The sequence below is a fragment of the Paenibacillus sp. cl141a genome, assembly GCF_900109305.1.
GTDB lineage: Bacteria > Bacillota > Bacilli > Paenibacillales > Paenibacillaceae > Paenibacillus_AQ > Paenibacillus_AQ lautus_A.
In genome coordinates, this window is the sequence record NZ_FNZO01000002.1 from 975,712 (window position 1) to 1,033,382 (window position 57,671).

At 45.7% G+C, this 57,671-nt stretch carries 61 protein-coding genes and 1 pseudogene (2 of these 62 only partly in view); 37 read left to right on the plus strand and 25 right to left on the minus strand.

All coding sequences use genetic code 11. The annotated features are described in order from the left end of the window. The 8 genes from BMX45_RS09620 to BMX45_RS09655 all read left to right on the plus strand — a co-directional run. On the plus strand, nt 1-1,514 hold the 3' portion of the coding sequence (locus tag BMX45_RS09620) for an adenosylcobalamin-dependent ribonucleoside-diphosphate reductase (RefSeq protein ID WP_090909458.1). The gene continues 1,138 nt to the left of window position 1, outside the view; only the last 1,514 of its 2,652 coding nucleotides appear in the window; its start codon lies off the left edge, out of view; its stop codon occupies nt 1,512-1,514. A gap of 227 nt (nt 1,515-1,741) precedes the next feature. Then, entirely contained in the window at nt 1,742-2,884 is a 1,143-nt protein-coding gene (locus BMX45_RS09625) for a GntR family transcriptional regulator (RefSeq protein ID WP_090909554.1), read from the plus strand. Nucleotides 2,885-3,378: 494 nt separating this feature from the next. Continuing rightward, nucleotides 3,379-4,329: an ABC transporter permease gene (locus BMX45_RS09630; RefSeq protein WP_090909459.1), complete on the plus strand. Its 951-nt coding sequence runs from the start codon at nt 3,379-3,381 to the stop codon at nt 4,327-4,329. 33 nt (nt 4,330-4,362) lie between these two features. Next, nucleotides 4,363-5,283 (plus strand): carbohydrate ABC transporter permease, encoded by a 921-nt coding sequence (locus tag BMX45_RS09635; protein ID WP_009589795.1) that lies wholly within the window; start codon nt 4,363-4,365, stop codon nt 5,281-5,283. 58 nt (nt 5,284-5,341) lie between these two features. After that, complete coding sequence (locus BMX45_RS09640; RefSeq protein WP_254778004.1) at nt 5,342-7,033, plus strand: extracellular solute-binding protein; 1,692 nt, start codon at nt 5,342-5,344, stop codon at nt 7,031-7,033. A 74-nt stretch (nt 7,034-7,107) separates the two neighbouring features. After that, nucleotides 7,108-7,896, plus strand: coding sequence for a phytanoyl-CoA dioxygenase family protein (locus BMX45_RS09645; protein WP_090909460.1), 789 nt, complete (start codon nt 7,108-7,110; stop codon nt 7,894-7,896). Between the two features lie 41 nt (nt 7,897-7,937). Then, complete coding sequence (locus BMX45_RS09650) at nt 7,938-8,921, plus strand: Gfo/Idh/MocA family protein (protein WP_090909461.1); 984 nt, start codon at nt 7,938-7,940, stop codon at nt 8,919-8,921. An 18-nt stretch (nt 8,922-8,939) separates the two neighbouring features. After that, nucleotides 8,940-10,022: a Gfo/Idh/MocA family protein gene (locus BMX45_RS09655; protein ID WP_090909462.1), complete on the plus strand. Its 1,083-nt coding sequence runs from the start codon at nt 8,940-8,942 to the stop codon at nt 10,020-10,022. Between the two features lie 105 nt (nt 10,023-10,127). Here the strand turns inward: BMX45_RS09655 and BMX45_RS09660 are convergent, their stop codons facing one another. After that, nucleotides 10,128-10,979 carry an AraC family transcriptional regulator gene (locus BMX45_RS09660; RefSeq protein ID WP_090909463.1) on the minus strand — a complete coding sequence of 284 codons (852 nt, stop codon included), beginning with the start codon at nt 10,977-10,979 and terminating at the stop codon, nt 10,128-10,130. 173 nt (nt 10,980-11,152) lie between these two features. Between BMX45_RS09660 and BMX45_RS09665 the strand changes: the two genes are divergently transcribed. From BMX45_RS09665 to BMX45_RS09700, 7 genes are all read left to right on the plus strand, one after another. Next, on the plus strand, nt 11,153-12,544 hold the full coding sequence (locus BMX45_RS09665) for a family 4 glycosyl hydrolase (protein WP_090909464.1): 1,392 nt from the start codon (nt 11,153-11,155) through the stop codon (nt 12,542-12,544). 400 nt (nt 12,545-12,944) lie between these two features. Further along, nucleotides 12,945-13,379, plus strand: coding sequence for a hypothetical protein (locus BMX45_RS09670; protein WP_175495069.1), 435 nt, complete (start codon nt 12,945-12,947; stop codon nt 13,377-13,379). Nucleotides 13,380-13,843: 464 nt separating this feature from the next. Continuing rightward, nucleotides 13,844-14,317: a hypothetical protein gene (locus BMX45_RS09680; protein WP_090909467.1), complete on the plus strand. Its 474-nt coding sequence runs from the start codon at nt 13,844-13,846 to the stop codon at nt 14,315-14,317. Between the two features lie 245 nt (nt 14,318-14,562). Next, nucleotides 14,563-14,943: a VOC family protein gene (locus BMX45_RS09685; protein WP_090909468.1), complete on the plus strand. Its 381-nt coding sequence runs from the start codon at nt 14,563-14,565 to the stop codon at nt 14,941-14,943. Between the two features lie 142 nt (nt 14,944-15,085). After that, nucleotides 15,086-15,775 (plus strand): hypothetical protein, encoded by a 690-nt coding sequence (locus BMX45_RS09690; protein ID WP_254778006.1) that lies wholly within the window; start codon nt 15,086-15,088, stop codon nt 15,773-15,775. 388 nt (nt 15,776-16,163) lie between these two features. Continuing rightward, nucleotides 16,164-16,670 carry a DinB family protein gene (locus BMX45_RS09695; protein ID WP_090909469.1) on the plus strand — a complete coding sequence of 169 codons (507 nt, stop codon included), beginning with the start codon at nt 16,164-16,166 and terminating at the stop codon, nt 16,668-16,670. Between the two features lie 138 nt (nt 16,671-16,808). Next, entirely contained in the window at nt 16,809-17,663 is an 855-nt protein-coding gene (locus tag BMX45_RS09700; RefSeq protein WP_090909470.1) for a phosphotransferase family protein, read from the plus strand. A gap of 128 nt (nt 17,664-17,791) precedes the next feature. Here the strand turns inward: BMX45_RS09700 and BMX45_RS09705 are convergent, their stop codons facing one another. The 11 genes and pseudogenes from BMX45_RS09705 to BMX45_RS09755 all read right to left on the minus strand — a co-directional run. Beyond that, on the minus strand, nt 17,792-18,373 hold the full coding sequence (locus tag BMX45_RS09705; protein ID WP_090909471.1) for a hypothetical protein: 582 nt from the start codon (nt 18,371-18,373) through the stop codon (nt 17,792-17,794). Continuing rightward, nucleotides 18,361-19,134, minus strand: a complete 774-nt coding sequence (locus tag BMX45_RS09710; RefSeq protein WP_090909472.1) for an energy-coupling factor transporter transmembrane component T family protein — start codon at nt 19,132-19,134, stop codon at nt 18,361-18,363. The genes BMX45_RS09705 and BMX45_RS09710 overlap by 13 nt, the downstream gene beginning before the upstream one ends. Before the next feature lies 1 nt (nt 19,135). Continuing rightward, nucleotides 19,136-19,993, minus strand: a complete 858-nt coding sequence (locus BMX45_RS09715; RefSeq protein WP_090909473.1) for an ATP-binding cassette domain-containing protein — start codon at nt 19,991-19,993, stop codon at nt 19,136-19,138. Then, nucleotides 19,993-20,832, minus strand: coding sequence for an ATP-binding cassette domain-containing protein (locus BMX45_RS09720; protein ID WP_090909474.1), 840 nt, complete (start codon nt 20,830-20,832; stop codon nt 19,993-19,995). Before BMX45_RS09720 ends, BMX45_RS09715 begins: the two co-directional genes overlap by 1 nt. Continuing rightward, nucleotides 20,829-22,256 (minus strand): PQQ-dependent sugar dehydrogenase, encoded by a 1,428-nt coding sequence (locus tag BMX45_RS09725; protein WP_090909475.1) that lies wholly within the window; start codon nt 22,254-22,256, stop codon nt 20,829-20,831. The genes BMX45_RS09720 and BMX45_RS09725 overlap by 4 nt, the downstream gene beginning before the upstream one ends. Before the next feature lie 231 nt (nt 22,257-22,487). Beyond that, nucleotides 22,488-24,860, minus strand: a complete 2,373-nt coding sequence (locus tag BMX45_RS09730) for an AraC family transcriptional regulator (RefSeq protein WP_090909476.1) — start codon at nt 24,858-24,860, stop codon at nt 22,488-22,490. Between the two features lie 94 nt (nt 24,861-24,954). Next, nucleotides 24,955-25,836 (minus strand): carbohydrate ABC transporter permease, encoded by an 882-nt coding sequence (locus BMX45_RS09735; protein WP_090909477.1) that lies wholly within the window; start codon nt 25,834-25,836, stop codon nt 24,955-24,957. Between the two features lie 12 nt (nt 25,837-25,848). Then, nucleotides 25,849-26,811, minus strand: a complete 963-nt coding sequence (locus tag BMX45_RS09740) for an ABC transporter permease (RefSeq protein ID WP_090909478.1) — start codon at nt 26,809-26,811, stop codon at nt 25,849-25,851. A gap of 70 nt (nt 26,812-26,881) precedes the next feature. After that, nucleotides 26,882-28,339 carry an extracellular solute-binding protein gene (locus tag BMX45_RS09745; protein ID WP_254778008.1) on the minus strand — a complete coding sequence of 486 codons (1,458 nt, stop codon included), beginning with the start codon at nt 28,337-28,339 and terminating at the stop codon, nt 26,882-26,884. Between the two features lie 641 nt (nt 28,340-28,980). Next, nucleotides 28,981-30,099 (minus strand): copper amine oxidase N-terminal domain-containing protein, encoded by a 1,119-nt coding sequence (locus BMX45_RS09750; protein WP_175495070.1) that lies wholly within the window; start codon nt 30,097-30,099, stop codon nt 28,981-28,983. Nucleotides 30,100-30,217: 118 nt separating this feature from the next. Next, nucleotides 30,218-30,412: pseudogene (locus BMX45_RS09755) on the minus strand (LD-carboxypeptidase); the annotation flags it as partial. 126 nt (nt 30,413-30,538) lie between these two features. On the opposite strand from BMX45_RS09755, the gene BMX45_RS32100 reads away from it, so the two are divergent. Together BMX45_RS32100 and BMX45_RS09760 are read left to right on the plus strand one after the other, a co-directional pair. Next, nucleotides 30,539-30,673: a hypothetical protein gene (locus tag BMX45_RS32100; RefSeq protein WP_302847879.1), complete on the plus strand. Its 135-nt coding sequence runs from the start codon at nt 30,539-30,541 to the stop codon at nt 30,671-30,673. 119 nt (nt 30,674-30,792) lie between these two features. Further along, on the plus strand, nt 30,793-31,461 hold the full coding sequence (locus BMX45_RS09760; protein WP_254778009.1) for an MBL fold metallo-hydrolase: 669 nt from the start codon (nt 30,793-30,795) through the stop codon (nt 31,459-31,461). A 552-nt stretch (nt 31,462-32,013) separates the two neighbouring features. On the opposite strand, the gene BMX45_RS09765 is transcribed toward BMX45_RS09760, so the two are convergent. The 5 genes from BMX45_RS09765 to BMX45_RS09790 form a co-directional block, all read right to left on the minus strand. After that, a complete protein-coding gene (locus tag BMX45_RS09765; RefSeq protein ID WP_090909481.1) occupies nt 32,014-32,715 on the minus strand; it encodes an ABC transporter permease in 702 nt (233 codons plus the stop codon). 12 nt (nt 32,716-32,727) lie between these two features. Next, nucleotides 32,728-33,681, minus strand: a complete 954-nt coding sequence (locus BMX45_RS09770; RefSeq protein ID WP_090909482.1) for a glycine betaine ABC transporter substrate-binding protein — start codon at nt 33,679-33,681, stop codon at nt 32,728-32,730. After that, on the minus strand, nt 33,678-34,343 hold the full coding sequence (locus BMX45_RS09775; protein WP_090909483.1) for an ABC transporter permease: 666 nt from the start codon (nt 34,341-34,343) through the stop codon (nt 33,678-33,680). The genes BMX45_RS09770 and BMX45_RS09775 overlap by 4 nt, the downstream gene beginning before the upstream one ends. Nucleotide 34,344: 1 nt before the next feature. Further along, the gene (locus BMX45_RS09780) at nt 34,345-35,508 is read right to left on the minus strand and encodes an ABC transporter ATP-binding protein (RefSeq protein WP_090909484.1); all 1,164 of its coding nucleotides are present in this window, start codon (nt 35,506-35,508) and stop codon (nt 34,345-34,347) included. Between the two features lie 1,144 nt (nt 35,509-36,652). Continuing rightward, entirely contained in the window at nt 36,653-37,078 is a 426-nt protein-coding gene (locus BMX45_RS09790; protein ID WP_090909485.1) for an exosporium protein C, read from the minus strand. Nucleotides 37,079-37,312: 234 nt separating this feature from the next. On the opposite strand from BMX45_RS09790, the gene BMX45_RS09795 reads away from it, so the two are divergent. The 4 genes from BMX45_RS09795 to BMX45_RS09810 all read left to right on the plus strand — a co-directional run bounded on the left by BMX45_RS09795 (nt 37,313) and on the right by BMX45_RS09810 (nt 39,528). After that, nucleotides 37,313-37,765 carry a GNAT family N-acetyltransferase gene (locus BMX45_RS09795; protein WP_175495071.1) on the plus strand — a complete coding sequence of 151 codons (453 nt, stop codon included), beginning with the start codon at nt 37,313-37,315 and terminating at the stop codon, nt 37,763-37,765. Nucleotides 37,766-37,847: 82 nt separating this feature from the next. Further along, entirely contained in the window at nt 37,848-38,462 is a 615-nt protein-coding gene (locus tag BMX45_RS09800; protein WP_090909487.1) for an alpha/beta hydrolase, read from the plus strand. Nucleotides 38,463-38,481: 19 nt separating this feature from the next. Next, on the plus strand, nt 38,482-38,952 hold the full coding sequence (locus tag BMX45_RS09805; RefSeq protein ID WP_090909488.1) for a GNAT family N-acetyltransferase: 471 nt from the start codon (nt 38,482-38,484) through the stop codon (nt 38,950-38,952). Nucleotides 38,953-38,979: 27 nt separating this feature from the next. Further along, nucleotides 38,980-39,528, plus strand: a complete 549-nt coding sequence (locus BMX45_RS09810; protein ID WP_090909489.1) for a GNAT family N-acetyltransferase — start codon at nt 38,980-38,982, stop codon at nt 39,526-39,528. A gap of 211 nt (nt 39,529-39,739) precedes the next feature. Here the strand turns inward: BMX45_RS09810 and BMX45_RS09815 are convergent, their stop codons facing one another. Then, nucleotides 39,740-40,558: a FlxA-like family protein gene (locus BMX45_RS09815; protein WP_090909490.1), complete on the minus strand. Its 819-nt coding sequence runs from the start codon at nt 40,556-40,558 to the stop codon at nt 39,740-39,742. A gap of 331 nt (nt 40,559-40,889) precedes the next feature. On the opposite strand from BMX45_RS09815, the gene BMX45_RS09820 reads away from it, so the two are divergent. Beyond that, nucleotides 40,890-42,074 carry an alanyl-tRNA editing protein gene (locus BMX45_RS09820; protein WP_090909491.1) on the plus strand — a complete coding sequence of 395 codons (1,185 nt, stop codon included), beginning with the start codon at nt 40,890-40,892 and terminating at the stop codon, nt 42,072-42,074. 264 nt (nt 42,075-42,338) lie between these two features. On the opposite strand, the gene BMX45_RS09825 is transcribed toward BMX45_RS09820, so the two are convergent. Genes BMX45_RS09825 through BMX45_RS09835 form a run of 3 tightly spaced genes read right to left on the minus strand, consistent with a single transcriptional unit; the run spans nt 42,339 to nt 44,415 of the window. After that, nucleotides 42,339-43,172 (minus strand): prolipoprotein diacylglyceryl transferase, encoded by an 834-nt coding sequence (locus tag BMX45_RS09825; protein WP_254778010.1) that lies wholly within the window; start codon nt 43,170-43,172, stop codon nt 42,339-42,341. Nucleotides 43,173-43,186: 14 nt separating this feature from the next. Next, nucleotides 43,187-43,987: a M56 family metallopeptidase gene (locus tag BMX45_RS09830; RefSeq protein WP_090909493.1), complete on the minus strand. Its 801-nt coding sequence runs from the start codon at nt 43,985-43,987 to the stop codon at nt 43,187-43,189. Beyond that, nucleotides 43,984-44,415, minus strand: a complete 432-nt coding sequence (locus BMX45_RS09835; RefSeq protein WP_090909494.1) for a BlaI/MecI/CopY family transcriptional regulator — start codon at nt 44,413-44,415, stop codon at nt 43,984-43,986. The genes BMX45_RS09830 and BMX45_RS09835 overlap by 4 nt, the downstream gene beginning before the upstream one ends. Nucleotides 44,416-44,663: 248 nt before the next feature. Here BMX45_RS09835 and BMX45_RS09840 point away from each other — a divergent pair, with 248 nt between their 5' ends. The 8 genes from BMX45_RS09840 (at nt 44,664) to BMX45_RS09875 (ending at nt 49,550) form a co-directional block, all read left to right on the plus strand. Then, entirely contained in the window at nt 44,664-45,170 is a 507-nt protein-coding gene (locus BMX45_RS09840) for a GNAT family N-acetyltransferase (RefSeq protein ID WP_090909495.1), read from the plus strand. Nucleotides 45,171-45,194: 24 nt separating this feature from the next. After that, nucleotides 45,195-45,701 carry a DUF6985 domain-containing protein gene (locus BMX45_RS09845; protein WP_090909496.1) on the plus strand — a complete coding sequence of 169 codons (507 nt, stop codon included), beginning with the start codon at nt 45,195-45,197 and terminating at the stop codon, nt 45,699-45,701. 106 nt (nt 45,702-45,807) lie between these two features. After that, on the plus strand, nt 45,808-46,356 hold the full coding sequence (locus BMX45_RS09850; RefSeq protein ID WP_090909497.1) for an HAD-IIIA family hydrolase: 549 nt from the start codon (nt 45,808-45,810) through the stop codon (nt 46,354-46,356). Then, nucleotides 46,353-46,760, plus strand: a complete 408-nt coding sequence (locus BMX45_RS09855; protein WP_090909498.1) for an NUDIX hydrolase — start codon at nt 46,353-46,355, stop codon at nt 46,758-46,760. The genes BMX45_RS09850 and BMX45_RS09855 overlap by 4 nt, the downstream gene beginning before the upstream one ends. 53 nt (nt 46,761-46,813) lie before the next feature. After that, a complete protein-coding gene (locus tag BMX45_RS09860; RefSeq protein WP_090909499.1) occupies nt 46,814-47,353 on the plus strand; it encodes a DinB family protein in 540 nt (179 codons plus the stop codon). A 51-nt stretch (nt 47,354-47,404) separates the two neighbouring features. Further along, nucleotides 47,405-48,148, plus strand: a complete 744-nt coding sequence (locus tag BMX45_RS09865; protein ID WP_090909500.1) for a GNAT family N-acetyltransferase — start codon at nt 47,405-47,407, stop codon at nt 48,146-48,148. A 50-nt stretch (nt 48,149-48,198) separates the two neighbouring features. Next, on the plus strand, nt 48,199-48,651 hold the full coding sequence (locus tag BMX45_RS09870; RefSeq protein WP_302847884.1) for a GyrI-like domain-containing protein: 453 nt from the start codon (nt 48,199-48,201) through the stop codon (nt 48,649-48,651). Between the two features lie 251 nt (nt 48,652-48,902). After that, complete coding sequence (locus BMX45_RS09875; protein ID WP_090909502.1) at nt 48,903-49,550, plus strand: FusB/FusC family EF-G-binding protein; 648 nt, start codon at nt 48,903-48,905, stop codon at nt 49,548-49,550. Nucleotides 49,551-49,585: 35 nt separating this feature from the next. Here BMX45_RS09875 and BMX45_RS09880 read toward each other — a convergent pair whose 3' ends face one another. Further along, nucleotides 49,586-50,200, minus strand: coding sequence for a TetR/AcrR family transcriptional regulator (locus tag BMX45_RS09880; RefSeq protein WP_090909503.1), 615 nt, complete (start codon nt 50,198-50,200; stop codon nt 49,586-49,588). Between the two features lie 197 nt (nt 50,201-50,397). Here BMX45_RS09880 and BMX45_RS09885 point away from each other — a divergent pair, with 197 nt between their 5' ends. Both BMX45_RS09885 and BMX45_RS09890 read left to right on the plus strand, forming a co-directional pair. Beyond that, nucleotides 50,398-51,135, plus strand: coding sequence for an SDR family NAD(P)-dependent oxidoreductase (locus BMX45_RS09885; protein ID WP_036664246.1), 738 nt, complete (start codon nt 50,398-50,400; stop codon nt 51,133-51,135). Between the two features lie 55 nt (nt 51,136-51,190). Further along, a complete protein-coding gene (locus BMX45_RS09890; protein ID WP_090909504.1) occupies nt 51,191-51,964 on the plus strand; it encodes an SDR family NAD(P)-dependent oxidoreductase in 774 nt (257 codons plus the stop codon). A gap of 197 nt (nt 51,965-52,161) precedes the next feature. Here BMX45_RS09890 and BMX45_RS32220 read toward each other — a convergent pair whose 3' ends face one another. Then, complete coding sequence (locus BMX45_RS32220) at nt 52,162-52,245, minus strand: putative holin-like toxin (RefSeq protein WP_368087165.1); 84 nt, start codon at nt 52,243-52,245, stop codon at nt 52,162-52,164. A gap of 310 nt (nt 52,246-52,555) precedes the next feature. Here BMX45_RS32220 and BMX45_RS09895 point away from each other — a divergent pair, with 310 nt between their 5' ends. Together BMX45_RS09895 and BMX45_RS09900 are read left to right on the plus strand one after the other, a co-directional pair. Then, on the plus strand, nt 52,556-53,020 hold the full coding sequence (locus BMX45_RS09895) for a GyrI-like domain-containing protein (protein WP_090909505.1): 465 nt from the start codon (nt 52,556-52,558) through the stop codon (nt 53,018-53,020). A 62-nt stretch (nt 53,021-53,082) separates the two neighbouring features. Further along, nucleotides 53,083-53,835 carry a hypothetical protein gene (locus tag BMX45_RS09900; protein ID WP_090909506.1) on the plus strand — a complete coding sequence of 251 codons (753 nt, stop codon included), beginning with the start codon at nt 53,083-53,085 and terminating at the stop codon, nt 53,833-53,835. Between the two features lie 274 nt (nt 53,836-54,109). Here BMX45_RS09900 and BMX45_RS09910 read toward each other — a convergent pair whose 3' ends face one another. Further along, nucleotides 54,110-54,808: an ABC transporter permease gene (locus tag BMX45_RS09910; protein WP_090909508.1), complete on the minus strand. Its 699-nt coding sequence runs from the start codon at nt 54,806-54,808 to the stop codon at nt 54,110-54,112. After that, a complete protein-coding gene (locus BMX45_RS09915) occupies nt 54,801-55,523 on the minus strand; it encodes an ABC transporter ATP-binding protein (RefSeq protein WP_254778018.1) in 723 nt (240 codons plus the stop codon). The genes BMX45_RS09910 and BMX45_RS09915 overlap by 8 nt, the downstream gene beginning before the upstream one ends. A gap of 192 nt (nt 55,524-55,715) precedes the next feature. Here BMX45_RS09915 and BMX45_RS09920 point away from each other — a divergent pair, with 192 nt between their 5' ends. The 3 genes in view from BMX45_RS09920 to BMX45_RS09930 are tightly spaced (each overlapping or abutting the next) and all read left to right on the plus strand, a layout consistent with a single transcriptional unit that may run on beyond the window. After that, a complete protein-coding gene (locus BMX45_RS09920; RefSeq protein ID WP_090909510.1) occupies nt 55,716-56,435 on the plus strand; it encodes a response regulator transcription factor in 720 nt (239 codons plus the stop codon). Continuing rightward, nucleotides 56,426-57,535, plus strand: coding sequence for a sensor histidine kinase (locus BMX45_RS09925; RefSeq protein ID WP_090909511.1), 1,110 nt, complete (start codon nt 56,426-56,428; stop codon nt 57,533-57,535). Before BMX45_RS09920 ends, BMX45_RS09925 begins: the two co-directional genes overlap by 10 nt. Next, a protein-coding gene (locus BMX45_RS09930) for a GNAT family N-acetyltransferase (RefSeq protein WP_090909512.1) crosses the window boundary here: on the plus strand, nt 57,532-57,671 show its 5' end (the start). It continues 415 nt past the right edge of the window; only the first 140 of its 555 coding nucleotides appear in the window; its start codon is at nt 57,532-57,534; its stop codon lies off the right edge, out of view. The genes BMX45_RS09925 and BMX45_RS09930 overlap by 4 nt, the downstream gene beginning before the upstream one ends.

Sequence of the window (57,671 nt, forward strand, 5' to 3'; positions counted from 1 at the left end):
ACGTTGCCTGGGATGAGCTGGCTACAACGACGCGTTACTCCGTGCGTTTCCTGGATAATGTCATTGACCGGACGCCGTACCATTTCGAAGAAAACGAATTGAACCAGAAAAAAGAGCGCCGCGTAGGCCTCGGAACAATGGGTCTGGCCGAGCTGATGATCAAGCTGAACATCCGTTACGGCAGCCCGGAATCGCTGGAGTTCCTGGATAAGCTGTATGGCTTCATCGCCCGTGAAGCGTATCTTGCTTCCGCCGATATTGCCGAGGAGAAGGGCTCGTTCCAGGCATTCGATGCCGAGCTTTATCTGCAAAGCGGCTTCATGAAAAATATGGCCGAGGTGTATCCGGAAGTTGCCGAAGCGGTCCGCAAAAAAGGCGCACGCAACGTTACCGTCATTACCCAAGCGCCAACGGGCAGCACGGGTACGATGGTTGGAACGTCGACGGGCATCGAGCCGTACTTTGCCTTCAAATACTTCCGTCAAAGCCGTCTCGGCTTCGACGAGCAGTTCGTGCCGATTGCTCAGGATTGGCTGGACAGCCATCCGGGCGAAGAGCTTCCGGACTATTACGTCACCGCGATGAGTCTCTCCGCCGAGGATCACATCCGCGTGCAGGCGGCGATTCAGCGCTGGGTGGACAGCTCCATCTCGAAGACGGCGAACTGTCCGTCCGACTTCACGGTTGAAGATACGAAGCGCCTGTATGAGCTGGCATTCGATCTGGGATGCAAAGGCGTAACGATCTACCGCGACGGCAGCCGCGACGTACAGGTGCTGCAGACGGAGAAAAAAGAAGACAAAGCCTCCGAAGCGACGACAGCTTCTACTGCGGAAACAGCGCTGGAGCAAAGCGCGGCAGGCCAAGCCGCAGAGGAAGCGGCGAGCGTGGAGCCAGCGGCTGCTAGCGTGGCCGTGACAGCCTCGCCGAGCAAGAGCGGGCTGGATAAACAATACAAGAAGCGTCCGCAAGTGCTGCGCGGCGCAACCTATAAAATGAACACGCCGTTTGGCATGGCGTACATCACGATCAATGATCTGGACGGCATTCCAAGCGAAATCTTCCTGAACGTCGGCAAAGCCGGATCGGATGTGTTCGCGATGGCGGAAGCTTTGGGCCGCGTATGTTCCCTGTTCCTCCGTTACGGAGACCACGGCAACAAGGTGGAGCTGCTGATCAAGCACCTCAAGGGCATCGGCGGCACCGGCGCGATCGGCTTCGGCGCGAACCGCGTCGAGTCCATCGCCGACGCCGTGGCGAAGGCGCTCGAGACGCACGTGGCCAACAACGCCGAGGCGGATCATGACCATGATCCGGCACCGGTCGCAGCCACGATGGCGCCTGCCGATGCAGGCGAAGCCGGGTCAACGGCAGCTGCGGGCCACGGCGGACAGGGCGCGCACGCAGGCGGCAGCATGTCGCTGGATTTGTGCCCGTCCTGCGGCGGGGCGTCCTTGATTAACATCGAGGGATGCAAGACGTGCGGGAACTGCGGGTATAGTAAGTGCTCTTAAGGACGTCGTAGGGAGGAGCTCCCTCCTAAATTAAATTTGATTTTCCCGCGCAATCTAACGAATATGATAGTTCAATAAAACAGCGGCAGTCAGGACTTTATTTTCTCGTCCATGGCTGCCGCTGTTTCGGTTATTAGAGTATGGAATAAAACGCTTGCACCATTCGTAACGTATATATTAAACATATTGAATGAAATGTGGTGATTCAATTGAGCTCTACGGAAAGAATGCCATTGTATCAAAGGGTTCAAGAGTATATACGCGACTTGATATCGTCGCAGGTACTGAAGGTTGGAGACCGTATACCTACGGAAAAGGAACTCATGGAGCGTTTTGGAGTAAGCAAGATTACGGTCGTTAATGCCCTGGCCGGCTTGGTTAACGAAAAAATCATAACCAGGGTGCCCGGAAAGGGGACTTTTGTAAGCGAGCCCGAATCTCAAATGCCGGCCACTCCTCCTATAAGTACCGCAAAACCTGTCCATAAAACTAGCGGAGAAATGGGGACACGGTTGATCGGGCTCATTATGCCCAGCATTTATGATTATTTTACGATTCGGCTTATACAAGGCATTCAGCAAGCGCTGAATGAGAACGATTACCGCTGCGTTATCTATTTATCAGAGGGCGATATTGATAAGGAAAAAGAGGCGATCCAGACATGCAGTAACATCGGAGTGGAAGGGTTATTGATTTTCCCGGTGGACGAGGAATTATTCAACGAGGAAATATTAAGCATGAAATTTGCGGGGTTTCCGTTTGTTCTCATCGACCGTTACCTTCCCGGGGTGGAAACTCACTATATCGCATCGGACGGCAGGCTTGGCGTTAACATGGCGGTCAATTACCTGTGGGAACTGGGGCATCGTGAGATCGCCATCTGCTCCGATTCGCCCATACAAACCGTAACCGTTCAAGAACGGATCGATGGATATATGAATGCCTTCAAGGAAAAGGGAGCACTCATTAACCCTGCCCATATCGTAACCGGTTTTGAAATCGGAAGCCTTGAGCAAGCTGAAACGCATCCATTGTACCGCTATATCAAAAATCGAATGGCAACGGCTTATATTACGCTTAATGGAATTCTTGGGGTAAAAATCTATCAGATTGCGCGTCAAGCCGGATTGAAGGTGCCTGAGGACATATCCATCATCAGTTTTGACGATCCGACTTCCATCATCGAAGGATACGGCACGTTCACGCATGTTAAACAGTTTGAACGAGACATGGGCTACCGTGCGGCTTACACGCTGCTAGAGGTCATTAACAGTGAGGACGGGCAAGACGGAAAATACGTTAAAACCCTAGTGGAGCCGGAATTGGTCATTGGCGAGACGACGGGAAAAAACGTTGCATCCACTTTCTGATACCAACACACGCTTCTTCCTATATAGGCAACCTAATAACGAGTCCGATGCGCTTCCTATTCGAGCCTGACAATGGAAGCGATGGCTGCGCGGACTCTTTTACTAGGTCAGCCATAACTTCCTCTCATGAAATCCTCCCCCTAATAGTTTCCCAAAATCAAATCAATAAAGAAATCCAACAGAAGCTCTTCCATCCATTCGCAGGTCGTTACATCTCAATATCATACTTTTTATCAGATCATTTCTTAAGGATATATTGAATATAATGTATCCTTGCTAAGGATTAAAAACATCTGAAAAGAAGGTTGGGGTAGGGGCTTTTGCCCCGTTTATCTACAACCTAAGGTTACTTTTTAACCAAATGAGGAAATTGTGGAATGATTCCTACACCATATTGAATATATTTAAACTATAAAATTGAAACCGCTTGCAACGAAGGAGGGGGAGACAGTCGCTATTTACCGTAAGACGAAGATGTAGGAGGTGTTCGGAGAATGGTACGAAAGGGTGCTCTTATCCCTGGATTGGAGCAATTAAAAAAGAATAAGAAACTAACTAGAATATGGTATTTCAGGCACATATACTTATTTTTGCTTCCTGCGATCATCTGGTTCCTGGTGTTTGCTTACTATCCGATGTACGGCATTATCATCGCATTCAAAGATTACAAATTCAATTTGGGGATATTGGGGAGTCCGTGGGCGGGGTTTAAATATTTCGAACAGTTTTTAAACGATTCCAGTTTTTACGATGTGCTCCGAAATACGTTATCCATTAGCGCCCTTAAACTTATTTTCGGATTTCCAGCTCCCTTGATCCTAGCTTTAATGCTCAATGCCGTCATGCACAAAAAAATCAAACGAGTGTTTCAAACGATTTCCTATCTGCCGCACTTCGTTTCATGGGTCGTTGTCGTTACCTTGCTTCAAAAAATCCTGTCTCCGAACGTAGGGCTTATCAATGACATTCGGTACCAAATGGGTTTGGATCCCATCTTTTTTATGGGAAAGCCGGAATTATTCTATCCATTGGTCCTCATATCCGACATCTGGAAAGGCGTAGGCTGGGGTTCGATCATTTATTTGGCCGCGTTAACGAATATCGATCCGCACTTGTATGAAGCTGCGGAAATCGACGGGGCTGGAAGGTGGAGCAAACTATTCAAGATCACGCTTCCATGTCTTACGCCAACGATCGCCATATTGCTTATATTCTCACTCAGCGGAATCCTGAACGCGGGTTTTGACCAAATCTGGCTGATGCAGTCCCCGGCAACCTTAAGCGTCTCGGAGATCTTGGACACTTATGTCTTAAAAACAGGCCTCCAACAGGGGCAATTAGCATATTCCACGGCCATCGGTTTATTCAAATCAGCGATCTCGCTGCTGCTCATTGTCGCTGTCAATAATATATCCAGACGCGTGAGTAACGTATCGTTATGGTAATCATCTAGCACTGAAGAGGAGGAGGTGTGCGTTATGGGGGCAAGTAGGCTGTCGCCGGCAGATAAAATGTATATGACGCTGAACTATGCGGTGCTGCTTTTATTCTGCGCTACGGCGTTATATCCATTTATCTATTTTTTAGCCCTTTCTTTCAATGACGGTTACGATGCGATGAAGGGGGGAATCTATTTTTTCCCTAGAGTGTTTACATTAGAAAACTATGCAAAAGCTTTTAGCAACACTTTGATCCTAAATTCCTTCTATATTTCCATTACCCGAACCCTTGTGGTCACGGTCGCCTCCGTATTTTTGACGGCCTTATTGGCCTACGCCCTTTCGCGGAAAGGTTTGCCGGGAAGAAAATACATCGTATTCTTCTTTTTCTTTACCACGTTGTTCAGCGGCGGACTGATTCCGACGTTCATCCTGTTCCGGCAAATCCACATCCTGGACACGTTTTGGGTGTTGGTGCTGCCGTCCCTATATAACTTTTTCAATGCGATTATCATGAAAACCTTCTTCGACGGGATTCCTGAAGGTCTGTCGGAATCGGCCCGAATCGACGGCGCGAGCGAGTTGTCGGTATTTGCAAGAATCATTCTGCCTCTATCGATGCCGGTGCTTGCTACCATTGCTTTGTTTGTCGGGGTGGGCGTGTGGAATGACTGGTTTACCGGTCAGTTTTTCATACAAAATGAAAAGCTGCAGCCTGCCGCTACGTTTCTTAACAAGATGATCAGCGAAGCGTCTTTCCAGTCGATGACGTCGTCGTCGGGAAATAGCGGATCCGCCATTCAAAACATGACCGAGACGCAGATGGAACTGCGAGGCGTAACGCCGGAAGCCTTGAGGATGACGTTCGTCATCATTATAACGACCCCGATCATTTGTGTGTATCCGTTTCTTCAGAAATATTTTGTGAAAGGCGTACTGGTAGGTTCTCTTAAGGAGTAGTCGGTATAAAAGGCTATGCCTTTTATATAAAAAACTTCCAATGGAAGGGGATTGTAGGATGAGGAAGAACAAGCGCAGGAGTGTTCTTGGTATAACACTAATCGCTTTACTGCTTCTAGCAACCATGACGGCATGTACGGGAAAAGGCGGAGGGGAGGATGCAGGTACGGTTGACACGGGTCCGAAGGAGCAAGGTACTGAAGAAATAAAACCCGTGACCTTATCTTTCCTCAGCGCTTGGAACGGTGGCGGAGCCGGTTTCCCGCAGGACCAGGAGAATAATCCCGTAGCCGGGCAGATCAGGGAAAAAACCGGGGTCACGTTGAAACTGGAATCCATCACGACAAGCGAAGTAGAAAAGCTAAACACCATTTTTGCTTCCGGTACGGTTCCGGATATCGTTAACGCACCTTTCTGGTCTACGACAGGAGGAGAAGGACAAGTCATCAAGAAGGCGGCCATGGAAGGACAGCTTCTGGATTTAACCCCTTATCTCGATAAATATCCGAATATCAAAAGACTTGTGACTACCGGGATCGCGAAGGATTTTGCCGAGTTCGATCTCAATAGTCCCGAATTTGAAGGCAAGACGTATCTCATTCCTACGGAAACCCCGGACGGTACCCCTGAGAGCATTCATAATTGGAATTACGGCCTTTTTGCCAGGGGCGATATCCTGAAAGCTTTAAATGTCAAAGCGGAGGATATTGATACGCAAGAAGAACTAGTTGATCTATTGATCAAGATCCGAGACGGCGGTTTCAAGGATATTGGCGGGAAGCCGGTCATTCCTGCCGGAACCATGTGGAATGGATGGGATTACGGCCAATTCCTTGCCGGGTGGACGGATTACACGATTTCGGACTACCGTGAAGTGGATGGAAAACTGATTCACTGGACGCAGTCCAAGGATCATGAAGCTAGATTGTTATACATGAGAAAGTTATTAACGGAAGGTTTGTTTGATCTTGAAGCCTTCAACAATACGAGTACAACAGCGAATGAAAAGCTGACGACGGGCAAGCTTGCCGTATTCGGAGCCCAGCCTATGTTAGCGGATTTACAAAAAACGCTGTATAAAACGAATCCGGAAATGCAATATGAATTACTCGGACCGATGAAGAATAAGAGCGGAGAGATTCGAACGCAAGTGGAAAAACCCGGCCGTTCCGGATTCCCTGCCCTTTTCTTAAGCGCTAACATCAAAGATCCCGATGCGGCATTGCGGTACATTGATTATGTCAACAGCGAAGAAGGCCGATTGCTTGCGTATTTCGGAATCGAAGGAACGCACTACACCATGGAAAACGGGGTACCCCAATGGATCTCTGATGTGAAAAAACAATTCGATGAAAATCCGGATCTGAAAAGAGACGCAGGGCTCAATTATCTTCCAGGAAGGTTCATCGGAGCATTCTCCTCTGAAGTCACTTGGCCTACGCCCGAAGATCAAAAAACGGAGTGGCAGAAGCTGGAGGAAAGTTTCTCGGCAAAAATGCCTATCAAAATCATAGACAAAGTAAGCGCCAGCTACCTTGCAAGAGAGTGGCCGAAATATCAGGAATATATCGATAAAACCAGCAGTTTGAATTTCGATGAGGAATTTAAGAAAGCGTTTTTTGCAGGGTCAGATGAAGAAGCTCTCAATATGCTTCATAGTGTTCAAGAAAAATTCAGAGCGGCCGGCGTGGAAGAAATGGCGGAGTTCGTGGCTCAAAAAGCTGCAGAGCGAGATGATGTCGGGTTTTAAGTGAAGAGGCTTGCGGGATGGTGTCACTGCCATCCCGAATCACTTTTTACATGTAAGGAAGGGGACGACAACATATGTTAAACCCGATCGTTTCAGCAGGCGCATTCACTGAACTCGATCAGTTTATGTTCGAATCGTGGGGTTATTTTGTCATTCCGAATGTGCTGTCGAAAGAGGAGGTCAAAGAATGCCTGCAGGCATCCATTCGACTTCATGAAGCGGCAGGTACGGTCGGTTGGGGTCAAGTCGGCAGAGGGTATGAGTCTGAACACGCTCTTGAAAATTTAATGGATCATCCATCGGTTTTACCGAAGATAAGGGGGTTGCTTGGCGATCGATTCATTATGCAGTCCGGGTGGAATACGATGCAGCCGGCAAGGGGTAGGATGGGGGGCTGGCATCAAGACGGATCCAGCGCCTTCGATTTTAAGAAACTGGGGTATCCCATCCCTCTTATACAGCTCCGAGCTTCATTTTTACTGACCGATCAAGAAGAACCTGGGATGGGGAATATGGAGCTCATTCCAGGCAGCCACCGCAGTCTCGTTCCACTACCGGATTCGATTCGGACTGCAAATTCGGGTACGCCGATCAGCCATGTGATATGTGCATCCGCAGGGTCAGTCCTGGTGTTTCACAACGCCGTATGGCATCGGGCGTACGAACATAATTGGGATTACGACCGCTATACCATGCATTACATCTATAGCCCTCCGTGGGTAAAGCCCTCGGACCGTTTTCATAACGATAGCAACTTTATGCAAAGAACTACGCCTGTGCGAAGAGCTTTAATGGGGGACTTTTCAAGGCCTGATGCGCCATTTGGAGCAAGTTATACCCCACCCCCCTTTGAAGAAAACTAAAATTTTGTGAAAAAATACAAACGATGACGGAGGGGAAACGCATGTTGAACGTTGCGATGTTAAGCAAGTGGCATGTGCATGCAGATGATTATGCAAGAAGGTTGCAATCTCACGGTAACGTTAAACTCACGGCAGTCTGGGACGAACAGCCTGAGCGGGGAAGCGAATGGGCTGCCCAACTGGGAACGGATTTTGAAGCGGATTTGGATACGCTGCTAGAGCGGGAAGACATCGATGGCGTCGTGGTGGATGCCCCTACAAGCATGCACGCTGACGTCATGGTAGCTGCCGCTGAGGCCGGCAAACACATCTTTACCGAGAAAGCCATGGCTCTTACCGTAGAAGAATGTAATCGGATTTCTGCAGCGGTACGCAAAGCAGGCGTCAAGTTCTGCATTTCATTTCCGGCTCGCACAAGGCCTCACCAATTGTTCGCGAAGCAGCTGATCGATGACCATGTACTAGGGGACGTGACGCTTTTGCGCATTCGGAACGGCCACGACGGCGCATTGAACAATTGGCTCCCGGAATACTGGTACGATGAGAAGCAAACCGGCGGCGGAGCGATGATGGATTTGGGATGTCATCCGATGTACTTAGCCAGTTGGATGTTGGGTCAGCCCAAACGAATCACCTCCATGTTTCATTATTTCACCCATCGTGCAGTGGAAGATAATGCGCAGTGCTCCATTGAGTTCGTCAACAATACGGTCGCACTGGTCGAAACCAGCCTTGTGACGTACAGAACCCCTTCTGCACTTGAAATTTACGGTACGGAGGGCACCTTGATGATCTCAGATGATACCGTTAGAGTCATCTCGAAGAAGCTCGAGTTACCTTTTTACGGATGGATCTCACCCACTCAACTCCCTAAAGAGCAGCCGCTTCCGATCATCCAATGGGCGGATGCCTTAATTCATGACAAGCCGATGCCCTTCGGTTTGGAAGAGGGAACGAAATTGACGGAGCTATTGGAAGCGGCATACATCGCTCATAAGGAAAACCGAACGGTAGAGTTCAAATAACGCGAGGGAGGGAATGCCATGAGAACCGTAAAAGTAGGGGTCATCGGTTGCGGAATGATTGCGAACGGCAAACATATGCCGTGTTTATCCAAGTTAGACAACGTGCAGATGGTGGCCTTTTGCGACTTGAAGCCGGAAAGAGCCGAGGAAGCCGCGAAAAAATACGGCACGCCTGACGCAAAGGTGTTTACGAATTACAACGATCTGCTTGCCATGGAAGAGATTGAGGTCGTGCATGTGCTAACTCCGAACAGCTCGCATGCAACGATTTCCATTGATGCGCTCGAAAGCGGCAAACATGTCATGTGCGAAAAACCAATGGCCGTCACAGGTGCGGAGGCCAAGGCCATGTACGAAGCCCACTTGCGAACAGGCAAGAAGCTCACCGTAGGGTACCAGAATCGTTCCAACGCCAAAAGCCAGCTGTTAAAAAAGATGATTGCCGATGGGGAGCTTGGAGATATTTATTTTGCAAAAGCGGTCGCTACCCGAAGAAGAGGCGTTCCGACATGGGGCGTGTTTCTGGATAAAGAGAAACAGGGCGGCGGTCCCATGATCGATATTGGAACCCACTCCCTGGATCTGATCCTATGGTTGATGGATAACTATGAACCGGAGAGCGTCGTCGGCAGTGTCTTCCATAAACTGAAATATACCGAAAATGCCGCGAACGAATGGGGGGCCTGGGATCCTAACGAATTCGAGGTAGAGGATTCGGCGTTCGGGTATGTGAAATTTAAAAACGGAGCGACGGTCATCATAGAAACCAGCTGGGCCCTTAACATTGCGGAAGGTGGCGGCAACCTGCTGTGCGGAACAAAGGGAGGAGCGGATTTTGCTAAAAATGAACTGCGGATCAATGGCGAGAGGGACGGGAGCTTGTTCCTGAATAAAATCGAGGTGAATCCGAATGCACGAGAACAATTCAGGGGAGAAGAGTTGACCGATTTCGAATATGAAGCCAAACAATGGATTCACAGTATCGTAAACGATACCGAACCTTTGGTTAAACCGAGGGAGGCTATGATTGTTTCACAAATATTAGAGGCCGTGTATATATCCGCAGAAACAGGAAAAACCGTTTATTTTGATAAGGAATAAGGACCAGGAGATTTCCGCGAAGGCGGGGATCTCCTTTTTTACGTGCATCCAGCATAACGGGCGTTCACTTACGGCTCCAACAATCCCCTAATTACAGTCTACTGGCTACTCGAATTTTGAAGGAGGCACGTTGTAATATTTCTTGAACGCTTTCGAAAATGTGAACGGATCAGGATAACCGAGGAAGCCTGCGATTTGCTGGATCGTATATTTTTTTTCGTATAGATAATCTCTTGCTCGATTCATTTTGATTTGGGTAATGTATTGTCCCGGCGTGATGCCCACGCTTTTCTTGAAATAGGAGATAAAATACTTCTCGGAGACGCCGGCAATCGCGGCGAGCTCGTTCATCCGAATGGTACGCTGCAAGTTCGCATCCACGTATTGGAATACGTCCTGCAGGACATCCAGGCTTCCTTCTGTTTTTCTAGGCTTCCTGCCATTCAGGAACTTACCGGCGTAGGCACCTTGCCCGTGAAGCTCGAGAATTTTAGCCATCACGACGAGAAGAGAAGCCTTTAAGTAGAGCTGGTTTCCCGGCGGCCCGCTGCCTTGCTTCAACCGATGATAGGCTTTGGTGAAGAGCGTCGCCTCCTCCCGGATCAGGTCGCCTGCCACAATACCCGGGAGTTGAAACTCGCCCAAAATTCGCTGCTGTTCTCCGATGCCGAAATCGAAATGTATGTATAAGAATCGGCAAACATCCCCGGTCGTCGAAGCGATATAGGGCATATCGGGGTAAAAAAACACCACGTCTCCCGGGACAGCCGTATGTTCCAACCCGTCGATGGTGATCTTCACCGAGCCTGATTGAATGAACCAGAGATCGTAATCGGGATGCGACTTGTGTTCGATCCAGCCCTTATCATGAGCTTGTTCTAAATAGGAGCTCATCCGGAGACTTATATACTCCGAGAGTTCGTTGATTATACTCATGTTCATTTTCTTGGCGCACATTGAATATCCCTCATTTCCTTTACCACATGACATCCACCATTTTAAGCAAGTATACTAAAGAATTTATGAGATGTGAATTAACATACTATATGACATGTTTTGAAAACTATCGTACATTCCGCTTTCCGGCCACTCTCCTATAATGGACTTATATCCTATGAGGAGGGTTAATCATGAATGGTTCCAACATGCAGCAGCCGAAGGTGGTCGTCATCGGAGCAGGCAGCCTGTTTTTCGGTCGTCAGTCCATATGGCAGATGGTCCACTCCCCGTACCTGAATCGGGGAACGCTTGCTTTGGTCGATACGGATGAGGAAAGGCTGTCGAAAATGGTGCGACTTGCCCAGATGGTGGCCCGGGAGAACAACGTCTCCTTGAAGGTGGAGGGCTCGACGGACCGAAGACAGGTGCTTCCCGGGGCCGACTTCGTTGTACTTAGCTTCGCCGAACAATCGGTGAAATATCGGGGCATCGATTGCCAAGTGTCTTTGAAATACGGCATCCGCATGTGCTCCGGGGATACGATCGGACCTGGCGGGATATTCCGAGCGATGCGGGAACTGCCGGTCATCATGGAATGCACTAAAGACATCGAGGAGTTGTGCCCTGACGCTTGGGTGATCAACTATATTAACCCATCTACCGTCCATGGTATCGCATTGCACCGATATGCGCCGAAGCTAAAATCGTTCGCGCTGTGCGACAGCCATCATATGCCGCATAAGAAGGCCTATTATGCCGTGCGGGCCGGCATTATCGGAGACAGAAGCGAGTTCACCGAGGAGATTGACCGGAAGTTCGACTTCCGCGTCGCCGGCGTCAATCATTTCACTTGGCTGCTGAAAGCGGAGTTCGAAGGAAAGAATGTCATGCCTGCGATTGCGGAAGCCATGCGCAAGGCGGCCGGCGAAGAGAACAACGGGGGCGACCACGGCGCAAAAGCGCTTCATAACGACGCCATCACGTATGAACTGTACGATATTTTCGGGTGCATTCCTACCTGCACGGCCCATACCAAGGAGTATGTCCGGTACTGGCAAGCTCTCGGCAAGACGCAGGACTCCATTCCGCCGTTATCGATTTGGGAGACGGAGGACCGATATCAGCGACACGACGAGATGTGGCGCCAGGTGGACGACTTCCTCTCGGGGAACATTCCGATTGCCGATTACATGAGCACCTTCGGCCCCGATCATGCGACGGACATTATCGAAAATATGGTTGGAAATCTGGGGAAGCGGTTCTTCATTAATACACTCAACCGCGGGGCGGTAACGAACATGAGCGACGACTCATTCCTGGAGCTCCTGTGCGACGTAAGCATGGAAGGGGCAAAGCCGGTTCACGTAGGCGAGATGCCGCGGGGAATCCGAGGCATGCAGGAGCTTGTGCTGGATACGCATGAGCTAACGGCCGAGGCGGTCGTCGAACAGAGCTACGAGAAGCTGAGGAGAGCGATGCTGACGGATCCGCTCGTGAATTCCATCAGCGACGCGGACCAAATCATCAAAGAACTGCTGGTACTGGAGCGTGAGATGATCCCGGACACTTGGTACGAAGATTGACCTGAACTTAAAGTTTATGCGGAGTACATCAAGACCCCGGTTATAAGGCAGCCATTCGTTCTAAGTGAAGCATTTGCTTCTCAGGTTACCGCTGAAACTAAGAAAAGCAGAGCATAAGACCACAAGATACCCTAATCAGGGATCATGTGGTCTTTGGTTTAATACGGCCGAATTGCGTGGAGCTGGCATGCTTCAAGTGGCAGTTGTATTTACTTGGTAGTGTTAAGTATTGAAGCGAATGGCAATTCCAACGCTCAGATGGGTATTGAAGCGTATTGCTGGATATCGAAACAGGAAAAAACCGGTCGTTAGTGATCTTAAGAACTTGTAAATGTTTAACATTACTAATAGTATATGATCAAGAGGTGATTTTTTGTTGAGAAAGATCTGTATCATTTTCGTGTTCATTTTAAGCACCCTGACTCTCGGGTGTTCGCAACAGGAATCAAAACCATTAGTTGTACCAAGCGAATATCAACATGCTAAGGATATACTCGATCTTTTAAACAATGAGGGGCTCAAAATTCAAGAAATTCATAATTCTAAGTACACTGCATTCTTCAATACAAATCCTAATTACTCGATGTATATTAAATCTGATATGGGCATATTCGAACTTGTACATCTTGAACGTAAGAACGGCAAGGAAATAGATATTGCAGCAGAGGAAGCAACTGATAGTGGGGAATATAAATATGTCGTTTCAGAGAATGGCGTAGAACAACTATTAATCCTAGGCTCAGAGAATTATTTTAATAAATCGGACGAATACATTACTATATCGAGAGATAAAGATTTAAATGATAAAATTAAAAAAGCACTAGAAGTTCAATAGACCTAATATGAACAACAGAAACGGACTAGTCACGCTAGTCCGTTTCATTTTACTCCAAAATTCCACAATCATACTTTGCAGTGTATGCTACCTTAATCAAGTATTAAGGATTATTAGACTATTTAGTCACTAAGAGGGGAAGACTGGCGAATGAAAAAGTCGCTACTTCAATGGGTTATCATGCTATCGGCAGTATACTGTGTAGGACATATCTTATTTGATTTTAAAGAAACGCGATGGATGAGAATTCTTACCGGGGCAGTTGAAATATCATTCTTTGGAAGCATACTACTCTATATTTATTTGAAACAGCGAGAAGGTAAGACGGCTCATTCAACAAAACCCAAAAAATAACCCTGGCTGTTTAACTGCAGTCAGGGTAGACTTTGGTTGGCAATCGGCGTTCGAGAGGGATTATTGCTGATCAAATTAATTGAAGCCGAGGGAAATGAAAGGAATTAAGTATGAAGAGATATATTGAGTTTTCTTTTTATCTACCGTTTTTTGATTTGATAGATGATATGGACGAGGTATTCAATTTAGAAGAAATAATGAGACAACTAGATATTAGTTTTAATAAGATGGAATTGTATAACCAGTATTCATCTGATGGTGAAGGACCATATAGGGCAGGAAAGGGAGACATTTTTGTCTTTTTTAAGAAAAATGATAAGGATAGTTTTCTATTAATAGATTTGTTTAACGATTTTACCGATCAGCATAACATGGTGAAATTAGGAGTGCGTTGTGAAATTAAATATGATAAGCAGATAAGGAATATACTATATAATATTCATTCTGGGGCAGAGATTAAAAGTAAAATAAAAGAGAGTCATGATGATTTACTGAAGTTGGAGATCAGCAGCGAAGATTATCCTAAAGAAATCCGTTATGGGGATCAAAAATACATAAAAAACATTTATTGTGACGCTTTCTAAACATCATGTTAGCAATTCAAGAAGGCAGGAGATACATCTATAACATAATATTCGCGTTGCGGGGGCTTACCCCCCTCGATCGTCCGATGTATAATCATGGAAGATAACTCGGATGACATCGAGCCGACCTAAGATAGGAGCTATCTAAGGCCGGCTCTCGTCGTAAATAAAGGAACGTTATCAGAAATTAGTGCAACTTATTAAACCAACAAATCATTAATGTTTTTCATGGGAGGTTATTAATATTGCAAAGTCCAATTGCAAGCAGGGTAGATACAATCTTTATTCATGTAAGAGACTTAGAGAAGTCTGTAGACTGGTACAGCAAACTCCTTGGAATCGAAGTGAAAGATATAATCCAAGGACCAATTTATACTTTCGATATGGGACCTGGACGCCCTGGGCTAACACTTGATAATCATTGTTTTGATGAGATGTACGAACTGAAGACGTCGAATCAACCATTATTTAATTTGAGTGCAGATGACATCAATGCAGCGTATCGGTTTGTAAAAGAATTGGAAGCAGAGATTGTAACTGAAATTCAAACCTACCCTGATTTATCGGATTTCACATTTAAAGATCCTGATGGGAATATATTAATGATTTGTACTTGTTTCAGTTAATGCCGAGATAGATTTATACGAGTATTTTTGGAGAAGGCACTAGCCTCTGATAACAACATATTGACGCATTGGGCTATTAATCTCGGTCCGAGTGGAAAATGGTAAAATATAGGGTTCATTTAAACCGAAAGCGGTTCACACGTTGGTTGCTAAAGGCGCTAATATCAGCGCAATAAATAAGATGGGGCAGACTCCATTAGAAAAAGCTTTGGCCATGTGCAGGAACGCGGATATTGTCAATATGGCGGAAGTTGCCGATATTTTGCTAAACGCTGGAACAACTGTAACGCCGGGGATGCAAGACTCTATTAAGCGAATCGGAAACGACTTTGAATTTCACAGAGAAGGTTTTAATAAAGAATATTTGAATCAAACCGATGAGGCACTTTTACGTCTATATGAGCTATTTGATGTTCCTCCAGTAGAGAAGCGAAAGACGCACGACGGCGCCTCTTCAATAACAGTATCAACAAAGGGATGGCAGGCTCAACATCATGAACTCTGGAATTTACTCATTCCTTCAAAAGGACATGCGAAAACCGTACAGGGTGAGGTTATCCGGATTACGGGTAAAGTGTCATACGAAATTTTAGATAACGGCGGTATGAACTGGGATCAGCAATATCGTAAAATGCTCAATCGTTTGATTCATTACTTTAGCTTGGGTACACCATTAGATCCCGCTTCACTTCAGGAGGCAGGAAAATTAGCGAAAGAACTTCACAACGGAAATGGCAGCGATGAGCCTGCGAGACTGTGCGAGCTGGCAGTGCATTGGGTTCTCAGCAATCCGAATCCTATTACTCTGGAGCAGCCTGACTATAAGCGATAACATATATTCGACTTATCAATGTATATAATAAGCATTTTAAAGCAGAATACTTTCCCTTTTTCTAAGCACTTCGTAGCTAAGAAAAAGGGGATATTATTTAAATTTAATACATAAGAAATGTAAAGAACGAAGTGAAATGAAGGAACGAATGAAGTGTGTTGTAGAATTACTCGAAGAAGATATTGACATCTGATAACAACATATTCACGAAACGTGGCTTACACCCCTTGGTCTGCCAGAGACATGGAAGAAGTCATTTCAGGCAGACAACTCTGCACCACCTATATGCATGGTAGCCAGTCGCTCTGCTCCTTTAAGCGGTTAGGATTCGTGAATACAAGATCGTTATAGGAAATATCCGCAAAATATTAAAGAAAGGGAGTTTTTTATGGAGCTTCAAGAAATCGAACAAAAATTAAAAGAGACCAGAGACGAATTATTTGGAATTCTTACTGGGTTGAGCGGAGATCGATTAAACCAACAGAAAGACTTAAACAGTTGGAGTATTAGTCAGGTTTGCCAGCACCTTTTTAAAACAGAGGAATTATATGTCGTAGCTATAAAGAGAGGGTTAAAGAGCAAAGAAGATTCATTTATAGAAAATAAATCAGTCGAATTTCTGCTTGATCGAAGTCAAAAGCTAGAAGCTCCTGACATTGCTAAACCAACGGATGAATTTTTAGAACATGAAGAGATCATTGAGAAACTAAACAATTCAAGACAGAAGTTACTTGAACTATTAAATACAGTAGAAGACGAGTCAGTGCTGAGTAGAAGACATTTTATACACCCGGTCTTTAAAGAGATGTTATTAATTGATTGGCTTAAATCCCTCTACTTGCATGAACAAAGGCATATTAATCAAATACATGAAATTATAGATAGACTTAAGTAAATAAGCTGCATATTCGAAAAAAAGGTGGATACAACCTATACCATTTTATTCATGCATCGGGCATATGGGAGTTGGACATCGTGAATACATTAACGTTAGTCGAAATAACAAAAACTTAAAAGAAAGGAGTACCCTTTAATGTTATATACATTAGGACAAAAAATCGGAGAAGGCGGATGCTCTGAGGTTTTCGAAGTAGGGAATAATAGAATCATAAAACTGGCCAAAGAGAATACAAGTTTCGAAGCTTTAAGAAGAGAGTATTTGAATAATTGCATCGCTTGGGAATGTGGACTCCCTATTCCTCAGCCTTTTGAGTTAACGAAAATGAGTGGAAGACCGGGGATTGTATTCGAACATATTGCAGGTAAAACTATGATGGAGCGTTTTTTTAATCAGGTTATCGTTAGCCATAACAACGAAGTTAAACAAGCCGACGTTCAGCTTACAGCTCAACTCCTATTTCGCGTTCACCAAGCATTAGCTGAAGGTAAGGAATTGCCTTGCCAGAAAAGCATAATAAAATCAAACATCTTGAGTGTTAATTACCTGAGTGCCAGTGAAAAAGAGAGCGCAATATCCTTATTAGAATCGCTGGAAACGAAACAATGCCTATGTCATGGTGATCCAAATCCACGCAACGTCATCGTTAAGGATGACGGAGAAGCAATCTTGTTAGACTGGATGAATGCAACCATAGGAAATCCTGAAGCGGATATTGCTGAGTATATTGTAATGATTCGATATGCCGTATTGCCGTCCTCCTTTCCCGAGGAAACCAGAGATATGTTTGATTCGATTCGTGAGGATCTAATTGACCTATTTATAGACGAGTACTATAGACTCTCTGGGATTTCTTATGATGATGTAGTGCCTTGGATAATACCGATTTTAGCAAGGAAATTGTCTGCTGATGCCATTTCTGATGTTGAGAAGAAGAAGCTAGTTGCAGAGATAAGAAGAGGTTTAGGGAAACAGAAAAATCGAGTGTAGGCAATTCTTTCACGCTGGGGGCCATCCGGCCCTCGGTCCGGCAGAGGGTTTTCGAGGATACGGATACCGTCGGAGACTTCTTCCCCTTTAAGATAAAGACTATCTTGGAATTGGCAGATAGCCCCGTCTTATTCAAGTAATCCCCTACTTATTTTCGTAATGAGATACCTGCTTATTTCTACCCATAGCCAGCTGTAGAAAAGCGAGAACACATATACGAGAGAGATCGTACTTAGGCTAACTGTAGATGAAACTGCAGGGCCCAGAACAGGAAATCGAAAAACGTATAGCAACAAAAGGATTCCCGCCCACAAAGAAAACGATCCGGCAATCACGGCCGGCAAGCGTAATTTCAAATATAACAGCGAACCGCCAATCCCAAGCCCCAATAAACCTGTCGTGAAAGGAAAAACGATCAGTTCGCTGGGTTGGATAAAAAAGAGAAGCAGCATCGCGAGCAAATAGGCGGTCAGACCGGAACCGACGGAAAGGATCGTACATAACACAATGGGGGCTGTGGCGAGGGGACTAATCAAGTAGCCTATCCCTGGCAATAAGCCTCCCATGGATTGAAAAATGGCGGATAGCGCGGCAAGAAAAGCGACCGTAATCATTTTTCTTGTGGCAAATTGGGCCGCTCCAAAACGGGTGTGAATCTCTGAAACTTCTGCACTTACAGGCTTTAGCCAGTAATTTTTCATGGAATCCATCGTTCAAAAACTTCTCCTTTCAACAGCATATGGATCAGAAGCAGAGCCAGCGCAAGAAGGATCGTTATCCCATCGCGCCAGCTATACTGTAAACGGCGTGCCCGGATTTTATTTCCCGGTAAGTAGCAACGAGCGTCCATCGCGAGAGCCAGTTGGTTCGCACGGCGAAGCACGGCAACGAACAGAGCAACGAGAAGCTGAAGAAGAGATTGTGTTGTGGTTCGAAGGCCTTCGCCTTTATAACGTGCGTGTTTCAGTTTGTGCGATTTCATCATGGCGTCGGTTTCATCGATAAAGAGCGGAATAAACCGGAAGGCCACCGAGATCATACATACGAAATTCTGAACCGGAAATCGAACGAGAGTAAGCGGGCGTAGGATGGCTTCTAGACCGTCTGCCAGCTTGGTCGGAGGGGTTGTTGCACTGAGCGCTATAGCCGTTGTGATAATAAAAATGAGCTTGCAAGGCAGGAGAATTGCATTTTTAAGATCGCCTAGCAGCATGTGAAAACAAAACAGCGTGAGCAGCAGGGGAATCAAACCCAACAGACCGTTCCATAAATAAGCTAGCGGCAATCGGGCGGCGAGAATCAACGACAATCCAACGATTGCATAGAATACCACGCTGACTAGATCATTTGAGATGGTAACCAAAGATAAATAGGTCGCCGTAAAGATAAGTTTTGAACGAGGATCCAAATCTTGCAAAAAAGAGCGCGTGTTCATAGACGACCCGAAAGACAGCAGCTTCAACCATTGCATATCACAGTTCCTTCCTAGAGAGAGTTGTGATGAATGATATCAATTGCTCCTCTTTATATACACTTTCGAGCAGTTTGTTGGCGGACCGTTCTTCGAGTGAATCTATAAAACGGAGCAGGGGCGTTTTCACAAAACCGATTCGCTCCAACCGCTGCCAGTGATCCCGAATGTTACAGGGGTGGAAATCCGCGTATAATTGACCATGGTCCAACACGAGAATCCGATCAGCGTATTCGAGGGCCTCTTCAAGCCGATGAGTCATGTAGAGAACCGTCATTTTTCTCTCATTATGAACTTGCTTTAGATACGATAACACTCTGCTGCGTTCCCAGTTATCTTGGCCCGCTGTCGGTTCGTCCAGAATGAGAATTTTCGGCTCCGTAACGAGCACTCCTGCCAGTGCGATCCGCCGCAATTCACCGCCGCTGATTTGAAAAGGCGACCGGTCTTTGAACTGCGAAAAGCACAACCCTACGGCTTCCATCGTTTGTTTCACTTGCTCCGCAACCCATTCCCGCCTCGTGCTTAGTCGATGTAGTCTGGCTCCGAAATGGTTGAAAACCGTGTCCTCTATGACTTGGTGCTCGGGGAATTGGAACAAGAATCCGATTGTTTTCCAAAGGCGGAGACGGTCGGACTTTTTATGGACTCGGTAAGGTCCGATTCGTACTGCCCCTGATTGAGGGAGGATCAGGCCTCCCATCAACTGTCCCAATGTGGTTTTTCCGCTCCCTGTCGGCCCCATCATCGCCACGAACTGCCCTGCAGGAACATGCAGCGAGATTCGATCAATGGCTTTTGCATTAAAAGGGGTTCTGGCGGCAAGCATGCAACTGACGTCCTCTAAAACAATATCCATCATTCTTCCCCGAATTCAAATTCATTCGTAGCAGGTACATTCAGCCCTTTTTGCTTGGCAAGATCACGCATTCGAACAGAAAACGGTGGGAGAAGGCCGGAGTCCGTAAAAACGCACGAATTTGCCGCCGCTTCTTGGGGCGTTCCATCGAACCGGATCTTACCTTTCTGCATCACAACAAGACGATCGGCAGTGAAAATCTCTTCGACCTCATGGGTCACCTGGATAAGCGTGTATCCGTTACGATGCAGTTCGGACATAATCTCATGAATTTGCCGGGCGCTATGGGGATCGAGCATGGAAGTGGACTCGTCAACAATGATCACTTTGGGCTCCATGGCCAGAACTCCGGCAATCGCGAGCTTTTGTTTTTCCCCGCCGGATAGAAAATATGGAGGACGATCTTTCAGTTCATAGAGCCCAAGCAATTGCAAGACGGATCGGCAACGGGATTCTGCTTCATCCGGGGAAACGCCGATATTATACAAGCCAAAAGCCGTATCCTCCTGAACGGTCAAGCCAACAATTTGATTCTCCGCGTTGGGGAACACCATACCCACAGTTTGACGAATATCCCATAAGTTCCGATGGTCGCATGTTTTCTTTCCGTAAACGGCGACTTCTCCCAATGTAGGTTGGAGCAGGCCGTTAATCAATCGAACTAACGTTGATTTTCCGGAACCGTTACCACCCACGATCGTAAGCCATTCTCCTTCATCAAGGGTTAGATTGATTTCCCGAAGTGTCCAATCCTGGCGCGAATCGTACCGGAACCATACGTCTTTGAAAGAGATAACGTTTTCCATTGTGCCCTCCGGCTTTGGTTCATTATGAATCATGGAACAATTTCAAAAACGGTACCCTGGTTAGCATCAGCCACTTTCATCGAGCCATAAACCCCTAAATAGAGTCTGGTTTGATTCAGATTCGTTCCCAGACTAACATAATACGCGGATTGAGACCCAAACGGATCATCGGTTTCAATAACATGAAAATCATTTAGCTTACCATCCGTTCTTACCTTGGTGTAAGCTAGGACCCCTCTAACGGGAAGTTGAGATTCAGGCCCTCGAGCCAAATCGGTAAACACAACGTTTCCTGATAGAGAGGGGATCTCACATCCCATATAGGGCTGTACTCCTGTAAGTGCAGTTGCTCTAAACTTATCGGTTCGGGAATCTTCATGAAAATAACTTGTCAGAGGCTGAAGTCGCCGCACGGAAGTTCTTACGGCTTCCTCGTAATATGCAATGGTTTTCTCGTTCAAAGCCGGATTTGCAGGGCAGCCGGTTATGATCGAGGTCGGAAAAGCACCTTCCCAACCGCGCCAGCCGAGGTTAATAAATCCTTCATGGTCCGGTTCCGTTTTCATTAAAGAAGCTTGTATAAGCTGAGTAACCGGTATCGGTTTATAATGAACGAACGAAAAAATCGACTCTACGAGATCCTGTCCGACATTTCCTACGTATTTGATATACTGATTGTAAAACCTTTGAAATGAAATGCCGGGTATATTGCGAACGCCTTTGGCAATAACCGTAAGCGTTTCCTGAATGGGTACGGGCAGTTCATGAAAACGCGTAACGACGGGCGGATTATCGATATACGTATTCTTAACGACATCAATTTCGATGATTTTACCTGCAATTTCCATATCGTCTTGGCTTAAATTAAACGGATCATAGCCTGATCCGCCATCACCGGTTGTCAAAACAAGCTTTCCTGTTTCAGGGGAAAAGTTTAGGCTATTGACACCGTTATGGTTTAAAAATGGCCTTCTGATATTAAGTAACGTCCGCCTTTTGTGAGGTTGGCCATTCGATTGCAGAATCCATTCTTCGACTGTATCGATATGATCGTATTGATGTTCTCTATTTGTCCACTTTAGGTTTAAGGTGCTAGCATCGCACGGGTTAGGCTTAAAAGATTCAGAAGGAGCACCTGGAAAGGCCCCTGGACCTTGGGTTCCAGCTACTGAATAATGGAGATAAAACAGACGGTTCAAATAAAATTGGGGATGAAATGCCAGCCCTAGCAGTCCCCGTTCATCATATCCGCCGCTAGAACCACCTAGTTTCAGGATTCGCGGGCGAATATCCAAGAAAGTCTCTATATCTCCGTTTCCAATGTAAAAGATCTCCCCTACCTGAGTCGCAATAAATAATCTTTCGATGGAGTCGCCCGGAAGAATCGTTGTTTTCAACACCGTGGGTAAATTTAGCTTGCTAACAATGGGCCGCAAACTAACGTTAACCTTCGTCAATTCACTTAACCCTCCTTTTATGGCTTTCTTGTATAAGCTTATGATTAGAACCGGTTATTATTCCGGAGGAGCGGCTAGTAGAGTCCATATAATTGTGCACTATGTTCCATGGAAAAAAAGACGAGCCCTGATAAAAATCCTCGGAGAAAGATGAGCGCAAAACGATTAGCAGCACATCCTTTCTTTTAATGAGAGGTGTGCTGCCAATGTAGCATAATGCAGTAAGAATTCCTATTCATTTAATCCAGCACATCTCGTCATACTCTCTCTATATTTACCGGGAGTAATGCCTTCGACCTTCTTAAAAACCCGAATGAAAACCGTATCGCTTGTATAACCGACCATCTTGGCAATCTGTGCGTTGGTCAGTCCAGGATCCGACATCAGTTTCTTAGCGTGATCCATGCGTACGACAGTCAGGTAGTCGTTGAAGTTCTGTCCACTCACTCTTTTGAAAAATTGTGAAATATATTGCGGCGTGATCTGCAAATGCTCAGACACTAAATTCAAGCTCATATTGGGATCGGCGTAATTCGCTTGAATGCAGGCTTGAATTTGCAGCAGGAGCTGTTCATTGTGATCGCTTCGTTCCAGTTTGAACGATTCGGCGGCCGATACATACAAGTCCTTCGCTTTTTCAAACATTTCGTCGGTTGTTTTACAGGAAAGCAGGAAACGCACAGGGTGGATGTCACCTTCTGTAAGCTTCCGGTAGGCCAGCGTATCCGAATCCGATGCCATGATACGCAGAAGGGTACCGGCAAGACTGAATAATAGGCATCTCCCGAGCTCCGGAGTGATGGATTCGTCCCGAAAATTTCGATCGAACAGCTGTGTAAGCAGTTGGACCACTTGCTCTGTATCGCCGCTTCGAATACAGTTGATTAACTGCAGCTCGGTTTCGACAGGGTAATAATACTGCAGCTTTTTCTGGCGAATATCATGATAGTAAAAGGTCGACAGCTGCCCATTGACCATCCTGTACTCCAAGGCGGCAGCCGCTTCCAAATAGGCTTCTCCTATCTGATGCTGGCCCTTATGAACGCCGCTTATGGCTATGCTGATCTCCAGCTTGAATCTCGTCTCCAGCATGCGATGCAATCCGGATACGATGTCCTTCACCCGGCAAGCCGGATGATCCATCTGATCCGGTCTTAGATTCACGAGCAGGGCCAGCCGGTCTTTCTCCAAGTCGATCGTATGAATCGTATGCCCTTCGTAGACGGTATCTTCAGCCAGATTAGAGATGATAAATCGCACCAATGCCCATTGTTTTTCACTTTGGTTCGGTGCGAACCGGGACATGTCGTCCACTTGAACAAGAATGACAATAAAATGAGGAAACGGAAAATGGATGCCCATAAAATCCAGCGATTGTTTCATTTGCTCCGGAGGCTCGAAATAGCCTTGAAGCACACGATGCAAATAGTTAGAACGAAGGATGGGCAGTTGCTGCGTCAGTTTGTTTTTGATATGCCGTTCTTCATCCCAGGAAATCTTCATCATCTCCAGAATGTAGTCCAATTCATTCACTGCAGGTTTGCGTGGATGAGATCTTCCGGCTTGAATCGCCTCTACCATTCTTTTGATTGGAAAATAGTTTCGATACGCGATTCCATATGCAGCTGCGCTTCCCGCAAGGATACATAGCAAGAGAAGCCACAGCGCAAGCTGCTCCATTTGTTTCACTTTCTCCAGATATACATTCAAAGGCATCACAGCAATATAGTACCATCCGACTTGTCCCGATGTTGTGAAGGATACCGTTACATCTTGGCCGTTCAGATTGGAATTGCGCAAACCGGAGTTCGACTTCAGTTCATTCAATATCGAGTTTGATAACGGACTAGCACCGGGTGTACTGCTGATGAGTTCATGATTTTGGTTCACGATATAAACGGAACTGCCGTTTGCGGACTCGATTTGTCGTGTCATTTCGTGAATCTTGGTTTCATCGATCAGAACCGTAAGATTCCCTTTAATATTAGACGTGTCTTCGACCGGCAACGATTGCATAAAGGTAATCACTTGCATAGGGTCATTCTTCAGGTTGCCGTATCGCTGTAAGGTGGAGGACGGCAGGTAAGTTTGACTATGATAGCTCGTCATCTGCTTACGCCATTCTTCATAAGTCATATGTTCAAAACGATAATATTTATCATAAAAGTTGTGAGAATCGGTTACGAGATTCGGTTTGACCACAGAATCGCTTCGGTCCAAAAAAATATAGAAATCATACACAAAATCCTTGGTCATTCTCGAATGCATTGTTAAATAATCTCTTGTAAACTGGACCAAATGATACCGTTCTGACAAGTCTTTGTTGTCCGTATCCAATAAATAACGCAGCTTCGGATTGAGTATAATCTGATGGGATAACTGCTCGATTTCTTTAAAATGGCTGTCTATATTGAGTCGCATCTGCTCCAGCATGCCGAGATTGGACCGTTCCGCATTGGATTTCATGATATGTTCAATATTGGTGTAGAACACAAACCAGATCAGGATGGGAAGCAGGAGCAGAAGACAATTGGATATGAGCATCCTGATGAATAGGCTTCTTCTTCGGCTCCCGGCATTCTTTCTCCGAATGATTGAATACATGGCGATCCTCCTAGTATAGAAAAGCTTGCTCAATCCCTATAATTCGGGAAGAGCAAGCTTACTCCCTTCGTTGGATGACCGATTCGTGTGATGATCATTCTTTTAACGCACCGATCAGGACACCGTGTACAAAATACTTTTGCAGAAACGGGTACAGGCATAATATTGGAAGTGTTGATATGATAATCGTCGCATATTTGATCGTGATCCCGATGTCCAGCCGATCTGTGGCTGCTGCGCCGGTCGTCATGCTGTCCGTGCTGTTCGAAATCAGAATTTCACGGAGCACTAACTGGAGAGGAAATAACTCCCGGTCACGCAAATAAATCAATGCGCTAAAGTATGAATTCCAATGCCCCACTGCATACCACAGCACCATGACGGCAATAACGGGCATCGAAAGAGGCACAATGATTCGGCTCATAATGATCCAATCATTGGCCCCGTCGATCCGCGCGGATTCCTCCAAACTAACGGGTACCGCTTGAAAGGCGGTTCGCATAATGATCAAGTTAAATGAACTGATAGCCCCTGGCAAGAGAAGAGCCCAAGGCGTATCCAGCATGCCGAGACTGTTCACCAGCAGAAAGGTTGGAATGAGGCCCCCGTTGAACACCATCGTGATCACGATGACGAGCATGATGGAATTGTTGAAATAGACGTTGCGGCGAGAAAGGGCATAGGCACCGAGCGTTGTCATGAATAGGTTGATGATTGTGCCGCCAGCAACATAGAAGAGGGTGTTCCGGTAGCCGGTCAGAATCATGGGATTATCTATAACGGCTTTATACGCATCCAGATTAAACCCGGTCGGGAAAAACAGCATGCCGCGAAATCGGGCGATTTCTGCAGGATCGCTTAAAGAGGCGAATAATACGTATAGGAACGGATACAGCGTGACGAAACAAAGCAGGAGCATGAAACATGTATTGACGACGGAAAATATCGATTCACCTAGGCTGCGTTTGTGAAACATACCGGTCCTCCCTTACCATAATTTATGTTCGCTCACTCGTTTGCTAATGGAATTGGCGAGTACGATCAGAATGAAGCTGATGACCGAATTGAATAGTCCAACGGCAGCGGTATAACCGAAATCGGCTCCCAGTATACCTTTCCTGAATACATAGGTAGAGATGACATCGGCCGTCTCATAGGTCATCGGATTGTACATCAAAATAATTTTCTCGCTCCCGACGGAAAGCATGGACCCCATGTTGAGGATGAGCAATATCACAATGGTCGGCATGATCCCGGGCAGGGTAATATGCAACGTCTGTTTCCATCGTCCGGCTCCGTCAATTCGGGCAGCGTCATAGAGCGTCGGATCAATATTAGCAATGGCGGCGAGATAGATAATAGAGCCCCATCCGATTCCCTGCCAGACGCCGGAAGATACGTACATGAACCGAAACCACCCCGGCTCTTGCATGAAGGCAATCGGTTCAAGTCCGATCATGCCAAGAAGTTGATTCACCAGACCATCGCGGGCAAAGAAGTCGATCATCATCCCGACCACAACGACGATGGAGATAAAGTGCGGGAGATAGCTTATCGTCTGGACGATCCGTTTAAAAAAACTCCTGCGAATTTCATTAAGCAATAAGGCCAGTATGATCGAAGCGGGGAACGCAAACAGCAATTCATAGATATTGATCAGCAGGGTGTTCCGAATCAGTCTCCAAAAGTAGTAGTTTCCAAAAAAACTTTCAAAATGATCGAACCCCACCCACGGACTTCCCCAAATTCCGTCTGCAAGTCCGTAATCTTTAAAAGCGATTTGCAGACCATACATGGGTCCATAATGAAAAACGATGTAGTAGGCAACGACGGGCAGCAGGATAAGATAAATGTAGCGATTTCGAATGATGTCCTTTTTGATCATGCTCCATTTCTTATCTGCCCGGTTCCCCGTTGCCGTCTTCACAATGTTTCTCTGTACATTAGGCATGGTTTACTCCTTCTTTGAATACCGGAGAACGGCAAGCCGCAAGCTTTCCGTCTCCAGTGTAGTAGGCATGTTATCGGTTGTTATAGCGTTCCAATCCGGATTGCTGCATTTGAATTGCCTCGTCGATTCCCATGCTTTTCAGGGTAGCGACATACTCATCGAACTTATCCAGCGATTCTGCGCCCATAATAAATTTGACGATCATTTCATTTTTATACGTATCGATATCGTTCATGATCGAGGCATATCGGCTATTGTTTTCCCTGGCGATGGTGATCGGAGGCATTCTTTTTTCATTCGAAGGTTCTGTCCAGACGGTCAATGCCTCTTGCTGCTCCGGTCTGGCCGCATATTGCTCCATGTAGCGTACATCCTGCAAGAAAGGACCCGCATCAGCGGACAAGACATGCTGTTTCAGGGATTGGGCAAGCGGCAATCCTTCCGGATTGTTCATGACGGAATCCATATACTTCGGATAACCGTCCTCCATCGTATAGGATGTGCCTTCTTTACCGAAGTTCATGATCATTCGGCCTTCTTCACTATAGAAATAATCGAAGAATTTTACGGTTTCAGCGATGTGTTTGTTGCTTTCAGTTATAGCAGTGAATATGCCGACAATCTGATTGTCCATTTGACCGAATATCGGTTTATCGCCAGATTGCAATGTCGGATAGGGTGTGGCAACCAGCTTGAATTGCGGTTCCTTGGACTCCATTAAATCCATAAACCTGCCCATGCCTCCGCCTACAGCCATAACAGCCGCACCGACCTGATTGCCGGTTATTTTGGCATCGTACATTTTGCTGTCATTGGCTGCAAAGTCCTTGTCCAACAAGCCCTCATTGTACCAACGGTTCATCGCCTCCAGGTATTCCTTGAATTCGGGTTGAACAGGGCCATATTTGACCGTATTTCCTTCGTGATAGAAGCCGTTCGGGATGCCAAAAGCGCCAGTAAACGCAAGTTCGCCTGCTCCGATCATGATCGGAATTTCATCCGCCTTTCCGTTGCCGTTAGGATCTTGTTCCTTAAACGCTTTCAAAACGGTGTACCATTCATCGATGGTTCTAGGAATAGGCAAATCCAACTTGTCCAACCAATCTTTACGTATAACCGGGCCGGAGTGGGTTTGCAGTTTTCTCACGGGGCGGATGAACGGAAAACCGATAAGATCGCCATCGTCCGTTGACGCCTGTCTTCTCCATTCCGGGTTTTCGTCCAGCAGCTTTTTGAAGTTAGGCGCGTGGTCCAAATAGTCATTTATTGGAATGATCTTTCCATCCTTAATCGCTTTTTGAGCGCCTCCCGGATAATTATTCCACGAATATTCAACGACATCGGGCAGCGATTTCGAGGCCATCATCAAGTTGAATTGTTCGCCAGCTTGGCCTTGGGCCGGGTGTTGGTAATCGATTTTGACACCGGTTTTATTTTCGATTTCTTGAATAGCGGTAATCTCACCATAGCTTTTCATAATAGCGGCTGCGTCGGGATGCATCTGTTTCCAATACGATAAGTTGCTCAAAGGTTGGGTGGACTCTGTGGATTCCGTACTCCCCTTTGGCATTTCCTCACTGCTGCAGCCCACAATCGCTGTGGCAGCCAGTCCCAGACATGTTATAACAGGTATAAGCTTTTTGATGATGTTCCTGCTCATCTGCATAAACCGTAGTTCCTCCTCCATTTTGATGTGCTTTTGACATATTCAGCATAAAGGATGGTTGTTTTTTCCGGAATCATATAAAATCAGGAAAGGGTTGCCATTATTAAGATCAGGCACTGGCGAATATAAAACTGAATCGACCATATTAAAGATTGGCCCTAGTAAGCGCTCAGCAGAGAGCCGTGAGCCAGCGGCAAAGAAAAAAGCCGCTATGGTGAGTAACGGTCGGCAAGAAAGGTCATGCAAGAGATTGTAGCCGTAAAGACAAATATTGACCATTTGTTATGCTTGACGGATGCGCAGAAAAATAAAGAAATGGAGCGATAACAACATGCAGCAACATGAGGTGCGAAGCACCGACTTGGCAGAAGTTGCAAGTGTCAATACACTTGCCGTGCTTGCCGGTTAGTGCAACTGGAATAATTGGTGCAAAAAATTCATACTAAAAAAGCCCTGTAAGAGAACAGGGCTTTTCTTTATTTGTAGTTTTTGTGGAAAAACGATTATCGCAACTTCAACGTATTCCCGTCAAGGCTATATGCTTTATTTTCTGAACGTCCGTCCTTCAGGAGAGAGATGGTAATCACAGACTGTCCACCCATAACTTGGTGATGCGTTGTTGCTTGTCGCAGATCTACATTTTGACTGCTAGCAAAAGGTCGGAAAGCTTCCGTAAGGCTGCTAATTACAAATTCATTATTTTGAAACCGAATAAGGGAAACCGTTGCGGGATTTAACCCTTTGCCTGGGAACTGTAGCAGCAGGCCATCATCGTCACTGGCAACTACTCGTCCAAAAACGTTCATCACGCTCCACTGTTGATTCGATGGGGTAAACACTAAAATTTGAGACTTGTATTCTCCGCCAATCGCAGACACCAGTCGCAGTTGATTTGGTCCCGAGCCAAACTGCAATCCTACATTTTGATTGTTCACTTCATTGGTTGTACCCGCAGCCAAGTCGGATAACACGAATTGCTGATTATTATAAGTAAAAACGCCATTAATGACCGGAACCCCGACCGATTCTATCTCATACAGATCCAGGACTAGCTCGGTTTGATTCATTTGACCTAACTCCAGGCTTCCTTTCTTCTCCCATGTTGAAGGAACCGTTTGGATCTGTTCGACTCGTTCCAGTCCAGCCGATTCAAAGCTCAACGTCAAGTGATCCGGAAACGCAAGGGTGCTTTCCGTACTCACGGTTACTCGTCGGTTTTGCTGATCCCAACTCACATTAGCACCTGTCGCTTCAGATATGACACGAACGGGAACCATCGTTCTTCCGTTCATAATTTGAGGCGGAACATCCGAATGAATCGGATTCCCGTTGATTACGATTCTTTCATTGGTTGGATTGGGTGCATTGCTTACCTCGCTTTGGTTATTCAAGTACACGGTTCCAGTGGCTTGATTCCAGCTTACGGTATAGCCTAATGCTTGTGAAATCTCCCTTACAGGGACCAACGTACGCCCTTGCTGGATAACGGGTGAAACCAGCATATTGATGGATTCTCCATTAACGACAACATCCACATTACCCGTAGGATTCGCAAAGGAAGTCCCCGATAATGAAGCACACAGCGCTGCTGTAACCAGTAATGAGGTAATTTTTTTCTTCAAGATGATATGTTCTCCTTTCTGTTCTCTTGTAATATTAGACGTTTAAAACCGAAGTATGTTTCAAGGCTAAAATTATCATTTTTTTGAGAATGGAGTAATTATTGATGAAAAGATTGCTTTACGGAACCTTTGCCTCTCCTACTTCAATCTCAGCGTAAGCCACGTTTATGAAAGTGATTTGTGGTGGAACATGACCACAATCAATATCGTAGATTATTGGAATCTGCAATTCCTCAAATAGCTCTTTGTAAATATCCTCCGCTGTATAATTGTCAATAGGTTGGTTAGCAGCGCTTCTTCCAAACAGAATACCCTTACAAATTATCAAACCACCCTGATCAAAACTAAGAGAAGTAAAGTTCAGTATATTTATAAATTACCTTTGCATAAATGGGTCGTCATAGTACCCTATATTTACCATGGTATTAGGGGATGACAAATGAACAGTACAGATAATGCAACTACTGCGAAAGAGGCACTTGCCCAATACGATCTTAATGTTGTATTCGTAACACCTGTAGCTCAAAGCGGTGCCGCGGTTTTCAAAATCGAAGATAATCAGGGGTTGTTGTAAAGCTTCTCGGGAGGTGATTCCATTGGTAAAAAATAAATAAGAAAATCTGTATGTAGATTAAAATATAGCATGCAGATTTTCTCTTTACTGTTACAGATTAAACGAAGAGGAGATTGAACATGCTAAATAAATTAAGTGAATCGATCTATTATCTATCTAACCAAAATGATAAAGAAAGACCGACCTTAGGGTTAGTTTGCGGAGATAAATATAGTCTTGTGATAGATAGCGGGAATTCCACTCAACATGCTAGAGGATTTTTACAAGAAATAAGCAATTTGAATGCGCCTCCCATTAAATATTTGGTTATTACGCATGCCCACTGGGATCATTTTTTAGGAATGAATGAGTACAATGCTACGATCATTGTTCATCGTTTAACCGAGCAAAAAATGAATGCTTGGAGAAATTATTCGTATGATGATCATTCTCTTCAAACCTATGTAGAATCTAATAAAATGACTATACCGTGCATGGAAACGATCCAGAATGAAATGCCGGAGAGAGCGTCATTTCAATTAAATACGCCAGATATCGTTTTTCAGGGATCTCTCCAAATTGATTTGGGAAACAAGGCTTGTATTATTGAAACAATTCAAAGCACGCATACGGATGATTCCACCATCGTGTATATACCGGATGAAAAGGCCATTTTTTTAGGAGATAGTGTTTATGGAACGACAACAAATTCATTATTTCATTACAAAAAATCCCGCCTATTGCCTATGATTAAAGATATTCAAAAATATGATGCGCGTCATTTCTTGCTTGGTCATGCTTGGTCATGAATCGATTTGTGATCTCGATGAGATGAATCAATTCTGGAAAGAGCTTACCCCTATCTAGCAGAGCCGCCAAATCCACATCATTAGATAGATGCATAGCGATTTTCGAGAAAGAGAATGATAGGAGTCCCCAAGGGGATGAGCTTTTCTTCTTAAAAGCTTTTGTTAACGATGAAATATTGAAATCACAACAGTATTAACCGAGTAACAGTAGATAAAAGAAGTTGCTGACATCAGGCAACATTGTATTCTGTGTGGTGATAAGCACCTATAGCGCTACAGACTAGGCATGCCCCGGCCAAGATAGGAGTTATCCATGGCTGGGGTTGTTTCGTATTAAAGACAAGGAAAGAAGTGCAGAGTTTTTTTGGAGAGGGTTAAGGAGAAGGGAGAATTTTAAGGGGAGATTAGACATTATTATGAAGATTATTGCTCCAAACCGATCATGATAACACGGAGAAGTGATGACAACTCAAAAAGAGGCGCCCCACAAGATCCGAGATCTTGAAAAAGGACACCCCTAATCGAAAGTATGCATTTTGCGTTAAACAAGCATCAGGCGGGCTTCTGTGCTTTTGCAGCTGATGGAGCCGCCCCGGCTGACTTCCGCTTGGCCAGATCCATTTTACGCTGCAAAAACCCAAGCACGATATCCGCAACGATGGCCAGCACAGCGGCAGGAATGGCGCCTGCAAAAATCCGCAGGGAGTTGTTGCTGTTTAGTCCAGCGTAAATTTCTCGTCCCAGCCCGCCTCCTCCCACGAGGGGAGCGATCGTTACAACGCCGATAGCAATAACGGCCGCGATACGCAGGCCCGACATGATGTACGTCAGCGCCAGCGGAAAACGCACTTTCACGAGCATTTGGAAGGGGCTCATCCCAATGCCTTTTCCCGATTCCAGATAGCTGGGATCTACCTGTTTTAACCCCACGTACGTATTCCGCGCGATTGGATTCAGGGAATACAGGAAGAGTCCCACCATGACCGTTGTCGTTCCGAGTCCCATCCATAACATGAGAACCACGAGCATGGCCAAGCTTGGTACCACCTGCAGGATGTTGGTGATAAACAAAATGACCTTGGCCGCCCATTTACTCTTAGAGCAGAGGATGCCAAGCGGCACGCCGACGATGAATGCCAGCCCCAGCCCGATAACCACCATCGTAATATGCTGGATGAAATACTCCCAGAGCAATTCTTGATTTCGTGATATATACGACAAAAAGTCGGCAAATGTTAAATGTTCACTTTCCATGCTTACCCTCCTTTAGCTTTTCAAGAAGCCCTGCTCTTTCAAGTACGCGATCGCGACCTCACGCTCGCTTTTCTTCTCAATGTCCACCTGATAATTAAGCGATATCATCGTATCTGCATCCAGATGACCGACTAAAGGCGCTATCGTATCCTCAATTTCAGGATGCTTCTTCAAAAGGTCCGAACGCAATACCGGACTTGCATCATAGGGAGGGAAGAATTGCTGGTCATCCTGAAGCGTTTGCAATTGGTAGGCTTTCAGCCGGGAATCCGTGGAATAGGCCAACACGATATCCACCTGCTCATTGGCTACCGCGCTGTAGACCAGGCTGATTTCCATGGGGAAGACCTGACCGAATTTGATGTCGTATGCTTTGGAGAATGCCGGATATCCATCCGTGCTTCTTTCCAGCCACGTTGTGTCTACCCCAAGCTTCATGGAGGCCATGTCTTTTTTGACATCCGAAATTTTGGTGTACCCGCTGGCTTCGGCAAGATCCTTTCTTACCGTGAACGCGTAGGTATTCTCAAAACCCAGCGGATTCATCCAGGTGAACCCGAAGTGTTCCTGGAATCCTTCCTGTGCCTCCTTCAAGACTTTATCGCGGTCTTTGGTGCCGCTGATTGGGAAATGGTTGTTGAAAATCTCACCGGTATATAGCGTCGCCATCTGAACGTCGTTTCGCTTCATCGCATTGATGACCAATGAACTTGATGCCAGATCCGGGATAATATCCACCTTCAGATCGGTTTGGTCTTCAATCAGCGCTTTATACATTTCGGCAATAATCTTGGTTTCGGTATAGGTTTGCGTCCCGATGGTAATGTCGCTTTGAATTCCGCATGCCGAGGTAAGAACGGCAAGAGCCATCAGGCAGACTAACACCGGTATCCTTTTCAGCTTGTTCAGTTTCATCACGCCTTCCTTGTTCCGTCCGGCTCGCTGTTTACGGTTGAAGTTATTCATATCGCAGCGTCCCGGGTTTGATTCTGATGGTAGTGCTTGCTCAGCCAGCCTTCCAGCAGACCAAGCAGTCCGTCAGCTACAAGTGCCAACAGAATTGCACCAATGCCACCGATGAATATCATCTCGGGTTTGTTGACCCCAAGCCCGGATACGATGAGCTGGCCTAACCCGCCAGCACCGATCAGGGAAGCCAGTGTTGCCCAACTGATGATATACACGGTCGTAATGCGTACACCGGACATGATGTAAGGAAGCGATAGGGGAAGCTGAATTTTCAAAATCGTTTGGGCGGTGCTGTATCCCATCCCCCTGGCTGAATTGAGCACGCCTTTATCCACCGAGTGAAAACCGTCATAGGTATTCCGCAGTATAGGCATTAGGGAATACAGAAACAGTGCGAGTATGGCCGGCTTCATACCGATCCCGAGCAGCGGAATCAGAATCGCCAGGAGCGCCAGGCTGGGAACCGTCTGAAACAGATTGGCAACGAAAAAGACGATGCTGTTCAACCAGCCGACCCGGTTGTAGACCAGCAGGATTCCGATCGGTACGGCAATCGCAGTCCCGAGCAGCACGGCAGAGAAGGAGAGGACCAGATGCTCTTGCAATGCCTTCAGAATATCCGGATAACGATCCGTGATGAAGCTCCAAAATGCATTCATATCACTCACCCTCTCCGTTCAGCTCCGGAGGAACAATCGTTGGATAAACCTCTGCCAAATGTTTAACGACGCTACCTCTTGTAATGAGTCCGAGGAACCGATTATTACTGTCGACAACTGGAAGGTTGCTGAGCTGATGGCTGTCCATGATCTCAATAGCCTGGGCAAGCGTGCTTCCCGAAGCCACGGAAAAACGGACCGGATGCATCACATCCGCCACGGTTTTTCCTTCCTCGCCGTATTGGTCGAGAACCCGGTAGATCGAAACCGCGCCTTGAAGCTGACGGTTACGATCCACGATCAGCAGAGAATCGACCCGCTTCATTTCCATCATCTTGATGGCTTCAGCCAAGCCCCGGCTCGGAAATGCCGTGACCGGATTCGTAATCATCACTTCATCCACAAGCGGAATTTCATAGGCGCTTTCATTTTCATTTTGCAGACGTTTCGAACCGATAAAGTCACGTACAAAATCGTTGGCAGGATGACGTAAAATGCTGTCCGGTTTACCCGTTTGAACCACTTCGCCGTCTTTCATCAGAACGATGGTATCCGCGATTTTAATAGCTTCGTCCATATCATGCGTTACAAAGATAATGGTTTTATTGAGCTCCTGCTGAAGCCGGATCAGCTCATCCTGAAGCTGCTCGCGGCTGATGGGATCCAGCGCGGAGAACGGCTCGTCCATCAGGATGATATCGGGTTCAGCCGCAAGCGCCCGCACGACGCCTACGCGCTGCTGCTGTCCGCCGCTTAGCTCGGATGGATAGCGCGTGCCGTAAATGGTGTGGTCAAGCCCGACCATGTCCAACAATTCATTCACTTTTTGATCTGTTTTGTCTTTATCCCACTTCTTCAGACGCGGAACCACGCCCGCGTTCTTGGAGATATTCATATGCGGAAATAAACCAACGCTTTGAATGACATAGCCGATATTGCGCCGCAGTTCAACCGGATTCAATCGGGAGATATCCTGACCGTCAATCAGAACTTTGCCCGAGGATGGCGTATTGAGCGCGTTGATCAGCTTCATGGTTGTTGATTTGCCGCAGCCGCTCGGACCGATGAGGACGGTAATTTCCCCTTTTTTGAATTCGAGATTAATGTCCTTCAGCGCGTGAAAGCCATTATCATAAACCTTGTTCACATGCTCCAGTACTATCATTCAATCGCCCCTTTGCAAGCAGTATCCATATTATGCGGAGCATTTGGCATATCATCCATCGGGGACCGAAAAAAAGTTGAGGAAAAGTATATTGCTGAGTAGGGAAGGCGGCAGCCTCGTTATGTAGAAACAGAAATGAAGCTAAGCAAGTTAGCTCTAAAAGATATCAAAATGGAATAGGATTAAGCGCATCATCAAGGGATGGAGAAAAACCAAGAGGAAACCCTGAGGGTATTAACAATTTAAGTCGGCAATCTTTGATATGGCATAGACTTACATGCCCCAAATTCCACCTTTATATGCATTTTAGCTTTCTAAGCGGTGTGCAATCCCTTATTACATCCATCCGAAGGAAGTATTCCAAGCCTTTTAGCCCCTATTCGTATATATGGATCATTTGTATCTTCATCCATGAATCCTGATATACCTGTGAGAATCAAGAGCTACGCCACTGCTTCTCTCAGCCCCAATGGATATATGCAAAATGCGTATGCAAGCAACGAGTCCTTGTTGAGTAGGACCGTATAACTGCTTATTCAATAATATGTTTAATACTAATACCCAGTTAGCATTGGTTTGAAACATGTATATGGAATGATTTGCAGCGAAGCACGGGAATACACATAATATGGAAGTGTTAATAAAGTTTATTTATATGATGTTATATGAATACAGAGGATTCGACATTTTATGGTTTTGTGATAGGTTCGGGAACAGCTGAAGCACATGTTTTGTGAACAATATGGATTTGAAAGAGATTCAAGAGGCAACTCAGCAGGCAATGTTTAACCAAAAACAACAGACGAAAGGATAATATTTCTTATGAAATTATCACCTGAAGAGCGACATTCGTCTCATGACACTCGACTTGCTCGCTATACGGCCGTGTCCACTGCACTAACTCTGCTTAGTAATGAACAGCTTAGAAAGCGAGTGGAAAAAGCTACGGTTCTAAATACTGGTATTGGTGGTACGACAGCTTTCTTGCAAATTGATGGTATACCCGTATTCATAAAAATGGTGCCGAATCCCAGGATTGTCTAGCATGCAATCACGCCGTGCCCTCTGAAGAGCAAAAGCAGCCCGTCCTCTAACAAGGAACGAGCTGCTTATTTCTTCTCTTTCCTATCCTGTAAATATGGGGTTAGTTTCTCGTTCTAACGGCTAACCCACTAAACGATATAGGCCCAACTACATCGGCTCTTGTATTTGCAGTAAGATTTTCTGCTGTGACTGTGTAAACATGGGCACCGGCTGATACATTTCGATCTTCCGCCTGGAACGTAACTGCATAATTTTGTTCAGATCCGGCAGATTCGATACCTTGTTGAGTGTTGAAAATCTCTCTTCCATCGCGGAAAATTCTAAAGAGTACTTGCGCAATGCCAGTGACGCCACGAACACCCACAGTTGCAACCAAATCTACCCGATTTGGTCGAGAGTTTACTGGAATTCGTAAAATGATTGTTGCAAGGCGCGATCTTGCTGGAGAACGTCGGATAATCAATGAGTTTGCTAAGTTGAATCTACGGCGCGGCTGGACGGCAGCTTTATCGAGAATTTGTGCCAAATATATCAACTCCTCTTGTTTTGATATATTCAAGATATGTCCGAACAAGGAAAGAGTGATTGGACAATTGTGGGAAATGCTTTGATTTGAATCAAATGCCATACAGGAACCATGGTATAGAGCAACGAACGTTATAGGGACTCGGGGGAATAACCGACAATAAGACCGTTAATGGGAACCTCGGACGTATTGGCATTCGTGTAGGCAAAACCGTAGTATGAATTGGAGGCTATGATGGTTAAAAATGTTACGTACAAAAAACTACAAGTCGGGGATGAATTGATATTTTTCGAGTTAGTGTTGCTTTTCAATAAGGAGTTCGAATCACCTAATAAGGACTACGTCAATATTGATAATACTACGGATCTTTTACGTAACCCTTTTTTTGCTTGTATCGTTGCAATAAAGGGTGACGAGGTTATTGGCGGATTAACAGGATACGAATTACCAATGTATGATCCAATAGGGTCTACTTTATATTTATATGACATAGCGGTAGGAATGAATTATCAACGCAAGGGAATAGGAAGCAGTCTTGTTAGGCAATTAGTAGAATATTGTAAAACAAAGCAAATCAATGATATCTTTGTTCAAGCAGAAGCTATTGATCAACACGCGGTTGATTTTTATAGAAAACTTGGCGGAGAGATTTCTAGTGTTTATCATTTTACATTTACAGTTAAATAGTTCCAACGAATCAAATAAGTTTTGTACCGATGTTCATTAAAAAGATGTTAGCTGAAAATACCTGTGGGAGAGGATGGAGAAAATGAAATTAGAGATTTTAACGGTGCCCTCGTTTTGGAAAACGGAAATGAGACAAAAATATTATCAACTTCAAGAGGACAATAGTAAGTTGGTTGTTCTGTTTCCCGGAAAAAACTATCCCTGTGATAAGCCCGTTCTACATTTTGCAGGAGCTTCCGCGATTCAAAGCGGTTATGACTTCATGGTGCTTGAATATGGATATCAAGCTGCGAGAACGGATTTGGATATTGATGATCTACAAAGAGTAATAGAAGAGTGCCACGAATCGGTTCAACGAATCATAAGCCAGTATAAAGAGATTGTTTTTATTAGTAAGAGCCTAGGCACAATCGTTGCTGGAGAAGTTCATGAAAAGCTTGGAATTCCAATAAAACATCTATTTTTGACGCCGATTAAAGACACCATACCCTATATCAACAGGTTTAAGGGAGTTGTGGTTTATGGTTCAAAGGATGAAGTGTTTAATCATGAACTTGCCAACCAAATTAAACTAGACATGGCCACAGAGGTCATCGAAATTCCTAATGCCAACCATTCTTTAGAGACCAATCATGCCCCGGAAAGTATTGAGATTCTAAGCAAACTGGTAGGAATATATATGAATTTTCTGATATGAATGGTAGAGGGGGATCCTCATGGAGATCTCGCAGTCTTTTAATTCTGAAGAAATCGCAATGCTGAATAAGGAAATTCATGAAATTCATGTCTCGCTCTATCCGGAGTATTTTAAGGAATATGATATTGAAGAAGTGAATGAGTTTTTCAAGAAGATAGTGTCCACACCTCATTATTATTTTTATATCGTTACAGATGAAGGTCAATCTCTTGGTTATGCCTGGCTAGAAATCCGGGAATACCCGGAGAACGTATTTATGAAATCATATCGATCCGTGTACATTCATCAATTAGGAGTAATGAAAGCGCACCGAAATAAAGGAATTGGACGACTCTTAATGAACTTTATTAATAACTTTGCCAAAGAGAATGGAATAAACAAAATACAATTAGATTATTGGTCGGACAATGAAAGTGCTGGTCATTTCTATATACAAAATGGTTTTAAGAGCTATCGAAATTATCTGTATAGGGAAGTAGATTCCATGTAATGACTCAAACCAAGTAAGGAGAACAACATGCCTCAATTCCCCCTATTAGAAACAGAAAGATTGGTATTAAGACAAATTAAACCAGAGGATGCTGGAGAGATCTTTCATTATTTCTCTATGGACACCGTTACGAAATTTTATGATGTGGAGAGTTTCACGCATGTTGAACAAGCGGAAGAACTGATTCGTAGATGGAATCAAAGGTTTGAAAACAATCAGGCCATTCGTTGGGGAATCACTTTACGGTCGGAAAGCAGAGTCATTGGAACATGCGGATATCATGGTTGGATGAAACATCACTATAAAGCTGAGATTGGATATGAGCTGGCACCAGAATATTGGCGGCAAGGTTACATGACGGAGGCGATTCAGAAGATTATGGAGTTCGGATTTAACCATCTTGAATTAAACCGGATTGAAGCATTCGTAGAGCCAGAGAATACGGCATCAAGAAAGTTGCTGGAGAAGATGGGATTAGATGAAGAAGGGACATTGAAGCAGCATTTTTATTGGAGGAATCAATTTGTTGATACGGTCATCTACGCATTACTTAAAAGAGATTATCAAGCGCGTTAAGTAGTGGGGATAAGCAATCCATAATTGATCTTTTCTCAACCGCATGTTCACCAGCATGTCCGGTGTTATTTTGTTACTAACTCTAATCTAATATAACAATAGCACCGTTAGTAACAGTCAATAACTGTTCTAACGGTGCTATTCATATCTATCCTTGTCACCACGAGTTTTTCGTAATGATACTTATGTATATTTTGGATGATATCTCTCTTTATACGCGAATATCAATACTAATATTCTGTTGTGCTTGATGGTTAAAATTCTTATTCTTGTCAGTATCCTGATTCTGCTCTACCGTATCCCCAGCGCCTACAGGTTGATCAGATACGGATACATCCTCCCGATTATCAACCTCTCCTGTGATGACTTTCTTATTGTCGTTTTGAATGCCCTCTTTAGTGGCTTCGATCTTTTCACTTATTTTACGATCCAATTCAGTTATTTTCTTCTCAATGTTTAGGGCTTCTTCCGTTTTCGATTTATTAACCGTCAATTCTAGATTCTTTCTCATTTCCGATTTGCCTGGGTCTCCAGGCTCGTTCTCACCACCAAGAAGTTCTCTACCCTTTCTTACTTCATGCCTAAGAGTGTCGGCTTCCACTTTCAGTGATCTACGCACGCTTGCCATTTTGGTCAATTGGTCATGTAGATTGCTAGCTTGTAAAAACTTTTCCATCGATATGCCTGATCCATCTTGCTTACCTGCATCCATTTCGATTTTTTTACTCGAATTCTCCTTTTCAGAAGAAGCACTGTTGTCATTTTTATTCTCCTCAGTCTTCTCCATTCTTTTCTGCATAATTTGAGATTCAAGTAATTGTAAATCCATGGTTAACAATTTTATTCTTTCATCTTTTTGTTTAGAATCCAGTTTTTCATCTGATTTAACACTCGCGATTTTTTCATGAATAATTCCTTTTTGATTGGTTAACTGCTCAATCTCCCGGTCAATGGGTGACATAATATTCGCTCTAGTCTTTACAGGCTGTGTAAACTGTGATCTACTTGATAAGCTTGAAATCTGAGGCATTTAAACACTCCCTTAGAATGAAATGGTAAATATTTCTTTGTAATTATTATCGGCTGTTATTCATGTGAATATTAGCTGGGTTTGAGTGTGATTTAGAGAAGAGGTAACAGCAGCTTATACAGAATCTACTCTTCTTGGTCATCATGTATTCTAGATAGGGAAGAGAATGGAATCTATGAGGTAATGCCCGAACCTCTTGTTCAAGGACCGTGCTGTTGGCATCTCCGGCAGGCGGTCTTTTTTATTGGATAGAATTTGGCGCTGCGGGACTGTTTTATAGTAAGCTGATATCAGTATGAATTTATAACTTGGGAACTGTGAGGACATGAAGATGACAAAGAAGCTGTATTACGAATCCGCGTATACCCGGGAGTGGGGGACACGAATCACGCGGAAGCTGGAACGGGAGGACGGGACCTACCTGGTACTGGAAGAGACGGCCTTTTACCCCCATGGCGGAGGACAACCCTGTGATCTCGGGTGGATCGATAAAATCCCGGTTCTTGATGTCGTTCAGGAGGACGGAGAGATACTGCATAAAATCGAACGTTTACCGGAGAGGGAAGAGGTAACCTGCCGGTTGGATTGGGACAGAAGGTTCGACCATATGCAGCATCATAGCGGTCAGCACCTGCTGTCCGCCATGTGTCTGCAGGTATGCGAGGCGGAGACGCTCAGCTTCCACCTGGGTCAGGATTATGCCACCATCGATATCGCCCGGTCGGATCTGCCTCAGCATCAGCTGATGATGCTGGAGCTGGAAGTCAACGACCAGATTTACCTTAATCGACAGGTAACGAATTATGTTGTGAGCCGGCAGCAGGCGGCCGCCCTGCCGCTGGTGAAGCAGCCGAAAGTAACCGACGATATTCGGATCGTTGAAATCGAAGGTATCGAATATAACGCATGCGGCGGCACCCATGTCTCGGCAACGGGTGAGATCGGCATGATCAAGCTGCTGAGAGCGGAGAAGCAGAAAGGAAATATTCGTCTGTACTTTAAGTGTGGATATCGGGCATTGAAGGAATTTAATGCCGGAATGGAGATTCTCGGAAGCCTGTCAGCCAGGTTCAATACGGCAAAGGAAGAGATTCTGGACCGGATTGCCAAATGGGATCAGGAGCAGAAGCAGCTCCAAGCTGAACTAAACGCAGTGAAGGCCGAGAATGACGCTTACCTGGCTGGGAAGCTGTTGGATGAGCGTCAAGGCAGACTTGTCAAACATGTTTTTGCGGACAAGCCGATGAAGGATATGCAGAACTTGGCAGCCAAGCTTACCGAACAAGCCGAGGTTATCGTGCTTTTCGCGTCCAACTCGGACCATAAGGTGGTTCTCGCCCAAGGAGGGGAGAGCGGACCTGCTTGCGGTGCTTTTTTCAAACAGCATCTGGCGGATTATCGAGGAAAAGGCGGAGGCAGCGATAAGATAGCCCAGGCTGGTTTTAACACCGTGGAGGATGCCATGGCATTTTACCGGTTTACGGCGCAGTCATTAGGTCAGCCAGAAGAGGAATAAGCGATCCGATTAGCAGAAGCCGTTCCTCAGCAGTATGCTTGATGCTAATGTCGAGCATGAACGAAGAATGCATACATGAGGTGAACATGGGATTCAGTTTCGGCTAGCGAACAGAAGGTACCCTCGGGGCTCGGCTTTCATTGATAAAGGCCGGGCCCCGTCCTGTTCCGAGTTCTCTTTGCCTCAGTCAGAAAGCACAATGCAATGAAGGACTTCTGTCTCTTTAGCCGGGTGCTAGTGGATACCAATATCATGATCTGTATGTTATGTCGTCATCTTTTTTTGAGTCCGGGTTAAGAATACGATGCACGTGAGCAAAACAACGGCTAATGCGATCCACTGCGAAGTAGCGAGAGCACCGAACTGGCCTCGGATGATATCGCCTCTGAAAAATTCGATAATAAATCTCCCTAAGCTATAAAGTATGAGATATAGACCTGCTATTAGGCCGGTAGGTCTCTTTCTTCTAGCCAAATAAATCAGCAAGAAAAAAATAGAAAAGCTGAGTACGCTCTCTAATATTTGCGTAGGAATGAGTTTGACATCATTCGGGGCAAGCTCGGAATCGTGAAACGTTATTCCAAACCAACCCTCCGTTTCTTCACCATAGCAGCAACCGGCGAGAAGGCAGCCAATTCTTCCAAAGCCCTGCGCTAATGCAAGGGAGGGCACAAAAAGATCAAGGTATTTTAGAAAATTTATCTTTTTCTTCTTACAATAGGCATAACCGACCCCCATCCCCCCGATAATTCCACCGTACACCACGAATCCTTCCGAAAAATTCAGAACCATCGAGGGATCCTGGATGATATGGTTCATTTGAGTAATCCAAAACAAAAGCTTAGCCCCGACCAACCCGCCTAATAAGCTCCAGAAAGTCAGAGAGGAAACATGGGATAGTTCTACTTGTCTAGAAGCTGCTCTATAAGCAACAACCTTGTAAGCAATCAGGATTCCGATTGCAATCATTAATCCATAGCCGTAAATGGTCAGGGGTCCGATATGAATGAGCTCATTATGCATATGTTCATCTCCTATTTGATAAATTCTTCCGTCTAAACGCGATTGCGATTGAACTACATATTGTAGTGTAATCATTCAAAAAAAAGGGATTATGAATCCCCGCCCAACATGAGGAGCAGCAAAATGGAACAGGATCTCAGAAAAGGCTTCAGCAGGGCTAATGGAACATGGACCCCTAGATCAGGCTCAAGAACCTGCATGACCCGGTACTCCAATGTCGTATTCGCAAAATGCACGGCTGTCTCATACCGCTGAAGCTTACCGAGTTTCGCTAATTGTAATAAGACGCTGCCTAAATACTGCTCCGTACCCATCTGCCGGATGGCGTAGCGGTCAGCAAATAGCTCTTGCCACGTCTGATAGTAGCGAAGAATCGGTTTAACGATCGGCAAATATCCAAAGGCGTCTGCCAGCAAGGCCGAAAAGAACATTTTTAATCCATCGTAATTGCGGCAGTGATATCGTTCATGCAGTAAAATCGCCTTTATTTCCTTGTCAGTAAACATCTCTAGAACGGTAGTGGATACGACAATTTTCGGTCGCAGAAGACCCATCGTCAGAGCCACAAAGGCATCGTCCTGTACCACGATGATTTCCGTGCCCCAGTAGCGGTATTTGTAATTGAGGCGCTTGGTTAATTTGTTGTGCCTGTTGGCACGGAAGTGCCTTAGCCATTTTTGCGATAAAGCCAACTGCCGGGTACTTCGCCATATGATCTGACCAAGGGTATACGCAATGACAATGTCGATTAAGGCGTAATTCAGTACGGGGCCTTGAACCACTCCGTTTCGGATCTGGTATGTAATGAGCATTCCCATATGTACCATGACAACAGCTACGAATGCGATCATCAGCGCGTAGGCACATCTTAGCCGTAGGGTAGGATTCATTGCTTTTTCCCGCGTTTGATATCGTTTAATTTACGCTCCAGCTTTGCGATCACCTCGGGATCGACATCATCCAGCGCATCGATCATGTGGTTCACGACCAAGCTCCCATATTCTTGAATGAGTCCCTGCGACACTTCTTTCGTCTGTTCGGAGAGAAATTGCTCCCTTGACTGCAGCGGACTGAACTTGGCTGCCCGTGTCCGGCCGGTTCCCGTCATTGCCTTTGTCAGCAGGCCTTTATCCAGAAGACGATTCATGACGGTCATCACCGTATTGATCGAGATCGGGCTCTCCTGATTCAGGATCGACTGCACTTCCTTGATACTCAGTGCCTCTGAAGACCAGAGGATATCCATAATTCTTGACTCCAGTGGTCCAAAAAATCGATTCAGGCCCTCGCCCTCGATATTCATTTTTTTAATCTTCATTCCTATCTCACCCCATACTACACATCGTAGTATGGTTATGGATAAAAGTCAACTTTCCTTCGTTCACCGCCTACCTGATTGATCATAGCTTTTCCCTTTGTTCGTTCTGTCGTGTATCCTTCATTTGTCGGGCGCTGTACCGGTGACTGAAAACGTCCGTGACAAAAGGTTTTTTGCCGTGCGGTCGAGAATAGATGAATATAGGAGAAGTTCAATAAGGTTTAATTCAATGCAAAGGGCGATTACGAATGGTAGAATTTCCAAAGATTGAAACCAATAGACTGTTCATGCGAGAATTGACACTTGATGATGCTGAATCCATATACAGGCACTTTTCTCACCCCGAAGTCACAAAATTTATGGATATCGAAGCATGTAAAGACATACATGAAGCAGTGGACATTATTATGTTTCATATCCATGATTCGGGCTGCAGGTACGGGCTGTTCGGAAAAGACAAGAACGAACTCATTGGAACCTGTGGGTTTCATTGTTGGATCAAGGACGAAGAAGAAACAAGAGCTGAGATCGGTTTTGATCTATCCCCGGATTACTGGGGGAAAGGATTCATGCAAAAGGCTTTGCATGAACTGATTCCGATAGGGTTTAATTTGATGAAACTTAATTGTATCGAAGCGACAACGGAAATTGAAAACGTTCAATCACAAAGGTTATTAGAGAAGATGGGATTCACTAAAGAGCCAGATTTAAAGGATCGTTTGATGTATTTTACATTATATAAAAACCGAACATAGACGGATGATTCAGGAGGAGATAGAGTGGCCGAAAGATTTCAGTTGAAAAACGTTGGAGTTGAGGATCCTTCAGATGAAAGCGGCATGTCTGGGTTTGGGTATCTTGCATTGTTCCAATGCAATGTCGAATATCGTTTCAGCACGGAAGACATGAGTGTGAAGGAAGCGGAAATTTACATACAAGACGTGCTGAATCAGCTGCCGGCTGAAACCGTACATGAAATATGCAAGAAAGCATGCGAGTGGAAAGACCTCAAAATGTCCAGCGATACGGCTGATTATCCTCCAGGGTTAGGTGAGGTGTATGGAGCGGGTATTTTGGAGTTTATGTCCGTAGGGGAAGTTGATCTTTATCGAAATCCTTATGATCGAAACGATCATACTTTCGGAGCCATCCTGGGTGGAGGAGCAGAGTGGGACTCTGAAAATGGCATGGAAATTGTGATACGGGGCAGTGAGGTTCTAGAGGTGCGTGAGTATTTAGGCTATGGCGCAGCCGCCATTTGGGACGAAACCGACGAAAGTGTATAAGAAAGAGCGATGCATCGGCAGCCAGCGGTTTTTAATCGTTTAGGATTCTGACATCCTGTAACAAGGTGTCTGCGCTGTGTGATGCTTGGGGAATGGGGGTGATGTTTTGTTCAGGCAAGCGGTATTTATAGATAGGGACGGAACTCTTGGAGGAACCGATCGGGTTGTTTTGCCCGGTGAATTTGAGCTTTATCCGAAGGTACAGGATTCGATTCAATCTCTCAGAGCCGCTGGCATGCTTATTTGTTCGTTTACGAATCAACCTGGAATTGCACGTGGCGAAGCAACGATGGGAGAATTCGAGTCGGAATTGTCAGCCTTTGGTTTTGACAAGATCTATCTTTGTGCGCATGAGCATGGAGCGGGTTGTCAATGTAGAAAACCATCCGCAGGGATGCTGTTGAAAGCCGCAGAAGACAATCATCTGGACTTAGCCAAGTGTTATGTCATAGGGGACAGATGGACGGATATGCTGGCTGCCAAAGAAGCCGGCTGCAAGAAAGCATTAGTGATGACGGGGGCCGGAGCCAAGGAACTGGAAAAATATAATAACCACGAGTACTTCGGCAAATGGAAAGATGCGTATCCCGATTTTATCGCGACAGACTTGAATGAAGCCGTGACATGGATATTAGAAGGGGGAGTAAATAAATGAATCCAGCCAAGCATTTTGTGTCTGCCGCTGCCATCGTAATCAATGAAAAGGACGAGATTTTGCTCATTAAAGGACCGCAGCGAGGATGGGAAATGCCTGGGGGTGTCGTGGAGATCGGAGAATCTCCCGCACAAGCTGCGATTAGGGAAACGAAGGAAGAATCGGGGATCGATATAGAAATCATGCGGTTTTGCGGGATCTTCCATAATGTGAAAGACAGTGTATGCAATACATTGTTTCTGGCCGAGCCCGTTGGAGGAGTCCCGATCATAACCGAAGAGAGTTTGGAGACTGGTTTTTTTCCAATCGAAGAAGCAATGCAGATGGTTAACTTTATGAACTTCCGGGAGCGAATCGAAATGTGTTTAGACCCGCTGGCACATCCGATCTATGTCGAATTCTAGGATCGTGAGGGTTTGGGGATGCTGCTTATTTTTACAAGAAAGGCTGTGATAGGATGTTATATGATTTGCAAGGCGAAGGGAATATGTCAACGATCGTGGGCATGTTCTATGGGGCTGTCAGAGAGAACAGTGAGCGGCTAAAGTCCATATCCGAGGGCATGTCGCAAGAGGAAGTTGATTATAAGGGACCTGGTGGCCATTATAATAGCACCGCTCAATTAATAAAACATATCACGTACGTTGATCTGAATTGGGCTTATCGGATCAAAGGAGAGGCGCTCCCCCCGTCGTTAAAGGACGAGTACGGCCCGATGATCGATGTGCATAACAAGCTGCCGATGGTCAGAGGGATCTCTCTGAACACCCTCCTATCTAAATATGAGGTTGTATTCAATTTCCTGAAAGATGCATGCTCGCAGTTAACGGATGCGGATCTGGATCGCATCGTCACATTCGGACACGAGAATGAAAAGCAAGCCACCATTCGCTGGGGCTTGTGGCATATGGCCGACCATAACCGTTATCATCAGGCCCATATTAATCAGCTTAGAAAGTGGTATTCCGAGCAAAGGAGTGGAATGGAAAGTGAGTAGAAGGGAGGTTATTCTGGAATATGGCTTCCCCCTAAGAAAGGACAAAAAACCATGATGACGCATAAAGAAATGATACATATCGTGCAGACCCAGCTGGCGATTGATCTGAATTGTACGGTGGATGACTTAAACGGGGAAAAAGACCGCGTGATTATTGTAGACGCCAGAGAGAATCCAGGGCGGAGACCGTATCCGAGAAATGAACGTTATTTCGAAATTTTGTCGATGGGCAAATCGATTGTGGTGTCGGCTACGCCGGAGCGGCTGGCGATTGCCAAAACGTTGATGCAAGGGAAAGAAAGGGATACGATTTTTTCGCTGCCGTTTATTAGAGGACTTTATTTGCATTTTCTCCCGGATCTAGAGAGAATCCAGCCGATGCAGCCACCGGCCGGGTTTTCGTATGAAGTGGTGGAGGAGAATGAGATTTCAAGCCTTAACGGGCTTGAGGGATTGGAGGATGCCATTGTAACCGACCCGGGGCGTCCGTATCAGACGGTATTGGCCGTAATCGCCAAGCACCATGGCAGGATTGTTGGCATGGCAGGGGCCTGTAACGTGTGTGCCGCGATGTGGCAAATCGGAATCGAGGTACTCCCTGAATTTCGCCAAATGGGATTGGCGTCTTATCTTGTAAACCGTTTAACGTTTGAGGTATTGCATCGCGGACGCGTGCCGACTTATGATGTGATCGCTAGCAATATCGCCTCCCAAAGGGTAGCTTACCGAGTGGGATATTACCCGGCGTTCGTGACGGATTGGCGAGTAAATTTTAGGGATTTCGAGTCTAACTAAACGAATATTCAAAAAATAAATTTACCGAAGGGGGCGCACGCCAAACGAAGATTATCGAACTCAACAGAATGAATTTAGTAGGAATAAGAGTAGTATGCCCTGGCGACCAGTATGTCCATGAGATTCCAAAGGCTTCTGTCGTACTTAAGGAAAGGCTGAAAGAGATTTCTGGCGTTGTACAACCCGCAAGATTGATTGGGGCATTCTTCGTTGAGGATGTAACGGAAGAAGAGGACGGTTACTGGGTATGTGTTGAAGTGAATGACATTACAGAAGTACCAGAAGGGATGGTATCTGTAGTAGTTCCGAAACAAAAATATGCAGTTCAACGACATAAGGGGCCAAATTATGAAGTCAGAAATACATATGAAGAACTCCACAACAGGATAAGAGAAAACAAACATGAAAGATTGCTAAGATCCTGGCATCTGGAGATTTCAGATGAATGGGGACATGGGGATGTCGATCATATCGAAGTAGACTTGTATGACACCATTAAATAGATGTAGCAGCTAATTGCGCCTTCCATAACTTGCTGATATAATTTTGCGTATGAAATGGGATTGGGGGTTATACCGATGGCAATGCTGAATTGCTCATTAGCTAGGAAGTCCTCATGCAAAGCCTGATCTGGGGCGATACTTTGCGTGGGGTGCGATAGGATGAATTCGATCGCCCAAACTTAACTTTATCGTTTCTAATAACAGGCTTTGCACCTTATTGAACTTTGAATAAGAATAAGGGGCTGAAAGCTATGAGTACGACATTTATTAGAAACCACCAATTTAACGTGATTAAAAAACAATCGGAATTCCTTCTGAAGACGTTGCGAACCGTTGCAGATCGACGCGTTCTGGAAACCGTCAGGTTCAGTTCGGTTGCCAACATCATGGATGCCTTTCCATCGCTGGCCGAGGATCAGAAGCGGATGCTGGGCGAAGTCTCTACATTCGAGAAGGCCGAGGATTTCGAGCGATATCTGAACGGTTTGGAACCTTACCTGGAGTCTTTTCCGACGATTACGCCAAAACAGATTCAGAAGTTATTTCCTAAAAATAAGAAATTGAAATTACCGGATCTGACCTCGATCGATTTTCGATACGTAACCTATTTGGGCTGGGTCGATATTGCCAGCAACAGGTTATTTATCGTATATCCGTTCGAAGGCCGCTTCATCGGGATCGAAGGGAGAATCACGCCGACCAACAAGAAAGGGTACTGCCTCTTCTGCAATCGGCATCAAGAGCTCGCCTTGTTCTCGGTCAAGACCAAGCCGTCCGGTGCTTCGGCGGATAATCTTTCTGCCATAAGCCATTATGTTTGTCTGGAGAGCCAAGGCTGCAATCACAGCATTACCGACACGGCAGCTCTGGAGAAGTTCATTCTCTCCGCCAGCAAATAACAAATTAGAAATAGGCTGCCCTAGAGGCAGCCTATTTAGGTTTCGTCCGCTTTGTTCACATACTCCACCGAGTAAATATGCGTCCTCGTTAGATCAATGACCTCTTTTATGAAATCCTCCTGCGATTCCCTGAAATTGTTTCGAATCCAGTTCAGAATCAACCCATGAAAGCCGTAGGCGGTGTACCGCTTAAAGTAATCCATGTTCACCGGGATCTGGTTAATCGTTTCGAATATGAATCGTTCCTGGTAGATTTTTACGATCGTTTGAGGGAATTCCGTATGCAATCCCGGCAAGGTATCCTCGTATTTGATCAGCTCAAAAAAATCGCGGTGCTCGTAAATGTAGGCCACGATATTAAAGGACGGGGCACTGAGGTTCGCCGTATACACTTTGTGTCCCGGTATGTAGGGCTTGCCCACCGATTCTTCCAAGCCCTGGAGTTTGGAAGCCAGCACATCGTCGGCTAATTCGATTTTGTCCTGGTAATGGACATAGAAGGTGCTGCGGTTATAAGCAGCCTTATCCACGATGTCTTTCACCGTTACAGCATGATAACCCTTCTCTTTTACAAGTTGAATACAGGCGGATTTCAGATGTTCTTTCGTCCGATTTCTTCGTGCCGATGTCACGATTTGTTCATGATTCACGAAAAGAGCGCCCCCCCAAAAAAGACAGTTTGGTTCCAAGTGTTGACTAAATCGACACTTCATCACAGGTTAATGATTGTTAAATGTGAACAGAATAGTACAATTGAATTGTAAGCAAAATAGTACTAAATTTAATATCTTAATTTAATTGTAATCAATATAGTACTATTTTAATCCATTATACGGGGGTATCCAAGATGGGAAAATTACAAAACAAGGTTGCTGTAATTACCGGTGGTGCATCCGGCATCGGTGCGGCGACCGCGCGTCTTTTCGTTGAAGAAGGAGCCAAAGTGGTGCTTGTCGATCTCAATGAGGACAAAGGCAAGGCGTTTGAAGCCGAACTGAAGGCGCTTCATCACGAGGCGTTGTTCGTTAAAGCGAATATTACCAGCGAGGAAGAAGTAGCCAATATCTTTAAGCAAGCGACTGAAGCTTTTGGCAAAGTGGATGTTGTATTTAACAACGCCGGCATCGGGCGCGTTCATTCTTCACATGATCTAGAGTACTCCGAGTGGCGAAACACCGTAAACGTGGACTTGGACGGCGTATTCCTGGTCGCCCGGGAAGCTATCCGTGAAATGTTAAAAGCAGGCGGAGGCACGATCGTTAATACCGCATCCATGTACGGTTGGGTCGGCTCGCCCGGTTCCGCGGCTTATAACGCCGCCAAGGGAGGAGTCATTAACTTGACGCGTTCACTGGCACTGGAGTATGCCGAGCACAATATTCGGATCAATGCGCTGTGCCCGGGCTTTATCGACACACCGATCATTCCGGAGGAGAGCAAGCAAGCGCTGGCAGCGGCCACCCCGATGAAGCGTTTGGGACAAGCCGATGAAATGGCAAAGGCTGTTCTCTTCATGGCTTCGGATGACTCCTCGTTCATGACGGGGAATACCTTGACGGTTGACGGTGGATATACAGCCCAATAATGGGTGAACTTAGACATATCAGAGAATCATGACATCTTACTAGGAGGCATACACCATGAGCAAATTTGATGGAAAAGTGATTGTGATTACTGGCGCAGCAGGCGGGATCGGAACGGCAGCCGCCAAAAAACTGGCGGAACAAGGGGCCAAACTTGCGCTGGTCGATTTGAACCTGGAAGCCGTCCAACAAGTGATTTACGATTTGGGTCTGGATGATTCCAGAGCAATTGCGCTGCAGGCCAATGTCGCCAAAGAAGAGGAAGTCAAAGCGTATGTGGATGCAACGGTCGCGAAGTTCGGTAAAATCGACGGCTTTTTCAATAATGCGGGGATCGAAGGGATCACTGCCAATGTAGAGGACTATCCGACCGAAACCTTTGAAATGGTCTTCAATGTCAACGTCAAGGGTGCTTTCCTTGGACTGAAATACGTGGTTCCTGTCATGAAAAAGCAAGGTTACGGCAGCATCGTGAATACCTCCTCCGGCGCAGGCCTAATCGGTTCGCCCGGATTTGTCGGATACAATAGCTCCAAGCATGCCGTGATCGGCATGACGAAAGTGGTTGCATTAGAAGCTGCTCCGTTCGGCGTGAGAGTGAATGCCGTAGCGCCTGGAGTGATTAATACCCGCATGATGCGCCAAATCGAGAAAAATACGGTGCCTGAGGATGCCGAAGGTGCAAGAAAAGCTTTCGGCGCCGCCGTTCCGCTCGGACGATACGGGGAAGCGGAAGAGGTAGCCAACGTAGCTGTCTTCTTGCTGTCCGACGATGCGTCGTATGTAACGCAATCCATTTATACCGTGGATGGCGGCCAAATCAATCAATAAGTTTACAGCACCAGACAGCCAAGATATGAATAAAAATAAACAATCGAGCCTATAAAAACGTTATAAATTGAGTTATACTGAGGTAAGAATAAGTAAGGAGCCGTGCTGGAACACGACTCCTAAGCACAATAACTGCATAAAGAGCAGTCGGCCGCTAAGTGGTGGTCGAAATAGACCGTTACCTTAGGCAGGGCGGTCTATTTCTTTTTCATGTAGGTAAGAAGCGCCAAAATGAACATAGCGAACATGAACATTAAGGAAAGTGCGTCTTTGACCTCCATGGGCTTCACCTCCCTTCCGGGAGACTAGCCGACCGCCCTTTTAGCCGTATATTGTACTAGGGAAATTATAGCATAACGAAGAATAACAAAAACGAATAAATAATATCAGAGAGTAAGGCATAACAGAATAATCAGACAACAATAGACCCGGCCTAAGATATGAGTTATCTAAGACCGGGTCACTTCGTAGACGAGGGAACGTTATGTGAAATGATCCCACTACAACAAAGAGCGAAGGTGTGACTTTTTTGCAGAATGGAAGGATCCCGAAACTGAAATGCGCAGCTAATAATTAGAAAGGGGATATGAAATGACGGAGATCAGCCAAGTCCATATGGAAGATCTGTGGTCGGTTCGAAGAGAACGCTTAGGCAATCGATGGTTAATCGGCGTTCAGAATCAGCTTCCGCAATCCTATGAGGACGAACAGCGCTTGTTTGCAACCCTTAGGTCCAGAAGAGACGAAATAGAGCATCAAACTGCCGATCCGAATACGTACATGGTAATCCATGATGACGGATCGAAGATGACGGTAGCCTTGAAGGTAAGTCGTATCGGGAAGATCCCGGAGGGCATGGTATCCTTGAATCTTCCGGAAGAGGAATACGAGGTTTTCCGGTTCGAGGAGAAACATATTTGTTCATTCTGGCAGTATTTCTGCGAAACCGATCATCGGAGCCAATATGGCGTCAATGCTGCCAAGGCAAGATTTGAAACCTTTAACGACACCTTGCAGCCGAATGGCGTAACGGAAATTTATTACCCGAAGGAATAGGAATAGGAGAGATGCCCGAACATGTATCATAGATGACAGAAGCCGTAAAGGGAGGAAGGAATATGCGAGCCACTGAAGATATCATGCAGGTATGGAGGAAGTTCAACGATTTTCCGATGGAAACCTTAACGAAAGCCTGGCACAGTTTAATAGACCCGGAATGCAAACAACGAACAACGGATGTCATGAAAGAGCATCGCGCATTGTATGGAACGTCGGGCAATTGTTTTGATTTGGCGATTTGGTTAATCGATGAATTCAGACAGAACAAACGCCCCTGTTATGGAGTGCTAACGGAGCATTTGCATGTCGCCGTGGTCGCCGTCAACGAAGAGGGCAATAAATATTTCTGCGATCTGGGAGATCAATGGATTGAGCCCATTTTGTTGGAATCGGGTCATGAAGCGTATACGGAAGAATTCGTCGATGGTTTCTTTCCAGGTTCACGCATTAAACTGAACACCCGAGCGAATCGTCTCTTGGTAACCTACGGAAGACCAAATGGAAAGGAAAGCAGCCAAGCATTCGACTTGACGCCTGTATCTGATGAGGCATTGATCATCGCCGGGCAAAAAACGCAGCGCCTGTTCAGCGATCCGCTTGTGGAAAAGAGGATTTTTACGGATCAGGAGGTTCTCCATTGGGAATTCGATCATTACGAAAGCTACCTAAGTTCCAAGGAAGGCAGAAAAGCGGAGCCTCAGCTGAAGGGTATCGAGGAATGGGCAGAACGAATACATACGATGAGCGGGATCCATGAAGAAGTTGTCATAAAGGCATTGGAAGTCTACTCGAAGAAGTCATCGCATCCTTAACGCTGGACTTTTAACACCTTAAGTCTGGGGAGAACGTTACATCCAAAGGAAAAAACAGCTATTGCCGTGCGGCTCCAAGGGATTTTCCCTGGCTAGGGCTTGCCGGCAATAGTGCGTTTCGTTTTCCTTATGGATTTCAATTTCTTCGATAAGGCTGGCTTCAAAGGAAGCTTCATGATTGAATGTTTGTTCCCCTATGCCTTGACAAGCCATCGCCAACCCGCTGACGGCTACCAAGACAATGCGGTTCCACCGTTCATATACTGCATTAATCTTAAGCTACATCGGTTCGATCCACTTTGTAAAAAGCAAGATAGCTAAGGATCAGGCCAAGCAGGCAGAGAACAATCGGGATGGCGATGAATTGGAACAAGCTGGACGAGCTTCCCCCGTCGGACACCGATGCGTTAATCAAGAATCCAATAATGACAGCCGAAGTAATCGTGGAAGGCGCCGATTTTTTTCTCATGCCGAACGATAACGGAATGAGGCTGATGCCGGCCATCATAAAGGCGTTTAGCACCGTGGCCGGAACAGCGGCCATCATGGCAGCGACAGGAATAGACGCGTCAAATAAACCGATCATCGGATTCAAGAGGTACGTTAACAGATGGATCAGGAACGTGGTTATGATGATGCTGAAAAAACAGAATCCAAACACAATCGATAACTTGGCTTGAATAATTTTTTTTCGCTGCAGCGGGTAGGTGAACAACACTTGGATCATGCTGCTCTTGTATTCGTCAATCACTAAACGGGACAGAATAACGCTTGAGAATATGATATAGGTGATTCGAATCAAAACACCTGATAACGATATGAAATCTGCATAACTCATGGGCTCGTTTTCCCCTTTGGAACCCAGCGCCATCAGCGTAACGGCGGCGAAAATAGCCGCAATGCAAATGGCTAATCCTTTGAAATATCCGGACAAGTTATTCTTTTGCCATTCCAGCTGTATCAATTTAAGCATAGCGTTTGCCTCCATGAACGAGATTGATGAAATACGCCTCCAACGACCCGGCATGCTGTCCCCGGATGTCCTCCATCTTTACTTCCGTTAACAATTGCCCCTGATGAATAATGCCGATCGTATCGGCAACCGATTCGATTTCCGACACGATATGGCTCGATATGAGAATGGTGGTTCCGTAGTTCTTCTTGAATAGCAGCAAGAGCTCCCGAATATCCTTAATTCCGATCGGATCCAGTCCGTTGATCGGTTCATCGAGAATAAGGATGTCCGGTTTCGTCACAATGGCCCGCGCAATCCCTAACCGCTGCTTCATTCCTAGCGAGAATTCATGGATTTTCTTCTTCCCGACTCCGTGAAGGCCTACGATCTCCAGCGCTTCCTTAATCGCAGATTTATTGTGATAGCCGACGTATTTGCAATGCAGATCCAAGTTGGCTTCGGCCGTAAGCCGGTCGTAAAACACGGGATATTCAATAATGCTGCCTATTCTCTTTAGGTATTGAACCGATGTGGGGAGAACCGGTTGATCGAATACTCGGATTTCACCGGAAGACGGTTTGACCAGGTTTAAGATCATTTTCATAATGGTGGTTTTCCCGGCACCGTTCGGACCCAAAAACCCGTAAATTTCCCCTCTGTTAACGTTCATATTGACGTTCGTAATGGTTTCTGATCCCTTGAACGCCTTGCTTACTTGATGGATTTGAATCATGGTTTCCACTCTGATTTCCTCCCGCTCTCTGATTGATGTGCTACACTTAGCTTAAGGAACGAAAGTAAAAATAAAGTAAACGGAGCGGAAAAAACTCGTAACATTTGACATAGTGAAAACTCGTAAAGGATTAAATAAGGTAAGATAGAAATACATGTTCTGGATTAGTTTGAAACGAGGGAAGAATAGCAAATGGAATCTGCAACCATATTGGCCGTCGATGACGAGATTGGTATTTTGAAGTTATTGGAGATTACGCTCCGGAAAGAAAACTTTACGCATATTGACACGGTCTCATCCGGTAAAGGCGCATTGCAGCGCGTCAAAGAAAAATCATATGACATGATCCTGCTTGATATTATGCTCCCGGATCTAAGCGGCTTTGAACTCTGCACGGAGATCCGGAAACATACGAATGCGCCGATCATTTTCATCAGCGCGCGCTCTACCGACTTCGATAAGTTAACGGGGTTAGGCATCGGCGGGGACGATTATATAACAAAGCCCTTTAATCCATTGGAAGTCATTGCCCGAATCAAGGCGATTCTTCGTAGGCAAAAGATTATGGAGAACGCACTTCAACAAAACACGGCATACGATTACGGGTACCTCTCATTTCATCCGGAATCGGCAACGTTAATCGTGAAGGGCCAACCAGTAGATTGTACTGCCAAGGAGCTGGAGCTGCTGCATTTCTTCTGCAAGCATCCCAATCATATCTTCACGACGGCTCAGCTTTATGAGCTGGTATGGGGGAGTGACGTGTTCGGGGAAGAAAAAACGGTCACGATCCATATCTCCAAGCTGCGCAAAAAGATAGGCGATGATACCCGCAAACCCGCTATCATCGTGAATTTAAGGGGAATCGGTTATAAATTCATCCCCCCGAACGAGGCACTGGCATGCGAATAAAAACTCGATTCACGGTACATTTGGCGTCAGGGCTCATTCTGTGGATTCTTGGGACGGGGATTCTTCTTGTTATTATGCTTGAAGGTGTTCTTCCCATGCTAGGTATCCATTTCAGCGAGGATAATGAAGGACTTATCGTAGGAGCGATCTTCGGAGTCAGCACGCTGCTATGTATAACCCTGTTCGGATGGTATTTTGGCGGCCCGATCGGATTCATAATGACCTGGATTCAACAGCTTTCGAAAGATGATTGCAAACAACCGGCCGATTTGTCCAAAATCGTTACCCGAAAAGGGAAACTGCGCATGCGGTACCGCCTCTATCAGGAGGTGCTCCAGCATCTTCAGTCCTTGGGCAGCATCCTGCAAGCGAACGAGGCGGAAAGAACCCAAATCGAACAGGCCAAACAGGAATGGATCGCGGGGATATCCCATGATTTGAAAACACCTTTAACCTATATTAAGGGCTATTCGGCTCTCTTATTGAACGAACAGTACGAATGGTCGAAGGAAGAGGCGATCTCTTTCATCCGGGAAATGGACGATAAAGGAAAGCATATGGAGGAATTGATTCAGGATTTAAGCCTCATTACGCAGCTCAACCGGGCTGATGGCGCGCTGCCGTTACAGAAGGCGAATCAGGATATCGTCGAGTTCACCAAAAGGGTGGTAGCCGATATCAGCAATAATCCGCAGGCAAGCAACTACCTTTTGCATTTTCAAACGGATTCGTCTGCCATGCGCGTGGATTTTGATGCGAAATACATGCAGCGCATCCTGCAAAATATCATGATGAACTCGATCATTCATAATCCGGAGTTTACGGAGATTTTCGTTCGGATCACGGACGCAGGAGAGTTTGCCGCTATCCGCATTACGGACAATGGCATAGGCATGCCGGCCGATACGGTAGCCCATCTGTTCCAGCAATATTATCGCGGGACCACGACGGATGCTGCCTCTGAGGGCACCGGACTGGGAATGGCGATCGTCTACAAGCTGATTCAAGCCCATGACGGCACCATCACAGTGGAGAGCAAGCCTTCGCAAGGGACAACGTTTACGATTCGATTGCCGAAAGAAGGAGGGGGACATTGTTGAAGAAACTACCGACGATCGTATTAGAAAGGCTGATTTTACGCCCGTTCAGTTTAGAAGATGCAAAAGTCGTACAGGAACTGGCAGGCGATAAATATATTGCAGAAACAACGTTATATATTCCGCACCCGTACGAGGA

Excerpts from the sequence above, each read along its gene's own strand:
- BMX45_RS09625 (WP_090909554.1), top strand. The coding sequence starts at position 1,742 with ATGCCATTGTATCAAAGGGTTCAAGAGTATATACGCGACTTGATATCG.
- BMX45_RS09630 (WP_090909459.1), top strand. The coding sequence starts at position 3,379 with ATGGTACGAAAGGGTGCTCTTATCCCTGGATTGGAGCAATTAAAAAAG.
- BMX45_RS09635 (WP_009589795.1), top strand. The coding sequence starts at position 4,363 with ATGGGGGCAAGTAGGCTGTCGCCGGCAGATAAAATGTATATGACGCTG.
- BMX45_RS09640 (WP_254778004.1), top strand. The coding sequence starts at position 5,342 with ATGAGGAAGAACAAGCGCAGGAGTGTTCTTGGTATAACACTAATCGCT.
- BMX45_RS09645 (WP_090909460.1), top strand. The coding sequence starts at position 7,108 with ATGTTAAACCCGATCGTTTCAGCAGGCGCATTCACTGAACTCGATCAG.
- BMX45_RS09650 (WP_090909461.1), top strand. The coding sequence starts at position 7,938 with ATGTTGAACGTTGCGATGTTAAGCAAGTGGCATGTGCATGCAGATGAT.
- BMX45_RS09655 (WP_090909462.1), top strand. The coding sequence starts at position 8,940 with ATGAGAACCGTAAAAGTAGGGGTCATCGGTTGCGGAATGATTGCGAAC.
- BMX45_RS09660 (WP_090909463.1), bottom strand. The coding sequence starts at position 10,979 with ATGTGCGCCAAGAAAATGAACATGAGTATAATCAACGAACTCTCGGAG.
- BMX45_RS09665 (WP_090909464.1), top strand. The coding sequence starts at position 11,153 with ATGAATGGTTCCAACATGCAGCAGCCGAAGGTGGTCGTCATCGGAGCA.
- BMX45_RS09680 (WP_090909467.1), top strand. The coding sequence starts at position 13,844 with ATGAAGAGATATATTGAGTTTTCTTTTTATCTACCGTTTTTTGATTTG.
- BMX45_RS09695 (WP_090909469.1), top strand. The coding sequence starts at position 16,164 with ATGGAGCTTCAAGAAATCGAACAAAAATTAAAAGAGACCAGAGACGAA.
- BMX45_RS09700 (WP_090909470.1), top strand. The coding sequence starts at position 16,809 with ATGTTATATACATTAGGACAAAAAATCGGAGAAGGCGGATGCTCTGAG.
- BMX45_RS09705 (WP_090909471.1), bottom strand. The coding sequence starts at position 18,373 with ATGGATTCCATGAAAAATTACTGGCTAAAGCCTGTAAGTGCAGAAGTT.
- BMX45_RS09710 (WP_090909472.1), bottom strand. The coding sequence starts at position 19,134 with ATGCAATGGTTGAAGCTGCTGTCTTTCGGGTCGTCTATGAACACGCGC.
- BMX45_RS09715 (WP_090909473.1), bottom strand. The coding sequence starts at position 19,993 with ATGGATATTGTTTTAGAGGACGTCAGTTGCATGCTTGCCGCCAGAACC.
- BMX45_RS09720 (WP_090909474.1), bottom strand. The coding sequence starts at position 20,832 with ATGATTCATAATGAACCAAAGCCGGAGGGCACAATGGAAAACGTTATC.
- BMX45_RS09730 (WP_090909476.1), bottom strand. The coding sequence starts at position 24,860 with ATGTATTCAATCATTCGGAGAAAGAATGCCGGGAGCCGAAGAAGAAGC.
- BMX45_RS09735 (WP_090909477.1), bottom strand. The coding sequence starts at position 25,836 with ATGTTTCACAAACGCAGCCTAGGTGAATCGATATTTTCCGTCGTCAAT.
- BMX45_RS09740 (WP_090909478.1), bottom strand. The coding sequence starts at position 26,811 with ATGCCTAATGTACAGAGAAACATTGTGAAGACGGCAACGGGGAACCGG.
- BMX45_RS32100 (WP_302847879.1), top strand. The coding sequence starts at position 30,539 with ATGAACAGTACAGATAATGCAACTACTGCGAAAGAGGCACTTGCCCAA.
- BMX45_RS09760 (WP_254778009.1), top strand. The coding sequence starts at position 30,793 with ATGCTAAATAAATTAAGTGAATCGATCTATTATCTATCTAACCAAAAT.
- BMX45_RS09765 (WP_090909481.1), bottom strand. The coding sequence starts at position 32,715 with ATGGAAAGTGAACATTTAACATTTGCCGACTTTTTGTCGTATATATCA.
- BMX45_RS09770 (WP_090909482.1), bottom strand. The coding sequence starts at position 33,681 with ATGAATAACTTCAACCGTAAACAGCGAGCCGGACGGAACAAGGAAGGC.
- BMX45_RS09775 (WP_090909483.1), bottom strand. The coding sequence starts at position 34,343 with ATGAATGCATTTTGGAGCTTCATCACGGATCGTTATCCGGATATTCTG.
- BMX45_RS09780 (WP_090909484.1), bottom strand. The coding sequence starts at position 35,508 with ATGATAGTACTGGAGCATGTGAACAAGGTTTATGATAATGGCTTTCAC.
- BMX45_RS09795 (WP_175495071.1), top strand. The coding sequence starts at position 37,313 with ATGGTTAAAAATGTTACGTACAAAAAACTACAAGTCGGGGATGAATTG.
- BMX45_RS09800 (WP_090909487.1), top strand. The coding sequence starts at position 37,848 with ATGAAATTAGAGATTTTAACGGTGCCCTCGTTTTGGAAAACGGAAATG.
- BMX45_RS09805 (WP_090909488.1), top strand. The coding sequence starts at position 38,482 with ATGGAGATCTCGCAGTCTTTTAATTCTGAAGAAATCGCAATGCTGAAT.
- BMX45_RS09810 (WP_090909489.1), top strand. The coding sequence starts at position 38,980 with ATGCCTCAATTCCCCCTATTAGAAACAGAAAGATTGGTATTAAGACAA.
- BMX45_RS09815 (WP_090909490.1), bottom strand. The coding sequence starts at position 40,558 with ATGCCTCAGATTTCAAGCTTATCAAGTAGATCACAGTTTACACAGCCT.
- BMX45_RS09820 (WP_090909491.1), top strand. The coding sequence starts at position 40,890 with ATGACAAAGAAGCTGTATTACGAATCCGCGTATACCCGGGAGTGGGGG.
- BMX45_RS09825 (WP_254778010.1), bottom strand. The coding sequence starts at position 43,172 with ATGATTACACTACAATATGTAGTTCAATCGCAATCGCGTTTAGACGGA.
- BMX45_RS09830 (WP_090909493.1), bottom strand. The coding sequence starts at position 43,987 with ATGAATCCTACCCTACGGCTAAGATGTGCCTACGCGCTGATGATCGCA.
- BMX45_RS09835 (WP_090909494.1), bottom strand. The coding sequence starts at position 44,415 with ATGAAGATTAAAAAAATGAATATCGAGGGCGAGGGCCTGAATCGATTT.
- BMX45_RS09840 (WP_090909495.1), top strand. The coding sequence starts at position 44,664 with ATGGTAGAATTTCCAAAGATTGAAACCAATAGACTGTTCATGCGAGAA.
- BMX45_RS09855 (WP_090909498.1), top strand. The coding sequence starts at position 46,353 with ATGAATCCAGCCAAGCATTTTGTGTCTGCCGCTGCCATCGTAATCAAT.
- BMX45_RS09860 (WP_090909499.1), top strand. The coding sequence starts at position 46,814 with ATGTTATATGATTTGCAAGGCGAAGGGAATATGTCAACGATCGTGGGC.
- BMX45_RS09865 (WP_090909500.1), top strand. The coding sequence starts at position 47,405 with ATGATGACGCATAAAGAAATGATACATATCGTGCAGACCCAGCTGGCG.
- BMX45_RS09875 (WP_090909502.1), top strand. The coding sequence starts at position 48,903 with ATGAGTACGACATTTATTAGAAACCACCAATTTAACGTGATTAAAAAA.
- BMX45_RS09885 (WP_036664246.1), top strand. The coding sequence starts at position 50,398 with ATGGGAAAATTACAAAACAAGGTTGCTGTAATTACCGGTGGTGCATCC.
- BMX45_RS09890 (WP_090909504.1), top strand. The coding sequence starts at position 51,191 with ATGAGCAAATTTGATGGAAAAGTGATTGTGATTACTGGCGCAGCAGGC.
- BMX45_RS32220 (WP_368087165.1), bottom strand. The coding sequence starts at position 52,245 with ATGGAGGTCAAAGACGCACTTTCCTTAATGTTCATGTTCGCTATGTTC.
- BMX45_RS09895 (WP_090909505.1), top strand. The coding sequence starts at position 52,556 with ATGACGGAGATCAGCCAAGTCCATATGGAAGATCTGTGGTCGGTTCGA.
- BMX45_RS09900 (WP_090909506.1), top strand. The coding sequence starts at position 53,083 with ATGCGAGCCACTGAAGATATCATGCAGGTATGGAGGAAGTTCAACGAT.
- BMX45_RS09910 (WP_090909508.1), bottom strand. The coding sequence starts at position 54,808 with ATGCTTAAATTGATACAGCTGGAATGGCAAAAGAATAACTTGTCCGGA.
- BMX45_RS09915 (WP_254778018.1), bottom strand. The coding sequence starts at position 55,523 with ATGATTCAAATCCATCAAGTAAGCAAGGCGTTCAAGGGATCAGAAACC.
- BMX45_RS09920 (WP_090909510.1), top strand. The coding sequence starts at position 55,716 with ATGGAATCTGCAACCATATTGGCCGTCGATGACGAGATTGGTATTTTG.
- BMX45_RS09925 (WP_090909511.1), top strand. The coding sequence starts at position 56,426 with ATGCGAATAAAAACTCGATTCACGGTACATTTGGCGTCAGGGCTCATT.